The organism is Streptomyces sp. NPDC051217 (assembly GCF_044455465.1).
In the GTDB taxonomy this organism is placed as follows: Bacteria; Actinomycetota; Actinomycetes; order Streptomycetales; family Streptomycetaceae; genus Streptomyces.
Genome location: NZ_JBITEV010000004.1, coordinates 294,432 through 352,102 on the forward strand (window position 1 = coordinate 294,432; position 57,671 = coordinate 352,102).

The 57,671-nt window shown below is 70.7% G+C and carries 45 protein-coding genes and 1 pseudogene (1 of these 46 only partly in view); 29 read left to right on the plus strand and 17 right to left on the minus strand.

The genetic code is table 11. The annotated features are described in order from the left end of the window. Positions 1-181: 181 nt before the first annotated feature. The 3 genes from ACIBBB_RS12600 to ACIBBB_RS12610 all read right to left on the minus strand — a co-directional run bounded on the left by ACIBBB_RS12600 (position 182) and on the right by ACIBBB_RS12610 (position 2,972). Positions 182-1,390 carry a S1 family peptidase gene (locus ACIBBB_RS12600; RefSeq protein WP_398981028.1) on the minus strand — a complete coding sequence of 403 codons (1,209 nt, stop codon included), beginning with the start codon at positions 1,388-1,390 and terminating at the stop codon, positions 182-184. Positions 1,391-1,822: 432 nt separating this feature from the next. Next, positions 1,823-2,356: a hypothetical protein gene (locus ACIBBB_RS12605; RefSeq protein WP_398981029.1), complete on the minus strand. Its 534-nt coding sequence runs from the start codon at positions 2,354-2,356 to the stop codon at positions 1,823-1,825. 52 nt (positions 2,357-2,408) lie between these two features. Beyond that, on the minus strand, positions 2,409-2,972 hold the full coding sequence (locus ACIBBB_RS12610; protein WP_398981030.1) for a DUF3574 domain-containing protein: 564 nt from the start codon (positions 2,970-2,972) through the stop codon (positions 2,409-2,411). Positions 2,973-3,134: 162 nt separating this feature from the next. Between ACIBBB_RS12610 and ACIBBB_RS12615 the strand changes: the two genes are divergently transcribed. After that, the gene (locus tag ACIBBB_RS12615) at positions 3,135-4,520 is read left to right on the plus strand and encodes an amidohydrolase (protein ID WP_398981031.1); all 1,386 of its coding nucleotides are present in this window, start codon (positions 3,135-3,137) and stop codon (positions 4,518-4,520) included. A 99-nt stretch (positions 4,521-4,619) separates the two neighbouring features. Continuing rightward, entirely contained in the window at positions 4,620-5,261 is a 642-nt protein-coding gene (locus ACIBBB_RS12620; RefSeq protein ID WP_398981032.1) for a uridine kinase, read from the plus strand. Positions 5,262-5,272: 11 nt separating this feature from the next. Here ACIBBB_RS12620 and ACIBBB_RS12625 read toward each other — a convergent pair whose 3' ends face one another. The 4 genes from ACIBBB_RS12625 to ACIBBB_RS12640 all read right to left on the minus strand — a co-directional run bounded on the left by ACIBBB_RS12625 (position 5,273) and on the right by ACIBBB_RS12640 (position 8,754). Further along, a complete protein-coding gene (locus tag ACIBBB_RS12625) occupies positions 5,273-6,148 on the minus strand; it encodes a carbohydrate kinase family protein (protein ID WP_398981319.1) in 876 nt (291 codons plus the stop codon). Positions 6,149-6,252: 104 nt separating this feature from the next. Continuing rightward, the gene (locus ACIBBB_RS12630; RefSeq protein WP_398981033.1) at positions 6,253-7,161 is read right to left on the minus strand and encodes a pseudouridine-5'-phosphate glycosidase; all 909 of its coding nucleotides are present in this window, start codon (positions 7,159-7,161) and stop codon (positions 6,253-6,255) included. An 83-nt stretch (positions 7,162-7,244) separates the two neighbouring features. Next, positions 7,245-7,787 carry a methylated-DNA--[protein]-cysteine S-methyltransferase gene (locus ACIBBB_RS12635; protein WP_398981034.1) on the minus strand — a complete coding sequence of 181 codons (543 nt, stop codon included), beginning with the start codon at positions 7,785-7,787 and terminating at the stop codon, positions 7,245-7,247. A gap of 58 nt (positions 7,788-7,845) precedes the next feature. Further along, positions 7,846-8,754 (minus strand): glycerophosphodiester phosphodiesterase, encoded by a 909-nt coding sequence (locus ACIBBB_RS12640; RefSeq protein ID WP_398981035.1) that lies wholly within the window; start codon positions 8,752-8,754, stop codon positions 7,846-7,848. 235 nt (positions 8,755-8,989) lie between these two features. On the opposite strand from ACIBBB_RS12640, the gene ACIBBB_RS12645 reads away from it, so the two are divergent. From ACIBBB_RS12645 to ACIBBB_RS12665, 5 genes are all read left to right on the plus strand, one after another. Continuing rightward, positions 8,990-9,910 (plus strand): MHYT domain-containing protein, encoded by a 921-nt coding sequence (locus tag ACIBBB_RS12645; RefSeq protein WP_398981037.1) that lies wholly within the window; start codon positions 8,990-8,992, stop codon positions 9,908-9,910. Positions 9,911-9,950: 40 nt separating this feature from the next. Next, positions 9,951-12,074, plus strand: coding sequence for an excinuclease ABC subunit UvrB (uvrB, locus tag ACIBBB_RS12650; RefSeq protein ID WP_398981038.1), 2,124 nt, complete (start codon positions 9,951-9,953; stop codon positions 12,072-12,074). Between the two features lie 184 nt (positions 12,075-12,258). Beyond that, positions 12,259-12,825, plus strand: a complete 567-nt coding sequence (locus ACIBBB_RS12655) for a TerD family protein (protein WP_384320641.1) — start codon at positions 12,259-12,261, stop codon at positions 12,823-12,825. Positions 12,826-13,042: 217 nt separating this feature from the next. Continuing rightward, positions 13,043-15,076, plus strand: coding sequence for a TerD family protein (locus ACIBBB_RS12660; protein WP_398981321.1), 2,034 nt, complete (start codon positions 13,043-13,045; stop codon positions 15,074-15,076). A gap of 300 nt (positions 15,077-15,376) precedes the next feature. Then, positions 15,377-16,399 (plus strand): TerC family protein, encoded by a 1,023-nt coding sequence (locus tag ACIBBB_RS12665; protein WP_398981039.1) that lies wholly within the window; start codon positions 15,377-15,379, stop codon positions 16,397-16,399. A gap of 87 nt (positions 16,400-16,486) precedes the next feature. Here ACIBBB_RS12665 and ACIBBB_RS12670 read toward each other — a convergent pair whose 3' ends face one another. Together ACIBBB_RS12670 and ACIBBB_RS12675 are read right to left on the minus strand one after the other, a co-directional pair. After that, positions 16,487-17,143 (minus strand): MBL fold metallo-hydrolase, encoded by a 657-nt coding sequence (locus tag ACIBBB_RS12670; protein ID WP_398981040.1) that lies wholly within the window; start codon positions 17,141-17,143, stop codon positions 16,487-16,489. A 10-nt stretch (positions 17,144-17,153) separates the two neighbouring features. After that, a complete protein-coding gene (locus ACIBBB_RS12675) occupies positions 17,154-17,840 on the minus strand; it encodes a maleylpyruvate isomerase family mycothiol-dependent enzyme (RefSeq protein ID WP_398981041.1) in 687 nt (228 codons plus the stop codon). Positions 17,841-18,068: 228 nt separating this feature from the next. Between ACIBBB_RS12675 and uvrA the strand changes: the two genes are divergently transcribed. The 4 genes from uvrA to ACIBBB_RS12695 all read left to right on the plus strand — a co-directional run bounded on the left by uvrA (position 18,069) and on the right by ACIBBB_RS12695 (position 27,873). Next, positions 18,069-21,059 carry an excinuclease ABC subunit UvrA gene (gene uvrA / locus ACIBBB_RS12680; protein ID WP_398981042.1) on the plus strand — a complete coding sequence of 997 codons (2,991 nt, stop codon included), beginning with the start codon at positions 18,069-18,071 and terminating at the stop codon, positions 21,057-21,059. Positions 21,060-21,158: 99 nt separating this feature from the next. Continuing rightward, positions 21,159-21,410, plus strand: a complete 252-nt coding sequence (locus tag ACIBBB_RS12685) for an acyl carrier protein (RefSeq protein ID WP_398981043.1) — start codon at positions 21,159-21,161, stop codon at positions 21,408-21,410. 31 nt (positions 21,411-21,441) lie between these two features. Next, positions 21,442-23,112 (plus strand): amino acid adenylation domain-containing protein, encoded by a 1,671-nt coding sequence (locus ACIBBB_RS12690; RefSeq protein WP_398981044.1) that lies wholly within the window; start codon positions 21,442-21,444, stop codon positions 23,110-23,112. 93 nt (positions 23,113-23,205) lie between these two features. Beyond that, positions 23,206-27,873 (plus strand): amino acid adenylation domain-containing protein, encoded by a 4,668-nt coding sequence (locus tag ACIBBB_RS12695; protein WP_398981045.1) that lies wholly within the window; start codon positions 23,206-23,208, stop codon positions 27,871-27,873. Here ACIBBB_RS12695 and ACIBBB_RS12700 read toward each other — a convergent pair. After that, positions 27,821-28,783 carry a carbohydrate kinase gene (locus ACIBBB_RS12700; RefSeq protein ID WP_398981046.1) on the minus strand — a complete coding sequence of 321 codons (963 nt, stop codon included), beginning with the start codon at positions 28,781-28,783 and terminating at the stop codon, positions 27,821-27,823. The genes ACIBBB_RS12695 and ACIBBB_RS12700 overlap by 53 nt on opposite strands. Before the next feature lie 136 nt (positions 28,784-28,919). Between ACIBBB_RS12700 and ACIBBB_RS12705 the strand changes: the two genes are divergently transcribed. The 15 genes and pseudogenes from ACIBBB_RS12705 (at position 28,920) to ACIBBB_RS12775 (ending at position 46,570) form a co-directional block, all read left to right on the plus strand. After that, positions 28,920-29,348 (plus strand): Rieske (2Fe-2S) protein, encoded by a 429-nt coding sequence (locus ACIBBB_RS12705; protein WP_398981047.1) that lies wholly within the window; start codon positions 28,920-28,922, stop codon positions 29,346-29,348. Positions 29,349-29,433: 85 nt separating this feature from the next. Continuing rightward, the gene (gene uvrC, locus ACIBBB_RS12710; protein WP_398981048.1) at positions 29,434-31,545 is read left to right on the plus strand and encodes an excinuclease ABC subunit UvrC; all 2,112 of its coding nucleotides are present in this window, start codon (positions 29,434-29,436) and stop codon (positions 31,543-31,545) included. After that, on the plus strand, positions 31,538-32,560 hold the full coding sequence (rapZ, locus tag ACIBBB_RS12715; RefSeq protein WP_398981049.1) for an RNase adapter RapZ: 1,023 nt from the start codon (positions 31,538-31,540) through the stop codon (positions 32,558-32,560). Before uvrC ends, rapZ begins: the two co-directional genes overlap by 8 nt. After that, positions 32,557-33,591, plus strand: coding sequence for a uridine diphosphate-N-acetylglucosamine-binding protein YvcK (yvcK, locus tag ACIBBB_RS12720; protein WP_398981050.1), 1,035 nt, complete (start codon positions 32,557-32,559; stop codon positions 33,589-33,591). The genes rapZ and yvcK overlap by 4 nt, the downstream gene beginning before the upstream one ends. Beyond that, on the plus strand, positions 33,582-34,571 hold the full coding sequence (whiA, locus tag ACIBBB_RS12725) for a DNA-binding protein WhiA (RefSeq protein WP_023542507.1): 990 nt from the start codon (positions 33,582-33,584) through the stop codon (positions 34,569-34,571). The genes yvcK and whiA overlap by 10 nt, the downstream gene beginning before the upstream one ends. A gap of 236 nt (positions 34,572-34,807) precedes the next feature. Continuing rightward, positions 34,808-37,003, plus strand: a pseudogene (locus ACIBBB_RS12730) (M14 family metallopeptidase); the annotation flags it as partial. A 333-nt stretch (positions 37,004-37,336) separates the two neighbouring features. After that, a complete protein-coding gene (gene gap / locus ACIBBB_RS12735; RefSeq protein ID WP_398981051.1) occupies positions 37,337-38,341 on the plus strand; it encodes a type I glyceraldehyde-3-phosphate dehydrogenase in 1,005 nt (334 codons plus the stop codon). Positions 38,342-38,499: 158 nt separating this feature from the next. Then, on the plus strand, positions 38,500-39,711 hold the full coding sequence (locus ACIBBB_RS12740) for a phosphoglycerate kinase (RefSeq protein ID WP_398981052.1): 1,212 nt from the start codon (positions 38,500-38,502) through the stop codon (positions 39,709-39,711). A 7-nt stretch (positions 39,712-39,718) separates the two neighbouring features. Continuing rightward, positions 39,719-40,519: a triose-phosphate isomerase gene (gene tpiA, locus ACIBBB_RS12745; protein WP_398981053.1), complete on the plus strand. Its 801-nt coding sequence runs from the start codon at positions 39,719-39,721 to the stop codon at positions 40,517-40,519. 143 nt (positions 40,520-40,662) lie between these two features. After that, the gene (gene secG / locus ACIBBB_RS12750; RefSeq protein ID WP_189108754.1) at positions 40,663-40,893 is read left to right on the plus strand and encodes a preprotein translocase subunit SecG; all 231 of its coding nucleotides are present in this window, start codon (positions 40,663-40,665) and stop codon (positions 40,891-40,893) included. Between the two features lie 181 nt (positions 40,894-41,074). Continuing rightward, positions 41,075-41,410, plus strand: coding sequence for an RNA polymerase-binding protein RbpA (locus tag ACIBBB_RS12755; protein ID WP_398981054.1), 336 nt, complete (start codon positions 41,075-41,077; stop codon positions 41,408-41,410). Between the two features lie 210 nt (positions 41,411-41,620). After that, the gene (locus ACIBBB_RS12760) at positions 41,621-42,802 is read left to right on the plus strand and encodes an MFS transporter (RefSeq protein WP_398981324.1); all 1,182 of its coding nucleotides are present in this window, start codon (positions 41,621-41,623) and stop codon (positions 42,800-42,802) included. Between the two features lie 69 nt (positions 42,803-42,871). Next, positions 42,872-44,551, plus strand: coding sequence for a glucose-6-phosphate isomerase (gene pgi, locus ACIBBB_RS12765; protein ID WP_398981055.1), 1,680 nt, complete (start codon positions 42,872-42,874; stop codon positions 44,549-44,551). Between the two features lie 4 nt (positions 44,552-44,555). Continuing rightward, positions 44,556-45,056, plus strand: a complete 501-nt coding sequence (locus ACIBBB_RS12770; RefSeq protein WP_398981057.1) for a PH domain-containing protein — start codon at positions 44,556-44,558, stop codon at positions 45,054-45,056. Continuing rightward, on the plus strand, positions 45,053-46,570 hold the full coding sequence (locus ACIBBB_RS12775) for a PH domain-containing protein (RefSeq protein ID WP_398981058.1): 1,518 nt from the start codon (positions 45,053-45,055) through the stop codon (positions 46,568-46,570). Before ACIBBB_RS12770 ends, ACIBBB_RS12775 begins: the two co-directional genes overlap by 4 nt. A 494-nt stretch (positions 46,571-47,064) precedes the next feature. Here the strand turns inward: ACIBBB_RS12775 and pgl are convergent, their stop codons facing one another. The 5 genes from pgl to tkt are packed head-to-tail and all read right to left on the minus strand — an operon-like array spanning position 47,065 to position 53,622. Then, the gene (gene pgl, locus ACIBBB_RS12780) at positions 47,065-47,847 is read right to left on the minus strand and encodes a 6-phosphogluconolactonase (RefSeq protein ID WP_398981059.1); all 783 of its coding nucleotides are present in this window, start codon (positions 47,845-47,847) and stop codon (positions 47,065-47,067) included. After that, positions 47,844-48,860: a glucose-6-phosphate dehydrogenase assembly protein OpcA gene (gene opcA / locus ACIBBB_RS12785; protein ID WP_398981060.1), complete on the minus strand. Its 1,017-nt coding sequence runs from the start codon at positions 48,858-48,860 to the stop codon at positions 47,844-47,846. The genes pgl and opcA overlap by 4 nt, the downstream gene beginning before the upstream one ends. Beyond that, positions 48,857-50,386: a glucose-6-phosphate dehydrogenase gene (gene zwf / locus ACIBBB_RS12790; protein WP_398981061.1), complete on the minus strand. Its 1,530-nt coding sequence runs from the start codon at positions 50,384-50,386 to the stop codon at positions 48,857-48,859. The genes opcA and zwf overlap by 4 nt, the downstream gene beginning before the upstream one ends. A 4-nt stretch (positions 50,387-50,390) precedes the next feature. After that, positions 50,391-51,509, minus strand: a complete 1,119-nt coding sequence (gene tal, locus ACIBBB_RS12795; protein ID WP_398981062.1) for a transaldolase — start codon at positions 51,507-51,509, stop codon at positions 50,391-50,393. 34 nt (positions 51,510-51,543) lie between these two features. Then, the gene (gene tkt, locus ACIBBB_RS12800; protein WP_398981063.1) at positions 51,544-53,622 is read right to left on the minus strand and encodes a transketolase; all 2,079 of its coding nucleotides are present in this window, start codon (positions 53,620-53,622) and stop codon (positions 51,544-51,546) included. A gap of 337 nt (positions 53,623-53,959) precedes the next feature. Between tkt and ACIBBB_RS12805 the strand changes: the two genes are divergently transcribed. The 3 genes from ACIBBB_RS12805 to ACIBBB_RS12815 all read left to right on the plus strand — a co-directional run bounded on the left by ACIBBB_RS12805 (position 53,960) and on the right by ACIBBB_RS12815 (position 56,519). Continuing rightward, complete coding sequence (locus ACIBBB_RS12805) at positions 53,960-54,907, plus strand: heme o synthase (protein ID WP_398981064.1); 948 nt, start codon at positions 53,960-53,962, stop codon at positions 54,905-54,907. Between the two features lie 29 nt (positions 54,908-54,936). Then, entirely contained in the window at positions 54,937-55,311 is a 375-nt protein-coding gene (locus tag ACIBBB_RS12810; RefSeq protein ID WP_398981065.1) for a hypothetical protein, read from the plus strand. A gap of 92 nt (positions 55,312-55,403) precedes the next feature. Further along, a complete protein-coding gene (locus ACIBBB_RS12815) occupies positions 55,404-56,519 on the plus strand; it encodes an amidohydrolase family protein (protein WP_398981066.1) in 1,116 nt (371 codons plus the stop codon). A 32-nt stretch (positions 56,520-56,551) separates the two neighbouring features. Here ACIBBB_RS12815 and ACIBBB_RS12820 read toward each other — a convergent pair whose 3' ends face one another. Both ACIBBB_RS12820 and ACIBBB_RS12825 read right to left on the minus strand, forming a co-directional pair. Then, the gene (locus ACIBBB_RS12820) at positions 56,552-57,529 is read right to left on the minus strand and encodes a heme A synthase (protein ID WP_398981067.1); all 978 of its coding nucleotides are present in this window, start codon (positions 57,527-57,529) and stop codon (positions 56,552-56,554) included. A gap of 67 nt (positions 57,530-57,596) precedes the next feature. Further along, positions 57,597-57,671 carry the end of an ABC transporter permease gene (locus ACIBBB_RS12825; RefSeq protein ID WP_398981068.1) on the minus strand. It continues 711 nt past the right edge of the window, so only the last 75 of its 786 coding nucleotides appear in the window; its start codon lies off the right edge, out of view; its stop codon occupies positions 57,597-57,599.

The window sequence follows — 57,671 nt, forward strand, 5'->3', positions numbered from 1 at the left end:
CTTGGCCCGAACCCCTAGGGTTTGTCGTGACTGGGTCCCCCGCCGCACCCGCCCCTCGCGCCCGCCCCGCGCCGGCCCCGGGGGGTTGCACCCCCCGCGGCGGGGGGGGGGGGGAATGTACCTCCCCCCGCCGCGACAGCCGTGCCTGATGGCCGTGGCCCGCGTGGGGCGCTGGCCGGGGTCAGGCGGTGTGGAGCGTCAGGCCGTATGTGCTGAGGATTTCGTTGATCGGCTGGTACCAGGTCTCGCCGCCGCCGCTGCAGTTGCCCCAGCCGCCGGACGTCACGCCCTGGGCCTGGTCGCCGCTGAGGAAGGAGCCGCCCGAGTCGCCGCCCTCCGCGCAGACGCTGGTCTTGGTCATCTGGTGGACGGCGCCCTGGGCGTAGTTGACCGTCTCGTTCTTGCCGAGGACGTTGCCGCAGCGCCAGTGCGTCGTGGAGCCGGAGCGGCAGATCGAGGCGCCGATGGGGGCCTCGTTCGAGCCGCGTACCAGCTGGTCCGGGATGGCGCCCCAGCCGAGGACGACGGGCACGGTCCACCAGCCGTTGGCGACGTTCACCCAGGCGTGGTCGTTGCCGGGGAAGGACGAGCCCTGGAAGTTGCCGATGGGGGAGTTGTCCCAGCCGCGCACGGCCTGGCCGCGCGGGCCGCAGTGGCCGGCGGTGACGAAGCCGCCGTGTACGGAGAAGCCGATGGAACAGCGGACGTTGCCCGTGTAGTACGGGTCACCGCCCACGGTCCCGGCGGCGAAGGTGGTCGGGGCCTGGGTCGTCTCGGCGACGGTCACCGGACCGGTCTTCCTGGCCTTGGCGACGAATCCGGCGACGGCCTTGTCGGCACGCTCGGACGCGAGGACGTTCACCACGACCCGGTTGGTCTTCGGGTCGACGCGCCAGCTGCTGACGCCGGCCGGCGCGGAGAGCGCGTCGATCCGCTTCATGGTCGCGTCGAGGGCCCGCTCGCTGTGCTTCACGAGCTTGACCGTGGCGCCGGTCGCGCGCACGGCGGCTGCCTTGCCGCTGTCGGTGATGGCGACGGTGAGCCTGTTGTCGGCCGCGCTGAACCAGGAGCCGCCGTACGACGCTCCCGCCACGTGCTGCGCCTTGCCGTCGATGGCGCTCGCCGTCTTCTCGGCGGCGAGCCGGGCCACGGCCTGACTCTTGGTCAGACCGAATTCCTTCTGCATGGCGGTGAGCAGGCCGGCGGACGCGGCGAGCGCCGCCTTCGCCGCCGATGCGGACGCCGGAGCTGACATCGATGTCGAGGCCGACGTGGAAGCGGGGTCGGAGTCGGGAGTGGCGGCCGACGCGGGCGCGAGCCCGGCCGTCGCCCAAGTGCCGACGAGGAGGAGTGCGGACAGGCCGGTGCGTACAACTGTCTTGCGTCTCAAGGCATTCGCCCTTCGGTTGTTCCAGCGATCGTGGGGTTGGAACAGTGGGACAGCGGGCGAGTGAGAGCGCTCTCACTCGCCTCGGCCGGAGCGTATCCAAGGATCATGGACAGGTCCATGCCAATGGTCGAACGGAATCGGGGCATGTCTTGATTCGCCTGGTCGGGAGGGGCCCGGAGGGTTGGAACGGAGCGTTCCGGCGGGTGCCCGAACGGGCGGGGAAAGCGCCTCAACAGGCCCTCGGCGGTGGACTTTTACAGCGTTGCAAAAGTCAAGAGGTGAACGCGTCTCAACGATCTGAACCCTTGATGCGCGTACCGGAGAGTCATCGACGCCTACGGCATCAGCGAGGGCGAGGGCCAGGGCGAAGGCGGGCCCCCGGCTTCCGGACCTTGCCGGAGGCCGGGGGCCCGTACCCGTGACAGGCGCGGGTCAGAGGAGCTCCGCCCACCGCACCAGCGTCGCGAAGTCCCGCTCCCGCAGGCCCCGTCGCGGGTGTATGCGCAGGAGAAGCGCCGGCCCGTCGTGATGGGTGGAGACGTACGTCGTGTCGAGGTCGGTGATCATGTCGTCGACCCATGCGAAGGGTCTGCCGTCCGCCCATTCGACCAGAGGACGCGTCTTCCAGAAGAGACCGTCCGGGTCCTTCGCGAAGAGCTCCGGCCACTCGATCACCGGCAGATCGTCCGGCAGCCCGACGGCCGGCGCGATCATGGTGTTGGCCTCGTGCATCCAGGTGGTGGCCCAGGCCAGTTCGAAGGGCAGCTCGGTGAGGATCGGGCCGTGCGCCGGGTTGAGCCGTACCCGCAGCCCGCGTCTGTGGCGCCGGGATCCCGGCGCCTGGCGGGAGAGCCAGTTCGACGGGCGCAGATGGTGGGTCGTGTACCCACGCGGCCGTGTCAGCCGGGCGGCGTACGGGTTGAGGGGGCCGTCGACGTCGAGGAGGAGCAGTGGGCGAACCGTCATGGAGGAGAAATGCCCGCTGCGGACCGGGTTTACGGCTCTCCGCCCGCTCCGCTCAGAAGTCGGCGAGCGTCCGCTCGTCCAGCCTGGCCACGGAGTCCTGTGCGTGGGCACGGACGTAGGCGTCCCGGATCCGCTCGATCCGCGCGTCGCGTGACTTCGCCTCCGACGCCGGGTACAGCAGGATCAGCTCGTAAGAACGCTCGCGCTCGATCGTGCCGTTGGAGTCGCGCCACTGGCCGCGGCCCTCCTGGATCGTCAGCCCCGAGGGAAAGTCCGGAGTGACATGGCCATCGATGAACGCCATGAATTGACGGTCGGTCACATCGGTCCCGCCGTCGGGACGTTCGGTACCGAAGAAGAGCCGTGTCTCGACGTACGCCGCGCCGCGGCGGGTCTCGTCCGGCCGCTGCCGCGTCGACCGCTGTTCGCTGTCGAGGCTCGCGTACGCGGCGGGGGCTCCGATGCTCAGGACGGCGACCGAGGTCGCCGCGACGGCGAGCCACGCGCGCTGCCGAGGGGTTCGAGGGGCACGGGAGGTACGGGGGCTGCTCGGCTGGGACGTCTTCGGCGCGGTGGGCGCGGTGGGCGCGGTGGGCGCGGTGGGCACGTTGGGCACGGCGGGAGGTCTCTCTCTCGGAGTGTCCGCACGGAGGGCCGTCACATGCGGATCCACACGCGTGATCATCCGCCGAGCCATCCTCACGGGACCCCCGATCCCGCCGGAAACCACCCGCATGAGTGCATGACCACCGCCCTTCGCACCCAGTACGTTGCTGCGATGACCACCGCTCCCGAGAGCCGACCCGCCGATCTCGTCATCACCGGCTGCACCACGCTGACGCACGACGACACCCACGACGACACCCGCGGGGCCGGTGGTATCGGCTTCGTCGAGAACAGCGCGATCGTCGTACGCGACGGCGTCATCGACTCGGTCACCACGCCGGAGGCCGTCGCCGGCCTGCCCGCAGTCGAACGCCTCGACGCGCGTGGGCAACTCGCCATGCCCGGACTGATCAACTGCCATACGCACACACCGATGGTGGCCCTGCGCGGCATCGCCGAGGACGTGCCGATCGAGGAGTGGTTCAACGACTGGATCTGGCCCATGGAGGTCAATCTCACCGACCGCGACGTCGAACTCGGCGCCCTGCTCGCCTGCGCCGAGATGATCCGCGGCGGGGTCACCACCTTCGCCGACCACTACTTCTCCATGGACCGGATCGCCGCCGCCACCGAGGCGAGCGGGCTGCGGGCCAACCTCGGCTGGGGCTTCTTCTCCAGCGAGGGCGCCGCCGGCCGGGAGCGGTCCCTCGACTTCGCGCTGCGGCTGCGGGGCGCCGCCGACGGGCGCATCACCACCTCCCTGGCGCCGCACGCCCCGTACACGGTCAACGACGACGATCTGGCCGCGACGGCCGAACTCGCCCGCGAACACGCTCTGTTGGTGCACATCCACGCGGCGGAGAACAAGGATCAGACGGCCGCCGGCGTCGCCGCGCACGGCCACACGCCCATCGAGACGCTGCGCCGCGCCGGGCTGCTCGACGTCGACCTGCTCGTGGCCCACGGCACCGGGCTCATCGACGACGACCTCGCCGTACTCGGCCGTGGCACCGGGCGTATCGCGTTCGCCACCGCGCCCAAGGGCTATCTCAAGTTCGGCTGGGACATGACACCGATGCGCGCGCTGGCCTCGATCGGCGTGCCCGTCGGCCTGGCGACGGACGGGGCGGCGTCGAACAACACCCTCGACATCTGGGAGAGCATGACGCTCACCGGGCTGACCCAGAAGTCGGCGGAGCGCGACCCTACCTGGCTGACCGCCCGTCAGGCGCTCGACCACGCCACCACCCAGAGCGCTCTCGCGGTCGGCCTCGGCGACCGGATCGGCGCACTCGCTCCGGGGCGGCGCGCCGACCTGATCCTGGTGGATCTGACGGGCCCGCACACGCAGCCGGTCCACGACCACGCGGCGACTCTCGTCTTCAGCGCCCGCTCCGCCGATGTGCTGACCACGATCGTCGACGGGCGGATCCTGATGCGTGACCGCAGGCTGCTGACCCTGGACGTCCCGCGGATCGTCGAGGAGATGACCACCCGGCTACCGGCGTTGACGGACCGCGGCCACGGCCGCCGCGTCCAGGACTACGACCCGGCGTAGGCGGACGATGCGGGCACGGGTCGTGCCCGCGCCAGCTCCCGTACACGCCTGTCGCCTGTACGGCGTCGTACAGCGTTGGCCCTGGACCATGATGGGACGGTGAGACTCGAAGCGATCACCTGGGAGCGGCTGACCGACGTCCTGGCCGAGCGTGCCATGGAGACCAAGGCCGACGACGGGGGCCCCTGGCTCCGTATCGCCGTGGACGGAGCTCCCGCCGCGGACCCCGGCGTACCGGCCGAGGCGCTCGCCGACGCCCTGCGGCTGCGGGGCCGTTCGGTGCTCGTCGTCGGGACCGGTGGCTTCCTGCGGCCCGCGTCGCTGCGGTACGAGTACGGGCGGCACGAGCCCGACTCGTACTACGACGGTTGGTTCGACACGGGCGCGCTGTGGCGGGAGGTGTTCGGGCCGGTGGAGGCGGGTGGGACGGGCCGGGTCCTGCCCGACCTCTGGGATCCCGCGACCGACCGCGCGACCCGCAGCCGCCGCGTCGAACTCCCGCCGGGCGGTGTGCTGTTGGTGCACGGGCCGCTGCTGCTCGGGCACTGGTTCCCGTTCGACCTCACGGTGCATCTGCGGCTGTCACCGGCCGCGCTCCGCCGTCGCACGGACGAGAGCGAGCAGTGGACGCTGCCCGCCTTCGAGCGGTACGAGCGGGAGGTCGGCCCCGCCGAGGCCGCCGATGTCCTCGTACGGGCGGACGATCCGCGCCACCCGGCCTGGGCTCTCCGGCAGGGCTGAAACGCGGGGTGCTACGGCACCGGTGGCCGGCCGCCGGTCAGCGCGACCGCCAGAGCGCCCGCGCGGCAGCCCGCGGCGGCTGCCGCCGCGGGGGCGGCACCTGTCAGCAGGGCCGCGAGGAAGCCGCCGTTGAAGGCGTCGCCCGCCCCGGTGGAGTCGACGGCCCGCGCGGGACGGGCCGGAACGCGCGCCGTCACGGCTCCGTCCGACGCCACCAGCGCGCCGCCGGGTCCCAGCGTCACCACGACGAGCGGGAACCGGCGGCTCAGCTCGGCAGCCGCCTTCTCGGCATCCGGGACGCCGGTGAGCAGCCGGGCCTCGTCCGCGTTCGGCAGCAGCACCCCGACACCGTCGGCCGCCGCCAGGAACACGTCGGCGCCCAGGTGCGCGATGAAGCCGGCCGACGCCGGGTCCACGCTCACCGGCACGCCACGGACCGCCGCCGACTCCACGGCGGCGCGCACCACTTGGCGGCTCGTGGCGGCGAAGAAGAGATAGCCGGAGATGTGCAGCCTGCTCACCCCGTCGAGCAGCGCGTCCGACCAGTCGGCGGCGCAGAGACGCAGGACGGCGCCGCTGTCGGTCAGGAAGGTGCGTTCGGCGGAGGGGTCGACCAGTGAGACGACGGTGGCGGTCGGCGCGTCGTCGTCGACGACGAGCAGCGGCCGGACGCCGGCCACTCGCAGCCGTTCCTCGTGCCACGCGGCGGCGTCCGTGCCGACCCGGCCGAGCAGCCGGACGTCCGCGCATCCCGTGGCCACCGCCCAGCACGCCGCGTTGGCCCCGGCCCCGCCCGGCAGTGTGCGGATCGCGGCGGCGGTGTCCGTGCCGCGCGTGAGCGGCGTACGGTGCCGGGCCACCACGTCGGTGACGACGTCCCCGACGATCAGCAAAGCACCCGCGCCACCGGCCCCGTTCCCGTCGCGACGTCCGGGGCGGTCACCCGCAAGGCCGTCACCCGCGGGGCCGTCACCCCAGGAGCCCGCACCGCTCACCGCGCCGCCGCGATCCGCGCGGCCAGCCGCACGTTGCCGCGTACGGCGGCGAGATTCGCCTCCAGGGACGCGCCGTCGGTACGTCGCATCAGCTCACCCAGCAGGAACGGTGTGACCGCCTGCCCGCTGATGCCCTGCTCCCGGCAGTCCGACAAGGCCTCGGCGAGCACCCGGTCGTGCAGCTCCGGATCGAGCTGTTCCGCCTCCGGCACCGGATTGGCGACGATCAGCGCGGCCTCCGGCCCGCCGAGCGCGTCCTGCGCCGTCATCACCGCCGCCACCTCCTCCGGGGTGCGGACCGTCCAGTCGACGGGCTCCCCGGACGACGTCAGGTAGAAGCCCGGGAAGTGCTCCGTGCCGTATCCGAGGATCCCGACGCCCAGCGTCTCCAGGCGCTGCAAGGTGGCCGGTACGTCGAGGATCGACTTCACGCCCGCGCAGACCACCGTGATCCGGGTCTGGGCGAGCAGCCGCAGGTCCGCCGACTCGTCCTGCGCCCTGGTCCAGTCGCGGTGGACACCGCCAAGGCCGCCGGTCGCGAAGACCCGGATCCCCGCGCGGGCGGCGAGGAACGCCGTCGCCGAGACGGTCGTCGCACCGCTCGCCCCCGTGGCGAGCGCGGACGCCAGATCGCGGTGGCCCAGCTTCCGGACGGACGGATCCCCGGCGATCCGCTCCACCTGGTCCTTGTCCAGGCCCACATGGGCCCGGCCGTCCAGCACGGCGACGGTGGCGGGGACGGCGCCGCCGGACCGCACCAGTCCTTCCAGCTCCTCGGCGACCGCCAGATTGCGCGGTCGCGGCAGACCGTGCGCGATGATCGTCGACTCCAGGGCGACGACGGGCCGGCGCGCGTCGAGCGCCTCCCGCACCTCGGGGGAGAGCAGCAGTGTCGTGTCAGGCATGTCCCATCCCTGGCACGGTACGGGGCCCCGCAAACGTCGGCCGCGTACCGGAGCGCACGCGGCGGGAGCGGAAGGAGCGCGGCTCAGAACAACGGCGCCGGCAGCACACCTTCCAGCGCCAGCAGTTGCCGTTTGGTCTCCAGACCGCCCCCGAAGCCGCCCAGCCCGCCGCCGCTCTCCACCACCCGGTGGCACGGCACCACGATCGGCAGCGGGTTGGACCCCATCGCGGCGCCGACCGCCTGGGCCGCGCCCGGACTGCCCACCCGGTCGGCCAGATCGCCGTAGCCGACGACCGTGCCGTACGGAACGCCGGTCGCCAGCTCCCGCAGCACCTGCCGGTTGAAGCCGCCCGACAGCGACCAGTCGAGCGGCAGCTCGAACTCTCGGAGCGCGCCGTCGAAGAAGGCCGCCAGCTGACGTATCGGCTCGGCCAGCCGGCCCGCCGGATCCTCGACGGGCTCAGCGCCGAGCCGACCCTCCAGCTGCCGAAGTGCCGTCTCCCGCCGCCCGGTCGTGGCGTGGAAGACAACTGTCACAAGTCCTTCACCGGTGGCGGCCAGCAGCAGTGGGCCGATGTCGCTTCCGACGACGGCCCACTCCACCGACTGCGCGTTGCTGTTCATGCCGACAACGCTACGACCCGGGTCTGACAACGGTCCTCGACCTGTGGTGCGAAGCCGGTCAGCCCACCGCGTCCCGCACCACGTCGGGGTTGTTGGTGATGATGCCGTCCACGCCGAACCCGGCCACGCGCAGCGCGCCCGCGGCGTCGTTGACCGTCCATGTGCTGACCTGGAGCCGCTTGCCGTGCGCGCCCTTCAGCCGGTGCACGGCGGCCACGTACTCGGCGGTCAGCGTGGAGTGCGTCGGATTGATCTGGTCGGTGAACTTCGCGTACGACGGCAGGTCGGCCACCGCCGGCGTACCGAGGAATCCGGTGGTCACGTCGGGCCGCTGCTCGTGCACGGCCTTCACGCTGTCCGCGCCGAAGCTCTGGATGACGAGCTTGTCCCTGACGTGCGAGCGGTCCAGCCAGCCCTCCGCGCGCAGGACGCGCAGGATGTCCTTTTCGATGCCCGGGTACAGCTCGGGCGCCTTGATCTCCAGAAGAAGCTTCTGGCGGTTGTCCTCGACGGTGTCCAGGTACTGCTTCAGCGTCGGCACCCGCGCGCCCGCCCACTCGGCGCCGAACCAGCTGCCCGCGTCCAGTCGCGCGACCTCGGCGGCGGTGAACTCCTTCACATTCCATGGAGCCCGGTCGGGGAAGACCTGCTCGACGTCGGTGGTGCGCTTGAGGTCGGTGTCGTGCAGGACGACCAGCTGACCGTCCTTCGTACGCTGGACGTCGTTCTCGACCCAGTCGATGCCCAGTTCCTCGGCCTTGTCGACGGCGGCCAGGGTGTTCTCAGGGGCGTAGGCGGAGGCGCCGCGGTGCGCGATGACCAGCGGGTCGGCGTCGTGACGGGCGGACACGGGGGACGTCTCCGGGGCCGTGCCGTGCGGTGCGGCGGCCGACGTGGTTCCGGGCAGAACCAGCGCGGCGGCTCCGAGCAGCGCGACGGTCGCGGTCACAGAGGTGCGTGCGTACACGTGGACTCCTAGCGTCGATCGATCACAGACGGGCCGAGGGTGACAGCCGGCGGCCAACACGCGACAGGCCAAGGTTGGCCACAACGTGAACGGAATGCGCCCGAGCCAGGCCCCGAGGCGGTCTCCATGTCGACAAAAGGGTGACCTGATGTTTGCTTGCCGTGCCGCTGGTCATACCCTCGCCCCCGAACCAGCGCTTCCGCAGACGGCTCATCAGGAGCGAAGGGCGTACCGCATGCAGGGCACCACCGACGGATTCAGCTACGGCCTGATCACCCCCGTGGCGGCCTTCCTCATGGCCTGCCTCGGCGGCGCGCTGGGCCTGCGCTGCGCCATCAGATCCCTGCACACCCCCGAACGCGGCCGCAAGGCCGGCTGGCTCGCCCTCGCCGCCATCGCGATCGGCTCGGGAGTCTGGACGATGCACTTCATCGCCATGACGGGCTTCAGCGTGGCCGAGACACCCGTCACATACGACCGGGCCACGACCTTCGCCAGCCTCGGCCTGGCGATCGTCATGGTCGGCGTCGGCCTGTTCATCGTGGGATACCGCGGCGCGACCACGATGGCTCTCGTCACCGGCGGCACCGTCACCGGTCTCGGCATCGCGAGCATGCACTACCTCGGCATGGCCGGAATGCGTCTGCGGGGCAGCGTCGAATACGACACGCTGACCGTCGGCGGCTCCGTCGTGATCGCCGTCGTGGCGGCCACCACGGCGCTCTGGGCCGCGGCGTCCGTGCACGGCCTGCTGGTGAGCGTGGCCGCCAGCGTGGCCATGGGCGTCGCCGTCACCGGGATGCATTACACGGCCATGGCGGCCGTCCACGTCCATCTGCGGACGTCCGGCGGCCCGGCGGAGGGAACCGAAGGGGGCGAGTCGGCGGCCACGCTGCTCGGGCCCATGCTGGTGGGGCCCGGGGTCTTCCTGCTGCTGGCCGCCGTCGTCGTGATCTTCGACCCGCTGATGGTCATGGGCGGCCGGGAGCGGCGAGCCCCGCTGCCCCGCAGCCGGCCGGGCCGGGGGCCCCACGAGCGTCCTCTGCCCGGCGTACCGGCCCAGCGGACGCGGTGGGAGCCCACGTACGGGGAAACCGCCGAGGAGACGGTGTCCAGGCGGTCCGGGGGCGGGTCGCGGGGCGTCCACGACTGGTGATCCACACCCGACTGTCAGTGGGGGGTCGTACGGTGGATGCATGCGGCCAGTTTCCAAGATCGAACGTACTTTGGCGCCTTTTGAGGTCATCAGCTCCTACGAACCCAGCGGCGACCAGCCGACGGCGATCGCGGACCTGGAGCGCCGCATCCGCGCGGGTGAGCAGGATGTGGTCCTGCTCGGCGCGACGGGCACCGGCAAGTCGGCCACCACGGCCTGGATGATCGAGAAGCTCCAGCGCCCCACCCTGGTGATGGCTCCGAACAAGACGCTGGCGGCCCAGCTGGCGAACGAGTTCCGCGAGCTGCTGCCCAACAACGCCGTCGAGTACTTCGTCTCGTACTACGACTACTACCAGCCAGAGGCCTACGTCCCCCAGTCGGACACCTACATCGAGAAGGACTCCTCGATCAACGACGAGGTCGAGCGGTTGCGCCATTCGGCGACGAATTCGCTGCTCACCCGCCGTGACGTCGTCGTGGTCGCGTCCGTCTCCTGCATCTACGGCCTGGGTACCCCCCAGGAGTACGTGGACCGGATGGTGCCGCTGAAGGTGGGCGAGGAGTACGACCGCGACGAGCTGCTGCGTCGCTTCGTCGACATTCAGTACACACGCAACGACATGGCGTTCACGCGCGGCACCTTCCGGGTCCGCGGCGACACCATCGAGATCTTCCCGGTCTACGAGGAACTGGCCGTCCGGATCGAGATGTTCGGCGACGAGATCGAGGCGCTCTCCACCCTCCACCCGCTCACCGGCGAGATCATCAGTGAGGACCGGGAGCTGTACGTCTTCCCGGCCAGCCACTACGTCGCGGGTCCCGAGCGCATGGAGAAGGCCGTCAACGGCATCGAGCGGGAGCTGGAGGAGCGCCTCGCGGACCTGGACAAGCAGGGCAAGCTCCTGGAGTCCCAGCGGCTGCGTATGCGCACCACGTACGACATCGAGATGATGCGCCAGATCGGCTCCTGCTCCGGTATCGAGAACTACTCGATGCACTTCGACGACCGCTCGCCGGGCACCGCCCCCAACACCCTCCTGGACTACTTCCCGGAGGACTTCCTGCTGGTCATCGACGAGTCGCACGTGACCGTGCCGCAGATCGGCGCCATGTACGAGGGCGACGCGTCCCGCAAGCGCACCCTGGTGGACCACGGCTTCCGGCTGCCCTCCGCGCTGGACAACCGCCCGCTGAAGTGGGAGGAGTTCCAGGAGCGCGTCGGCCAGACCGTCTATCTGTCGGCCACCCCCGGCAAGTACGAGCTCTCGCGCGGCGACGGGTATGTGGAGCAGATCATCCGTCCCACCGGGCTGGTCGACCCGCAGGTCGTCGTCAAGCCGACCGAGGGCCAGATCGACGACCTGGTGCACGAGATCCGCACCCGCACGGAGAAGGACGAGCGTGTCCTGGTCACCACCCTCACCAAGAAGATGGCCGAGGACCTGACCGACTACTTCCTGGAGCTGGGCGTACAGGTCCGCTATCTGCACAGCGACGTCGACACACTGCGCCGTATCGAGCTGCTGCGCGAGCTGCGCGCGGGGGAGTACGACGTGCTCGTCGGCATCAACCTCCTGCGTGAGGGCCTCGACCTCCCCGAGGTGTCGCTCGTGGCGATCCTCGACGCCGACAAGCAGGGCTTCCTGCGGTCGGGCACGTCACTGATCCAGACGATCGGCCGCGCGGCGCGCAACGTGTCGGGCCAGGTCCATATGTACGCGGACAAGATCACCCCGGCGATGGAGCAGGCCATCGACGAGACCAACCGCCGCCGCGAGAAGCAGATCGCGTACAACACCGAGCGCGGTCTCGACCCCCAGCCGCTGCGCAAGAAGATCAACGACATCGTCGCGACCATCGCGCGCGAAGAGGTCGACACCGAGCAACTGCTGGGTACGGGCTACCGCCAGGGCAAGGAGGGCAAGCAGGCCAAGGCCCCCGTGCCGGCGCTCTCCGGCGGCCGGGCGGCCAAGGCGGGCAAGCAGGGCGCGGTGGTCACCGACCGGCCCGCGGCCGAACTGGCCGGGATCATCGAGGAGATGACGGACCGTATGCGCGCGGCGGCCGCGGATCTGCAGTTCGAAGTGGCCGCGCGGCTGCGTGACGAGGTGAGCGAACTCAAGAAGGAGCTGCGGCAGATGAGAGAAGTGGGGCTGGCCTGACGCCGCCGTGTCCGGGTGTGTTGCAGGACCGACACAAAAACGGCCGAAGTCTCCTGCACTGTCAGTGTGACTGCGTAGGGTACGGGACAACCGCACACATGGACGGTTGCGGGGAACTTCCGAGAGGGGACAGCGCGTGGTGGACGTATCCAAGGGCAGTGCGCCCGGGGGCCCTGGGGTCAACCTGACCAAGGGGCAGGCCATCAGCCTGGAGAAGAGGGGCGGCGGCACCCTGACCGCGGTGCGCATGGGGCTCGGCTGGCAAGCCGCCCCGCGTCGCGGCCTGTTCGGGTCACGCACCCGCGAGATCGACCTGGATGCCTCGGCGGTGCTCTTCGCCGACAAGCAGCCGGTCGACGTGGTCTTCTTCCGCCACCTTGTCAGCGACGACGGCTCGGTGCGGCACACCGGTGACAATCTCGTCGGCGGCGCCGGACAGGGCGGCGACGACGAGGCGATCCTCGTCGATCTGCAGCGCGTTCCGGTGCACATCGACCAGATCGTCTTCACGGTGAACTCGTTCACCGGCCAGACGTTCCAGGAGGTGCAGAACGCCTTCTGCCGCATCGTCGACGAGACCAACGGCGACGAGCTCGCCCGCTACACGCTCGACGGCGGCGGTCAGTACACCGCGCAGATCATGGCCAAGGTGCACCGCTCCGGCGCCGGCTGGCAGATGACCGCCCTGGGCAACCCGGCCAACGGCCGGACGTTCCAGGACCTGATGCCGGCGATCCTGCCGCACCTGTAGGCACGGCTCGCCAGCGCAAGCGCAGCTCCCGGAGGCAAGGCCGCCGGGAGCTGCACCGCTTGCCGGGCGGTCGCGCCGAACAGCCCAGCGGGGCAGGCTCCACCAGGCAGTTCGCACGCGGTATCAAGCGGCACCACCCAGCACCACAGTCCGAGCGGCACCACCGAACGACATCACTACGCGGCACCGAAGCGTGACCGACGAGGGGACAGAGGCGATGACGGCCGAGCTGGTCCGGGGGCAGAACCACCCCTTGCCCCACAGCCGACTGGAGATCCGGGTGACGGCCGCGGCACCGGTCCTGGCGTGCGCCACCCTCGGCGACGACCGGGGCACGGTCATCGGCGTCGAGTGGATCGCCCATCCCGGCTCGCCCACGCTGCCCGGCATCGAGGTGTCCCGGCAGGCCGCCGCAGGGCTGCGCTTCCATGTCGACCTGGAGGCCGTGCCCGACCGCGCGCACCTGGTGCACGTACTGCTCGCGCTCCCCGAAGGGGGCGGCGGGCCGTCCAGGTTCGGCGCCACCGCGGCCCCGTTCGCCGCCGTCACCTCCACGGACGGCACCGAGATCGCCAGCTTCACCATCACCGACCTCGAGGCGGAGTCCGCCGTCGTCGCGCTGGAGCTCTACCGCCGCCAGGGCGCCTGGAAGGTCCGCGCCGTCGGCCAGGGGTACGCGGGCGGGCTCGCCGAGCTCTTCCGCGACCAGGGCCTGCCCGGGGCCCGTGAGTTCGCCTCCGGGATCCAGGAGGCGGTGGCCCGGCACATGGCCAGCGCCATCCAGGCACCCCTGACCGGTACGCCCGACGGCGTACGCGTCCGCTCCGACAGGTCCGCCACGGCCACCCAGCCCGGCCAGACCGCCGCGGGCTCCGCCGGCGCCGCGGGCGCGGGAGCCTCCTCGGGCTCCGGGGTGACCCCCGGCACAGGCGCCACGCCGCACCAACTGCCGAGCACCCCCGGCCCGGGGCCGACGGGCCCGGACAGCCAGGGCCCGCAGCCCGCGGCCGCGCACGGCACCACGGGTGGACGGGTCGACTACACGCACCCGCGCCGCCGCACCACGACCCCGCCCACCCCGCCGCCCGCGACGCCGCCGGCCCAGCCCGGCCAGGCTTCCCGCCCGGTCGCCGGCGACGCGACCGGCTGGTCCATGGAGGAGCGCCTGTACAACCAGGTGTGGGGCATGTTCGAGGACCTGGCCCGCGCCACCGCCGCCTACCGCAGCGCCGTCGACTTCGCCGAGTCCCGGATGGATCAGGAGCTCGACCGTGTCCTGTCCGACCCGCGCAGCCGGATAGGCGGCACCGGCGACGCGGCCCGCGAGGTCGCCCGCGCCAAGCGCGACCAGCTCACCGACCAGGCGCGCGAGGCGCTCGACCGGGACCTCGGCCAGCTGGCCGCCGAGACCGAGGTCGTCGAGCCCGCCCTGCCGCCCGCGTACGCCCGCTGGGACAACCCCGTCTGGCACGCCTACCGCGTTCCGATGGACAACCCGATGGCGCTGCGCCTCGGCGATCTCCATCTCCCCGAGCGCACGGACCTGCGGATCCCCATGCTGGTCAGGCTGCCGCTGGAGCGCGGCCTGTGGATCGACAGCGGCCGGTCGGGCTCGGAGGCAGCCCTCATGCTGGACGAGGGGCAGCTGCGCAGGCTCGCCATGGACAACGCCGTCGGTCACGCCGCGCGTCTCCTCGCGGCCTACCCGCCCGGCGAGTTCACCGTCCATGTGATCGACGCCGCGGGCTCGGCGGCCGCCTCGCTCGCCCCGCTGGTCGGCCCGGGTGTGCTGAACCAGCCGCCGGCGAGCGGCGCCGCAGGCGTCTCCGCCGTCCTCGCGAGGCTCACCCAGCGCGTGGACCTGGTGCAGATGGCCATCAGGGGCGGCGCCGCCGACTCCCTGCCGCCCGATCTCGACACCGCCGAGCAGCTGCTCATCGTCAACGACTTCCCGCACGGGTTCGACGACCGCGCGGTCACACAGCTCCGCTATCTCGCCGACGAGGGCCCGGCCGTCGGTGTCCATCTGATGATGGTCGCCGACCGGGAGGACGCCAGCGCGTACGGGCCCGTGCTCGACCCGCTCTGGCGTTCGCTGCTGCGCATCACACCGGTCGCCGACGACCACCTCGCCGACCCCTGGGTCGGACACGCGTGGACCTTCGAGCCGCTGACCATGCCGCCGGGGAGCCAGATACTCCGACGGGTGCTCGAACAGGTCGCCGAGGCCCGGCGCGCCTGGCGCCGCTGACTCGTCCGCGCTCCCGTCACCCGTACGCGCCCCACCCGGGCGGCCTTACCCGCCCCTGCTCGTTGAACAGCGCCTGACCTGGGCCTCTGTGTGACCTTGACCTTGAACTTTACCTTTTCTTGGGGGTTCCTGTACTCTCCTTTGAACGGAGGGGAGTACTCCCGCACCGCGACGTACCCGTCAATACGGACCGCCATCGGTCCCGGGGCGTCGGCCCGCCGGCGCAGATGAGACGCACGGGTGGAAGAGACCTCCGGCAGCGACGACGCTGATCAGTAGCCGTACGACGCCGGAGGCGCAGTGGACGTTTCATGGATGATGTGGGCACTGACCATTCTTGGTCTGTGTGCCCTGATCGGGGTCGACTTCCTCATCGGGCGCAAGCCCCATGACGTGTCGATCAAGGAAGCCGGAATCTGGACGGTCGTCTGGATAGTTCTCGCCGCACTGTTCGGCGTCGGCCTGTTGGTGTTCGGCGAGAGCCAGGCATCGGGCGAGTTCTTCGCCGGATTCATCACCGAGAAGTCGCTCAGTGTCGACAATCTTTTCGTCTTCGTCCTGATCATGGCGAAGTTCTCGGTGCCCTCGCACCTCCAGCAGCGGGTGCTGCTCATCGGTGTGCTCATCGCCCTGGTCCTGCGCGCCGTCTTCATCGCGGCGGGCGCGGCGATCATCGCGAGCTTCTCGTGGGTCTTCTACATCTTCGGCGCGTTCCTGATCTACACCGCCTGGAAGCTCATCCAGGAGGCGCGCTCGGGCGAGGAGGATGAAGAGTTCGAGGAGAACCGCCTCCTGAAGTCCATCGAGACCCGCTTCGGAGTCGCGGACAAGTACCACGGCACGAAGCTCTTCATCCGCAGCAACGGCAAGCGTGTGCTGACCCCGCTGATGGTGGTCATGCTCGCCATCGGCACCACCGATGTGCTGTTCGCGCTGGACTCGATCCCCGCGATCTTCGGTCTGACCCAGGATCCGTACATCGTCTTCACCGCCAACGCCTTCGCGCTGATGGGGCTGCGGCAGCTGTACTTCCTGATCGGTGGCCTGCTCAGGAAGCTGGTCCACCTCAGTTACGGGCTGTCGATCATCCTCGGCTTCATCGGCGTCAAACTGGTGCTGCACGCGCTGCACGAGAACGGGGTGCATGTCCCCGAGATCTCCATTCCGTTCTCGCTCGCCGTCATCTGCGGTGTGCTGATCGTCACCACGATCACGAGCCTCATCGCCTCCAGGAAGCAGGCGGAGCGCGATGCGGCCGAGGGCAAGGACGGCAAGGACGGCAAGGACAGGGACAGCGAGGGCAAGGCCGACATAGAGGCCTGACCGTACGAGCGCCGTCGACACGGCGCGACGTACGAGAAACACCGACCGGGGCGAGTGGCACCAGCCGCTCGCCCCGGTTCCGTGTGTCTACCAGCCGCGCTCGCGCCAGGCCGGGAGCTGCGGGCGCTCCGCGCCGAGCGTGGTGTCGTCGCCGTGTCCCGGATAGACCCAGGTCTCGTCCGGCAGCCGGTCGAAGAGCTTCGTCTCGACATCGTTGATCAGACTGGCGAAGGCCTCCGGGTCCTGGTGCGTGTTGCCCACGCCGCCGGGGAAGAGGCAGTCGCCCGTGAAGAGGTGCGGGTGGCCGTGCGGGTCGTCGTAGACCAGCGCGATCGAGCCCGGCGTATGACCCACGAGATGCCGCGCGGTCAGCTCGATCAGCCCGACCCGGATTCTGTCGCCGTCGTCGACCAGTACCTCGGTCGGGACGGGAATCCCCTCGGCGTCGTGCCGCCCGGCGAACGTCTCGGCGCCGGTGGCGGCCACCACCTCGGCCAGCGCCTGCCAGTGGTCGGCGTGCCGGTGTGTGGTGACGACGGACGCGATGCCGTCGTCGCCGATCAGCGTCAGCAGCGTGCCCGCGTCGTTCGCCGCGTCGATCAGCAGCTGCTCCCCGGTGGCCCGGCAGCGCAGCAGATAGGCGTTGCTGTTCATCGCGCCGACCGCGACCTTGGAGATCATCAGGTCGGTCAACTCATGTACATCGGCCGGTCCGTCGAGCTTCACGGCTCCGCTGTAGGTCATACCACTCAGCCTATAGCGGCGGCAGTACGGGCAGTGAGGAGTCCGACGTCTTGAGTGCGGCACCGTCGCGGCGGCCGGCGAGCCAGCCCATCAGGTCGGCCGCCGGGCCGGTGACGGCCGCCGGAGTGCCGTCGGCGCGGCCGGTGCGCCAGGTCCGTCCGTCGGACGAGGTGAGGGCGAGCGGGGGCACCTCCGGGTGCCCGGCGAAGCGCTCGGTGAGGAAGTCGGTCTCGCGGTCGGTGAAGTCGTCGGAGAGGTCTTCGAGCTCCCGGCCGATGCCCAGGTCGACATGGTGGAGCTCGATCTCGACGAGCCTGCGGAACGGGACCCGGGCGGCGACGTCGGTGACTCCGTTGCGGAGCGCGACCGTGCGGGCCCAGTCGGCGGGGACGGCCGCTACCCGCCGGAAGTGCTCGGCCGTGGCGCGTACGTCGGCGACCTGGACGTCCAGGGGCCGGGGGGCGTCCCGCTCGATGTCCCTGTCGCGGGTGACGGAGTCCGGGTACATGGGCCGGCCTTCGAGCACATTGACGAGTGCGTCGGCGTTTCTGGCGAGATGGGCCAGCACGTGACCGCGGCTCCAGCCCGGCAGCCGTGACGGCGCGGCCAGGGAGGCGTTGTCCAGTCGGGCGGCTGCGGTGAGGAGCCGCCCGGTCGCTTCATGTAGGGATTCCAGGTCGCGCACATGATCGAGCATGGGGCCGACCATAGCCCGGCCACTCCTTCGGGTGAAGGCAGTCGTAAGCTGCGATAAATCGAATGCACGTGCTATAAGCTCGCGGGAGGCATCCTGACCAGGAGCCCTCAAGGCCCGGAGCCCCAGTGACCCGGGTCATGCCACTTGGCAGTCCATCGATTTGGCGGCCCCCATTACTCTTGAACGGGGGCTCCGCCCCTGCTTCTCTCCAGAAAGGTGCGGACCGGCGTGGCCGACCGTCTCATCGTCCGTGGCGCTCGCGAACACAATCTCAAGAACGTCTCGCTCGACCTCCCCCGTGACTCCCTCATCGTCTTCACCGGGCTCTCCGGGTCGGGCAAGTCCTCCCTCGCGTTCGACACGATCTTCGCCGAGGGGCAGCGTCGCTATGTCGAGTCGCTGTCCTCGTACGCCCGGCAGTTCCTCGGGCAGATGGACAAGCCGGATGTCGACTTCATCGAAGGCCTTTCGCCGGCCGTCTCCATCGACCAGAAGTCGACCTCCCGCAACCCCAGGTCCACGGTCGGCACGATCACCGAGGTCTACGACTACCTCCGGCTGCTCTTCGCCCGTATCGGCAAACCGCACTGCCCCGCGTGCGGCCGGCCGATCACCCGCCAGTCGCCGCAGGCCATCGTCGACAAGGTCCTGGAGCTGCCCGAGGGCAGCCGCTTCCAGGTGCTGTCGCCGCTGATCAGGGAGCGCAAGGGCGAGTTCGTCGATCTGTTCTCGGACCTCCAGACCAAGGGGTACAGCCGGGCGCGCGTCGACGGGCAGACCATCCAGCTCAGTGAGCCGCCGAAGCTCAAGAAGCAGGAGAAGCACACCATCGAGGTGGTCGTCGACCGGCTCACGGTGAAGGGCAGCGCCAAGCGCCGGCTGACCGACTCGGTCGAGACCGCACTCGGGCTCTCCGGTGGCATGGTCGTGCTCGACTTCGTCGACCTCCCGGAGGACGACCCCGAGCGCGAGCGGATGTACTCGGAGCATCTGTACTGCCCGTACGACGACCTGTCCTTCGAGGAGCTGGAGCCCCGCTCCTTCTCCTTCAACTCGCCCTTCGGCGCCTGCCCGGACTGCACGGGTATCGGCACCCGTATGGAGGTCGACCCGGAGCTGATCGTCCCCGACGAGGAGAAGTCGCTGGACGAGGGCGCGATCCACCCGTGGTCGCACGGCCACACGAAGGAGTACTTCGGCCGGCTCATCGGCGGACTGGCCGAGTCCGTCGGCTTCCGTACGGACATCCCGTGGGCCGGACTGCCGCAGCGTGCCAAGAAGGCACTGCTGTACGGGCACAAGACCCAGGTCGAGGTGCGGTACAGGAACAGGTACGGCCGCGAGCGGGCGTACACGACCCCGTCCTTCGAAGGCGCGGTCTCCTTCGTCAAGAGGCGGCACTCCGAGGCGGAGAGCGACACCAGCAGGGAGCGCTTCGAGGGCTACATGCGCGAGGTGCCCTGCCCGACGTGTCACGGTACCCGTCTCAAGCCGCTCGTCCTCGCGGTCACGGTCATGGACAAGTCCATCGCCGACATCTCCTCCATGTCGATCAGCGAGTGCGCCGACTTCCTCGGCAAGATGAAGCTGAACGCCCGGGACAAGAAGATCGCCGAGCGGGTCCTCAAGGAGGTCAACGAACGGCTGAGGTTCCTGGTCGACGTCGGCCTGGACTATCTCTCGCTCAACCGCGCGGCCGGCACACTCTCCGGCGGCGAGGCACAGCGCATCCGGCTCGCCACCCAGATCGGCTCCGGTCTCGTCGGCGTGCTCTATGTACTGGACGAGCCGTCCATCGGCCTCCACCAGCGCGACAACCACCGGCTGATCGAGACCCTCATCCGGCTGCGCGACATGGGCAACACCCTGATCGTCGTGGAGCACGACGAGGACACCATCAAGGTGGCCGACTGGATCGTCGACATCGGCCCCGGCGCGGGCGAGCACGGCGGCAAGGTCGTCCACGCCGGCACGCTGAAGGAGCTACTGGACAACGAGGAGTCGATCACCGGGCAGTATCTGTCCGGCAAGAAGGCCATCCCGACGCCGGACGTCCGCCGGCCGATCGACCCCAAGCGGCGGCTCACGGTGCACGGCGCGCGGGAGAACAACCTGCGGGACATCGACGTGTCCTTCCCGCTCGGCCTGTTCACCGCCGTCACGGGCGTCTCCGGGTCCGGCAAGTCGACCCTGGTCAACGACATCCTCTACATGCACCTGGCCCGTGAGCTGAACGCCGCCAAGTCGGTGCCGGGGCGCCACACCCGGGTCGACGGGGACGACATGGTCGACAAGGTCGTTCATGTCGACCAGTCGCCCATCGGCCGTACGCCCCGGTCCAACCCGGCGACGTACACCGGGGTCTTCGACCATGTGCGCAAGCTTTTCGCCGAGACGATGGAGGCGAAGGTCCGCGGCTATCTGCCCGGCCGCTTCTCCTTCAACGTCAAGGGCGGACGCTGTGAGAACTGCGCGGGCGACGGCACCATCAAGATCGAGATGAACTTCCTGCCGGACGTGTACGTCCCGTGCGAGGTCTGCCACGGAGCGCGCTACAACCGGGAGACCCTGGAGGTCCACTACAAGGGCAAGTCCATCGCCGAGGTGCTGGACATGCCGATCGAGGAGGGGCTCGACTTCTTCGAGGCCGTCCCGACGATCTCGCGCCACCTCAAGACGCTCAACGAGGTGGGTCTGGGCTATGTGCGGCTCGGCCAGTCCGCGCCGACACTCTCGGGCGGCGAGGCGCAGCGCGTGAAGCTGGCCAGCGAACTCCAGAAGCGGTCCACGGGCCGCACGGTGTACGTGCTGGACGAGCCCACCACCGGGCTGCACTTCGACGACATCAGCAAGCTGATCAACGTGCTGTCGGGGCTGGTCGACAAGGGCAACACGGTCATCGTCATCGAGCACAACCTGGACGTCATCAAGACGGCGGACTGGGTCGTCGACATGGGGCCCGAGGGTGGTAACGGCGGCGGGCTCGTCGTCGCCGAGGGCACGCCGGAGGAGGTGGCCGGGGTCTCGACCAGCCACACCGGAAAGTTCCTGCGGGAGATCCTCGACGTGGAGCGGATCAGTGACGCGGCTTCTTCGAGCCGGACGAAGTCACCGGCCCGCAAGACGGCGGTCAAGACGACCGCGAGCAAGACCGCGACGAAGGCCGGCGGGAAGACGACCGCGGCCAAGAAGACGGCCGCGCGGTCCCGTAAGGCCTGACATCAGGAGGCCGAGGCGTCGCCCGAGGGCGCCTCGGCCGAACGTATGCGCGGGATCTGGGTCAGAATGGGCACCTTCCATCAATCGGCAGGATGCGAGATGAAGGTGTCCGAGCAGCAGCGCGGTGAGAGCGCTTCCGTCGTCCGGATCATGGCAGAGGTCCTCGGAGCCGATGAGTTGAAGCCCTCCGACAGCTTCTACGACTTCGGCGGCACGTCGCTCCAAGCGGTACGCATATGTACCCGGGTCAAGAGAGAGCTGGGCATCCGGGTCTCTCCCGACACGGTCTTCGACAGCGAAACCGTCGGGGACTTCGAAGCGGCCGTGATGGCCCGCGGCGAAGCCGTCTGACCGGGACGGGGACCGACTTCTCATGTCCCGCATGTCCCGCACGCCTCCCGCGCCTCCCACGCCCGATGGGCGGTTCCATGATGCGCGGCCGACCGGTGCGCGGCTCATCCATGAGGCCGTCGCGCGGCAGGCCGGGCTCCGGCCGGACGCGACGGCGCTCGTCTTCGCCGGTCGGCGTGTCAGCTACCGGACGCTCGACCTGGCGGCGGAGGCGTACGCCGTGGAGCTCGGCCGCCTCGGCGTGGGGCCCGGACGGCTGGTGCCCGTACTGCTGCCACGCTCGCCCCAGTTGGTGGCGGTGCTCCTCGCCGTACTCAAACGTGGTGCCGCCTACGCGGCGCTGGATCCGAAACTCCCCGCCGACCGGCTGGGCACCGTGCTCGGCATGCTGGCCCCGCCGGTCGTCGTGGCCCCGTCTCCGGGCGGCGGCACGGTGCCCGCCGCAGACGCCGACGGCCGCACCGTATGGCAGCCACCCGCCGAAGAGCTGACCGAAGCGGCCGAACGGGCACCGGACGCACGCCTCAGGCACGCGTCGGACGCGTCGCACGCGCCGCACGCGCCGGAGGGGGTGGACGACGAGGCCGCTCCCGCCACCGTGTTCTTCACCTCGGGCACCACCGGCACCCCCAAAGGCGTGGTCTCCCCGCACCGCGCGACCACCCGGCTGTTCGGTCCGAACGGCTTCGCCGACTTCGGCCCCGGCCGCGTGATGCCCCAGGCCGCCCCCGTCTCCTGGGACGCGCTCACCCTCGAACTGTGGAGCATGCTGACCACCGGCGGCACGATCGTGCTGGTCGACGGCGACTACTTCCTCCCCGACGACCTGGCCGACCTCGTCGAAACCACCGGCCTGGACACCATCTGGCTCACCGCCGCGCTCTTCAACCTCTTCGTGGACGAGGACCCCGACTGCTTCACCGGACTGCGCCAGGTCTTCACCGGCGGCGAGCGCCTCTCCGCCCCCCACATCCGGGCCTTCCTCGCCCGTCACCCCGGGATCACGCTGCTCAACGGTTACGGCCCGGTCGAATGCTGTGTCTTCGTCACCACCCACCGGATCCGACCGGCCGACTGCGAGGCCGAGTACGGCATCCCGCTCGGCACGCCGGTCACCGGCACAGCGATCCATGTCCTCGACGGCGACCGTGAGGTGCCGCCCGGCTCGCTCGGCGAGATCTGTGTCTCAGGGGACGGACTTGCCGACGGTTACCTCGGCAACGAGCGGGCCACGAGAGAGAGTTTCACCATGTTCGACCACGGCACCGGCCCCACAAGGATCTACCGCACCGGCGATCTCGGCCGGCTGGACGGCGACGGCCTGCTGCACTTCCACGGCCGCGCCGACCGGCAGATCAAGATCTCCGGGCACCGCGTCGAGCCCGCCGAGACGGAGGCCGCGGCCCTGCGCCTGCCGGGAATACGGGAGTGTGCCGTGGTTCCCGTGGCTGGTCGGAGCGGTGCGTACGAACGTCTGGCGATGTTCTACACCGAGGAGCCGCTCGGCGGGACGGGCGCGAAAAGTGACGCCGGTACAGCGGTCGACAACGGGGACGCGGAGCCGGACGCCGTACGGAAAGCGCTTGCCGCCGTACTGCCGCGCGCCCAGGTCCCGGACGAGGTGCGGCGCGTCAGTTCGTTCCCCCGGACGCCCAACGGAAAGATCGACATCACCGCACTGTTGGACCCGCCGGGCCGATAGACGCATGATCGGTGTCTGAATATCGCCGCACCGGCCTCGTCCGCCACCCCCCAGAGGTCCGTCCCAGTCGTTCGCACCACGAAGCGAGAAGCGATGGAACCGCGTACCTACCCGATGTCGTTCGAGCAGGAGTCGATCTGGCTCAACGACCAGTATCAGCAGGGCACCTCGCGCTATCTGGAGTCGTGGGTCCACCGGCTGCGCGGAGCCCTCGACATCGTTGCCGTCGAAGCCGCGCTGACCGGCATCGTGGCCCGGCACGAGGCGCTGCGCAGTCGGCTGGTGCTGGTGGACGGCGCTCCCCGGCAGATCGTCGTCCCGCCGGCGCGGGTGCCGGTCGACGTGCGGCGGATCAGGGCGGACGAGCGGGAAACGGCGCTCAGGGACGCCGTCACCCGGCAGTTGGACCTCGCCGAACCCCCGCTGCTGAATGCCACGCTCCTGGTGATCGGTGACAGCGACAGCGACGGCGGCGGCGGCGACGACGCTTCCGAGCCGGGCCCGGGCGCCGAGCAGGAGTCGGTGCTCGCCGTCGCGATCCACCACGCCGTGATCGACGGCTGGTGCTTCAGCCTCCTGGACGAGGAGTTCGGCGAGCTGTACCGCGCCGAGGTGGAGCACCGGGCACCCCGGCTGCCCGAACTGCCCGTCCAGTCGGGGCCGTACGCCGAGCACCAGCGGAGCACCGGCGGCGAGGACCGCGCGCGGCTGGTCGAGCACTGGCGGGCCGAACTCGCCGGGGCCCCCGACGAGTCGTCCTTCCCGGCCGACCGCCCGCGCCCGCCCGCTCTCAGCCACCACGGCGGCCAGGTCGAGTTCGCCGTCGACGCCGCCACGGGAGCGGGGATACGCCGCCTCGCCGCCCGGCTGCGGACGACACGTTTCGTGGTGCTGGCCGCCGCGCTGACCGCGCTGATCGGCCGCCACACCGGCCAGGACGACCTCGTCATCGGTACGCCGGTGTCGCGCCGGGACGAGCCGGAGACCGAGGACCTCATCGCCTGCCTCACCGATGTGCTGCCGCTGCGCGCACGGCCGCGCCACGACCGGTCGTTCACGGAGCTGGTCCAGGAGATGAAGCATCAGGTCAGATCGGCCGTCCGGCACAAGGACGTGCCCTACAGCCATCTCGTGCGCGAGCTGGGTGTCGAGCGCACACTGAGCCGATTTCCGCTCTTCCAGGTGGTGTTCGCGGTCGACGACGCGCCCCCGTCGGCGCTGTCCCTGCCCGGCGTCGACGCCGAGCGCTTCCAGGTGCACGGCGGGACGGCCAAGTACGACGTGTTCCTGCACCTGATGCCCGACGGGGAGGGGTATCGCGGGCTGTGGGAGTACTCCGCCGACCTCTTCGACCGCGCGACGGCCGAGCGGCTGGCGGCCCGGTTCCGTACGTTCGTCGCCGACGCCGTCGCCCGGCCGGAGACCACGCTCCAGGACCTGGCGGTCATGCCGGCCGACGAGGAGCGGCGGGTGCTCACCGAGTGGGCCCACGGCGCGCCGCCGCCCCCCGGAGTACCGCTCGTGCACGAGGCGTTCGCGCGCTCGGCCCGGCGGACACCGGACGCCCCCGCCGTCGTCGCACACGGGTGGGCCTTGTCGTACGCGGAGCTGGACGCGGCCGCCGACCGGGTCGCCGCGCTGCTCGTCGCGCGGGGCGCCGTACGCCGCCCCGTCGGCGTCTGCCTGGACCGGACGGCGGACCTGCCGGTGGCCGTCCTCGGGGTGCTGAAGGCGGGCGGCAGCTGTGTGCCGGTCGACCCGGACCATCCGGCGGAGCGGATCGCGTTCACGGTGCGGGACAGCGGGATCGGCGTCCTGCTCACCCAGCGCGAATGCCGGCCGGCCGAACTGCCCGCCGATGTGGAGGCGGTGCTCCTCGACGAGCTGCCGGAGGTCCCGGTACAGGGCGATCGGGTCGCCCCCGTCGTCCCGGTGGCTCCCGACGACCTGGTGTACGTCATCTACACCTCGGGTTCGACGGGCCTGCCCAAGGGCGTCGCCATGGAACACGGCCCCCTCGCCAATCTGATCGAGTGGCAGCGCCGCAGGTCGGCCTCCGGGCCGGGCACCGGTGAGGGGGCGCGGACGCTTCAGTTCGCGCCCCTCGGCTTCGATGTCGCGTTCCAGGAGATCTTCGCGACCTGGGCGGCGGGCGGGGCGCTCGTCCTCGTGGCCGAAGAGGTCCGCAGAGATCCGCACCAACTGCTCGACCTGATCGCGTCGGAGCGGATCGAGCGGCTGTTCCTGCCGTTCGTCGCGTTGCAGCAACTGGCGGAGTACGCGTGCGCGACCGGCCGTCGCTGCGGATCTCTCAAGGAGGTCCTCACAGCGGGTGAACAGCTCCATGTCACCCCCGCCCTGCGCCAGTTCTTCGGCTCGCTCACCCCGGCCGCGCTGGAGAATCAGTACGGCCCCTCCGAGACCCACGTCGTGACGGCGGAGCGGCTGGGCCCCGACCCGGCCGCCTGGCCCGATCTGCCGAGCATCGGGCGCCCCGTCGACGGCGCGGCGGTCGCGCTGCTGGACGAGCGGCTGCGGCCGGTGCCGGCGGGCGCCGTGGGGGAGATCTGCGTCGGGGGACCGGTGGTCGCGCGCGGCTATGTGGGTCGCCCCGAGCTGACCGCGGAGAGGTTCGTGTCCGGCGACATCCCCGGCACCGGCGCGAGTGGCGGCAGCCGGTTCTACCGCACGGGCGACCTGGCCCGGCTGCTGCCCGACGGACGGATCCAGTACGTGGGCCGGGGTGACGGCCAGGTCAAGATCCGGGGTCACCGGGTGGAGACCGGCGAGGTGGAGGCAGCCGTACGCGCCCAGCCCGGGGTGGCCGACGCGGCTGTCGTGGCCCAGGACCTCGGCCCGGGGGCCGGGAAGCGGCTCCTCGCGTACTTCATCACCGGTGACCCGGCGGCGGCCGGCCCGGAGGAGATGCGGCGGGCACTGCGCGCCCGGCTGCCCGAACCGCTCGTCCCGGCGCGCTGCATACCGGTCGACCGCTTCCCGCTCACCCCGAGCGGCAAGGTCGACCGCGCCGTGCTCGCCGAGAGGACCGGTCACGGCGGGAGCGACACCTCGGAGGCCGGCTCCGCGCCCCGTACCGCCACCCAGGAACGGATCGCGCACCTGTGGTCGGCGCTGCTCGGCCTCGGCACCATCGGCGTGCACGACGACTTCTTCGCGCTCGGCGGCGACTCCCTGCTGGCGACCCGGCTCGTCCTCGCGCTCCGGGAGGAGCTGGCGGTACAGGTGCCGCTTCGCTCGGTCTTCGCCTCACCGACCGTCGCGGGCCTCGCCGTACTGGTGGACGAAGCCGAAGCCAGGGCGCGGGACGAGCGGCCCCCGGCCGCGGGCGCATCCTCTGTAGGAGGCGAGGGCCCTCCCGACCTCGGCGACGACCTCCGGCTCGCCCCCGACATCGTCGCCGCGGCCGAAGTCCGCACCGTCGTCCCCGACCCGGAACACATCCTCCTCACCGGGGCCACCGGTTTCCTCGGTGCCTTCCTGCTGAGGGAGCTGCTGCGACGGACCGACGCCACCGTCCACTGTCTGGTGCGCGGCGGCGATCAGCCGAGCGCCGAGAAACGACTGTGCTCGGTCATCGATTCGTACGGCCTCAACGACCCGTCCAGCGAGCACCGCGTCTCGGTGATCCCGGGCGACCTGGCCCGGCCCAAGCTTGGCCTCTCGGCGGCCGACTTCGACCGGCTCGCCCGCACCGTCGACGTCGTCTACCACGCCGGGGCAGCCGTCAACCTGGTCTTCTCCTACGATCAGTTGAGAGCCGCCAACGTGCACGGCACGCAGGAGATCCTGCGGCTCGCCGCCCTGCACCGCACCGTGCCCGTCCACCACATCTCCACCGTCGGGGTGTACGGGGGCGGCGCGGCCGGCAGCGCGGACGGCGCCGGTGAGAGCCCCGTACGCGGCGTCCGGTCCATCCGGCCCGAGGACCCGACCGGACCGCTCGCCGCGCTCGAACACGGCTACACACAGAGCAAATGGGCGGCCGAACAACTCCTGGAGGCCGCGCGCGACCGGGGGCTGCCCGTCTCCGTCTACCGGCCCACCCGGATCACCGGCGAGTCGGCCACCGGCGTCTGCCAGACGGGCGACTTCATGTGGCTGCTGCTGAAGGGGTGCGTGCAGGCGGGTGTCGCCCCGACGGGGGTCGACACGGCCTTCGACCTTGTGCCGGTGGACTACGTCAGCGCCGCCGTGGTGGCACTCTCCCGGCAACCCCGGTCGGCGGGGCGGACGTTCCATCTCGCGGGGGAGCGCCCGCTGCGTATGGACACCGCCGTCACGCGCCTGCGCGTACTCGGCCACGCCGTCGAGGACGTACCGCCCGCCGACTGGCTGGCCGCCACCGAGGCGGATCCCGGCAACGCGGCCTTCCCGCTCCTCGCGGCCATGACCGCCGAGACGCGCGGAGGGGGATCGGAGGGGAGCGCGCTCTTCGACGCGCGGGACACCCGGCGTGCGCTGGCGGGCACCGGGATTGTCTGCCGCGACATCGACGAAGAGCTCTTTCGTACGTACGTCGACTACTTCACCCGCACGGGCTTCCTGCCGCCACCGGCGCCCTCCCGGGCGACCCCAGCCGGTCCCGCCGCCGGTCCGGGCCCGCTCGCGTCCCCGTCCCCGGCCCCGGCACCTTCGTCGGTTCCGAGGTCGCAGCCGCAGCCGAAGCCCCGGTCGACTCCGTCTCCCCCTACACCACCTCGGCCTCATAAGGAGGTTCCGCGCCGGTGCGGGAGCAGGTGACGGCGGCGGCCCGCGCGGCGAAGCCGAGGATCTCGCGCCACTGCCCCGCGTCGAGCGCGTCGACCGCCTCCTCCGACAGGACGCCGTAGGCGCCCAACTGGTGAAGCAGCGCGGCGTTCACGGTGTCGCCGGCGCCGATCGTGTCCACGACGTCCACCGGGGCGGCCGGTACGGAGACCTCCACCCCGGCCCGCGTCCGTACGCTCAGCCCGTCGGAGCCGCGCGTGAGCACCACGGCCGCGGGGCCGCTCGGCACGCCCCCCAGCCAGCGCGCGTCCTCCTCGGAGAGCTTCAGGAGCGACAGGTACGGCAGCCACCCCGCGAAGCGCGCGCGATAGGCACCGGCGTCCGGGATCAGCCGCGGCCGGATGTTCGGGTCGAGCAGCGTGAAGACCCCCCGGTCCGCCTCACGGCGCAGCAGGGCCTCGTACGCGCTCGCGCCCGGTTCGAGCACGAGCGAGCAGGTGCCCAGGGCGAGCGCCCGTGCCGACGGCGGCAGTTGGGGCGGCAGCTCGAACAGCCGGTCGGCGGTGCCCTGCGTGTAGAAGCCGTAGCGGGCCGAACCGTCGCTTCCTACGGAGGGGACAGCGAGCGTCGTCGGTTCGGGGCCCCGCTGTACGAGGGAGGTGCCGACGCGAGCCGACCGCAGACCGTCCAGCAGGGCCGCGCCGAAACCGTCCGTGGAGACGCGTGAGCAGAAGGCGGTCGGCGTGCCGAGCCGGCCGAGGGCGACGGCGGTGTTGTACGGGCCGCCGCCGAGCCGGGGCAGTAAAGGGGGCAACGACGGCAGCGGGCCACCGGGCACACCGCCCACGCCACCACCGGCCCCACCGCCGGACTCGCCCGCCCGGCCGTCGGCGGCCGGCTGCGGGACCAGGTCGATCAGTGCCTCTCCGGCGACGACGATCACGCCGCCGAACGTAACCCATCGTCCCCACGCGCGACAGCGTGTGCGCGGCCGGCCGGCCACGATGCCCCCGGCGGGCGCCCGGATCGCCGCGGGTAGGGTCGGGACCAGCGCCAGCCTTCTGACCAGTGGAGACACCATGCCCGCCCGGCCCACCCCCCGTCGTACCGTCCTGAAGGGGGTCGCACTCGCCGGAGCGGCCGGTGCCGGTGTGGCCGCCTGTTCCACCGAGTCGAAGCTCGGTCACGCGCAGGAGCCGACCCCGACCGCCCCGGTCGACCTCGGCGCCGCCGACGCGGTACCGGTCGGCGGCGCGAAGCTCTACCGGGAGGAGCGTCTGGTGGTGAGCTGTCCCGCCGAGGGCCAGTACAGGGCCTTCAGCGCGCAGTGCACCCACGCGGGCTGTGTGCTGGAGAAACTGGAGGGCACCGAGGGCAACTGCCCCTGCCACGGAAGCCGGTTCGACGTCACGACGGGCAAGGCGACGAAGGGCCCGGCCACGGTGCCGCTCCCCGAGGTCCCGATCAGCGCGAAGGACGGCAGGCTCGTCGCGGGCCCGGACGCCTGAGCGCCCCCACGCAAGCCGCCACGACACCCCCTCCGCCCCACCCGGCGCGGCCACACTGTCGGTGCCCGCAAGTAGGGTGGAAGACATGGCCGACCCCTCCAGCTACCGCCCCAAGCCGGGACAGATCCCCGACTCCCCGGGGGTCTACAGGTTCCGTGACGATCACCGCCGGGTGATCTATGTCGGCAAGGCCAAGAGCCTGCGCCCCCGGCTCTCCAGCTACTTCCAGGACCTGGCGAATCTTCACCCGCGCACCCGCACGATGGTCACCACGGCAGCCTCCGTCGAGTGGACGGTCGTCTCCACCGAGGTCGAGGCACTCCAGCTGGAGTACTCGTGGATCAAGGAGTACGACCCCCGGTTCAACGTCAAGTACCGCGACGACAAGAGCTATCCGTATCTCGCGGTCACGCTGAACGAGGAATTCCCGCGCGTGCAGGTCATGCGCGGCGCCAAGAAGAAGGGCGTGCGCTACTTCGGTCCTTACGGCCACGCCTGGGCCATCCGCGAGACCGTCGACCTGATGCTCCGGGTCTTTCCCGTACGCACCTGTTCCGCCGGGGTGTTCAAGAACGCCGAGCGCACCGGACGGCCCTGTCTCCTCGGCTACATCGGCAAGTGCTCGGCGCCCTGCGTCGGCCGTGTCACCCCTGAGGAGCACCGCCAACTGGCAGACGAGTTCTGCGACTTCATGGCCGGCCGCACCGGCGCGTACATCCGCCGGCTGGAGCAGCGGATGGCGATCGCCGCCGAGGACATGGAGTACGAGAAGGCGGGACGGCTGCGCGACGACATAGGGGCGCTGCGCCGGGCGATGGAGAAGAACGCCGTCGTCCTCGCCGACGCCACCGACGCCGACCTGATCGCCGTCGCCGAGGACGAACTGGAAGCGGCCGTACAGATCTTCCATGTCCGCGGCGGACGTGTCCGGGGCCAGCGCGGCTGGGTGACGGACAAGGTCGAGGAGGTCGACACGGCGGGCCTGGTCGAGCACGCGCTCCAGCAGCTGTACGGCGAGGAGATCGGCGACTCGGTTCCCAAGGAGGTCCTTGTCCCGGCCCTGCCGGAGGACCAGCGGGAGACCGACGCGCTCTCCCAGTGGCTGAGCGAGCGCCGGGGCTCGCATGTCTCGCTGCGGATCCCGCAGCGCGGTGACAAGAAGGACCTGATGGCGACGGTGGGGCGCAACGCCCAGCAGTCGCTCGTCCTGCACAAGACGAAGCGGGCCAGCGATCTGACGACGCGCTCGCGGGCCCTGGAGGAGATCGCGCAGGCGCTCGGGCTGGACAGTGTGCCGCTGCGTATCGAGTGCTTCGACATCTCTCACCTCCAGGGTGACGACGTCGTCGCCTCGATGGTCGTCTTCGAGGACGGCCTCGCCCGCAAGAGTGAGTACCGCCGCTTCCAGATCAAGGGCTTCGAGGGCCAGGACGACGTCCGTTCCATGCACGAGGTGATCGGCCGGCGCTTCAAGCGCTACCTCGCCGAGAAGGAGCGGACGGGGGAGTGGACTCAGGAGGAGGGCGCCGACGCACAGGACCAGGCCGTCCAGGACCCGAACGCCCAGGATCCGACCTCTCAGGACCAGACCGCCCGGCAGCAACCGGCCGCCCCGGGCGAGGACGGGCACAACGGCCACTCCGGACCGTCGTCTCCCAAGGAGGAGGACGGCAGGCCCAAGCGCTTCGCGTACCCGCCCCAGCTCGTCGTCGTCGACGGCGGACAGCCCCAGGTGGCCGCCGCCAAGCGGGCCATGGACGAGCTGGGCATCGACGACGTCGCCGTCTGCGGCCTCGCCAAACGCCTCGAAGAGGTCTGGGTGCCCGATGACGACGACCCCGTGGTGCTGCCCCGCTCCAGCGAAGGGCTGTACCTTCTCCAGCGCGTACGTGACGAGGCCCACCGCTTCGCCATCACCTATCAGCGGGCCAAGCGGGCCAAACGCATCCGCACCAGCCCCCTGGACGACGTCCCCGGCCTCGGCGAGACCCGGAAACAGGCACTCATCAAGCATTTCGGCTCGGTGAAGAAGCTCCGGCAGGCCACAATCGAGCAGATCTGTGAGGTGCCGGGGCTCGGCCGCAAGACGGCCGAGTCCGTGGCCGTGGCCCTCGCCCAGGCGGCACCGGCCGCGCCCGCTGTGAACACGGCAACAGGAGAGATCATGGAAGACGACGGGGGCAGCACGCATGACTGAGCAAGACCGGGACGGAGTGGCAGACGTGAGTACGGGTGAACCCAAGGAGAGCGCGGAGGGGGCAGCACAGGAAGCGGGCGGGGAGACCACCGAGGAGAACGCGGGGGAGCCCGCCGAAGGGACCGACGGCTCCGGGGAGCCCGTCCCCGAGCCCGCCATCCCCGAGCTGGTGATCATCTCCGGCATGTCGGGCGCGGGCCGCAGCACGGCCGCCAAGTGTCTTGAGGACCTCGGCTGGTTCGTCGTGGACAACCTGCCGCCCGCACTGATCCCCACCATGGTGGAGCTCGGCGCCCGCTCGCAGGGCAACGTCGCCCGGATCGCCGTGGTCGTCGACGTCCGGGGGCGCCGCTTCTTCGACAATCTGCGCGAATCGCTCGCCGACCTCGACGCCAAGCAGGTCACCCGGCGGATCGTGTTCCTTGAGTCCTCCGACGAGGCACTGGTCCGCCGCTTCGAGTCCGTACGCCGTCCGCACCCCCTCCAGGGCGACGGCCGGATCGTGGACGGCATCGAGGCCGAGCGTGACCTGCTGCGCGAGCTGCGCGGCGACGCCGACCTGGTGATCGACACCTCCAGCCTCAACGTCCACGAGCTGCGGGCCAAGATGGACGCCCAGTTCGCGGGCGACGAGGAGCCCGAGCTGCGGGCCACCGTCATGTCGTTCGGCTACAAGTACGGCCTGCCGGTCGACGCCGACCTCGTGGTCGACTGCCGCTTCCTGCCGAACCCGCACTGGGTCCCCGAGCTGCGCCCCTTCACCGGCCTCAACGAGGAGGTGTCCGGCTATGTCTTCAACCAGCCGGGTGCGAAGGAGTTCCTGGACCGCTACACGGAGCTGCTGGAGCTGATCGCCGGCGGCTACCGCCGTGAGGGCAAGCGCTATGTGACCGTCGCCGTCGGCTGCACCGGCGGCAAGCACCGCTCCGTCGCCATGTCGGAGAAGCTGGGCGCCCGGCTGGCCGCCGAGGGAATCGAGACCGTGGTCGTCCACCGGGACCTGGGGCGCGAGTGACCGGACGTAACTTCCGGCTGCGGCGGCTGCGCAGGGACACGCCCGCGCTGGCCGGCCGGGGCCGTGGCGCCCAGCCCAAGGTCGTCGCGCTCGGCGGCGGCATGGGGCTGTCCGCCTCCCTGACGGCGCTACGCCGGATCACCGGCGATCTCACGGCGGTCGTCACGGTCGCCGACGACGGCGGTTCCAGCGGCCGGCTCCGCGAGGAGCTCGGCGTGCTCCCGCCCGGTGATCTGCGCAAGGCGCTGGCGGCGCTGTGCGGCGACGACGACTGGGGCCAGACGTGGGCCCGCGTCATCCAGCACCGCTTCCAGTCCAAGGGCGACCTGCACGAACACGCGGTCGGCAATCTGCTGATCGTCGCCCTGTGGGAACAGCTCGGTGACCATGTCCTGGCCCTGGACCTGGTCGGCAAGCTCCTCGGCGCCCACGGCAGGGTGCTGCCGATGTCCGCGGTGCCGCTGGAGCTCCAGGCGCTCGTACGGGGCCACGACCCGGACCACCCGGACGAGATCGACACCGTACGGGGACAGGCCACGGTCGCCCTGACGCGAGGCGAGGTGCAGTCCGTGCACCTGGTGCCGAACGACCCGCCGGCGGTCCCCGAGGCCGTCGCCGCCGTCCTCGACGCCGACTGGGTGGTGCTCGGCCCCGGTTCCTGGTTCTCCTCCGTGATCCCCCATCTGCTCGTGCCCGAGCTGCTCGACGCGCTCGTGGAGACGAAGGCCCGCCGGGTCCTCTCGCTGAACCTCGCGCCGCAACCCGGTGAAACAGATGGCTTCTCACCGCAGCGTCATTTGGAGGTTTTGGGACGACACGCCCCTAAACTCGCCCTGGACGTGGTGCTGGCCGACGAGGCCGCCGTGCCCGACAGCGAATCACTCTCCGACGCCGCGATGCGGCTCGGTGCCGCGGTCGAGCTGGCTCCCGTGGCCCGACCCGATGGACTTCCGAAGCACGACCCGGAACTGTTGGCCGCCGCGTACGACCGTATTTTTCGGATGCATGGAAGGATCGGCCCATGGCGATGACGGCAGCGGTGAAGGACGAGATCGCCCGGCTTCCCGTCACCCGTACGTGCTGCAGGAAGGCCGAAGTCTCGGCGATTCTCCGGTTCGCGGGTGGTCTCCATCTGGTGAGCGGACGCATTGTGATCGAGGCGGAGCTGGACACCAGCATCGCCGCGCGCCGGCTCCGCAAGGACATCCTGGAGATCTTCGGGCACAACTCCGAACTGGTGGTGATGGCCCCCGGCGGACTGCGCCGCGGCAGCCGCTACGTCGTACGGGTGATTACCGGCGGTGACCAGCTGGCCCGTCAGACGGGCCTGGTGGACGGCCGTGGCCGGCCGATCCGCGGACTGCCTCCCCAGGTGGTCTCCGGCGCGACCTGTGACGCCGAGGCGGCCTGGCGGGGCGCGTTCCTCGCGCACGGTTCGCTCACCGAGCCGGGGCGCTCCTCCTCGCTGGAGGTGACCTGCCCGGGGCCCGAGGCGGCCCTCGCGCTCGTCGGCGCGGCCCGCAGGCTGCAGATCCCGTCCAAGGCGCGTGAGGTACGTGGCGTGGACCGGGTCGTCGTACGGGACGGGGACGCGATCGGGGCGCTGCTGACGCGGCTCGGGGCGCACGAGTCGGTGCTGGCGTGGGAGGAGCGGCGGATGCGCCGTGAGGTCCGCGCGACGGCCAACCGCCTGGCCAACTTCGACGACGCGAATCTGCGCCGTTCGGCTCGCGCGGCCGTGGCGGCCGGGGCCCGGGTGCAGCGTGCGCTGGAGATCCTGGGCGAGGAGGTGCCCGAGCACCTCGCCGCCGCCGGCCGGCTGCGCATGGAGCACAAGCAGGCGTCGCTGGAGGAGCTGGGCGCGCTCGCCGATCCGGCGCTCACCAAGGACGCGGTGGCGGGCCGGATCCGCAGGCTGCTGGCGATGGCGGACAAGAAGGCGCAGGACCTGGGCATTCCGGGGACGGAGTCGACGCTGTCGGAGGAGATGGCTGACGGCCTCGTCGGCTGAGTTCCCGCCGAACGAGAGATCGCGACGATCGAGGGATCGCGCCGAACGAGAGAACGCGCCGCGTCGGCCGGAGTGCGCCGGCCGGGAACGCGACCCCAACGTGCCGCTGCCGGTACCCCACGGGGACCGACAGCGGCATTTTGCATGTCCTTGATGCGCCCTTGACATGGCCATGCGGGTTGGCGAGCCTGTCGGCGTCCCGTCACGCCTGTGGCGGACCACAGCAAGGGGGGCACATGAGACGCGGAGCGAGAACGATCCTCGCGGCGGGCGCACTGTTGCTGAGCGGAATCACGGCGGCACCCGGCGCCCAGGCCGACACCGCCACCGAAAGGTCCTCGGCCGCGGCCGAGGACACCCTGAAGGTCTTCGACGCGGAGGTCACCGCCGAGCAGGTGCCACTGCTCCTCGCGGCCGGCCAGGACGCCCACGAACTGGGCGAGTCGGTGCCGAAGGGCGGTACGGCGAAGGTCGAGCTGTTCCTCACGGACGACCAGGCGCGCGACCTTCAGGCCCAGGGCGTCGACGTCACCGAGCGGAAGATCTCCGCGAAAACGGAATCCCGGCTGAAGGCGGCCGGGGACGGGGTGTACCGCCCGTACAGCGGTCCCGGCGGTCTCCAGGAGGAGATAACCGAGGCCGGCGCGGCCAACCCCGGCCTCACCAAGGTCGTCTCCATCGGCAAGACCATCCAGGGCAAGGACATCCTCGCCCTCAAGCTCACCAAGGGCGCGGACAGGACCAGGGACGGCGCCAAGCCCTCCGTGCTCTACATGTCCAACCAGCACGCGCGGGAGTGGATCACCCCCGAGATGACGCGGCGGCTGATGCACCACTATCTGGACAGCTACGGCACGGACCCGAGGATCACGAAGATCGTCGACTCCACCGAGCTGTGGTTCGTCCTCTCGGCCAATCCCGACGGCTACGACTGGACCCACGCCGCCGACGCCAACCGCCTCTGGCGCAAGAACCTCCGCGACGTCAACGGCGACGGCGCCATCAGCCGCGGCGACGGCATCGACCTGAACCGTAACTTCACCTACAAGTGGGGCTACGACAACGAGGGTTCGTCCCCGCAGTCCACCGGCGAGACCTACCGGGGCGCGTCACCCGGCTCCGAGCCCGAGACCCAGGCGATCGACCGCCTCCAGAAGCGCATCGGGTTCGACTACGGCATCAACTACCACTCCGCCGCGGAACTGCTCCTCTACGGCGTGGGCTGGCAGGTCGCCACCCCGACCCCCGACGACATCCTCTACCGCTCGCTCGCCGGCACCCCCGAGAACTCCGCGGTCCCCGGCTACTACCCGCAGGTCTCCTCCGAGCTGTACACCACCAACGGCGAGGCCGACGGACACGGCGCGAACGTCAACGGGATCATGATGTTCACCCCGGAGATGACCACCTGCGAGACCGTGTCCGACAGCATCCCCGACGACGCCTGGGAGGCGGACGACTGCCGCTCCGGCTTCAACTTCCCCGACGACGAGAAGCTGATCCAGGCGGAGTTCGCCAAGAACATCCCCTTCGCGCTCTCCGTCGCCGAGACCGCCGCCCACCCCGACCAGCCGTCCTCCCCGGTCGGTCTGAGCGCCCCCGACTTCACCCCCGACACCTTCGCCGCCTCCTCCGCGCGCGGAGCGGACCAGGAGGTGGCCGTCACCGCCCGCAAGTCGGTGCGTGACAAGGAGCTGAACTACCGGATCAACGGCGGCCGGACGCACGACGAGGACCTGCGGGCCTGGAAGGGCGGCGAGACCTACGGCGGCGAGGACAACCTCCACTTCGACGAATACCGCGCCGAGGTCGAGGACGCCGACCCGGGCGACCGCGTAGAGGTCTGGCTCACCGGCCGTACGAAGAGCGGCAAGCGCACCACCAGCGACCGCTTCACCTACACCGTCACCGAGCGCCCCAGGGCCGACACTCTCGTGATCGCCGACGAGGGCGCGCCCGCGCAGTACGCGCAGGCTTACGTCGACGCGCTGCGGGCCAACGGCCGTACCGCCGTCGTCTGGGACGTGGCCACGCAGGGCGCACCGCACCCCCTGGGCGTCCTCAGCCACTTCTCCACCGTCGTCCACCACACCGGCGCCGTCACCTCGGACGGCGATACGCAGATCTCCGTACGCGACTACCTCAACGAGGGCGGCAAGCTGATCGAGGCGGGCGAGCGGACCGGCGGGAACACGCAGGTCGGACGCACGCAGACGAACGACTTCAGCCAGTACTACCTCGGTGCGTACGGGCGTTCCTCCACGGCGGGCGCCACCGGCTTCACCGGGGCCGGCGCGCTCCTCGGAACGTCGGGACCGCTCGGCGCCGCGCCCGGCAACCCGCTGGACCAGGCGGGCACGTACACGGTCACCTCCTCCGTCCTCGCCCCGGACCTCTTCCCGCGGTTCACCAGCGCGGCGGCGGGGACGTACGACGTCGGCACCGGCGCGGCGGCGGTGACCACGAGGGACACCGTCCTGCTCGGCTTCGGGCTGGAGCAGGTCACGGACCCGGAGCGGCGCGCGGAGCTGCTCGGGAAGGCGCTGCGGGCCCTGCGGCGCTGACCGCGGCGGCGCCACCGGCGCGGCGTCAACCCCGCGGCGGCGTCCCGTACCCCTACCGGGCGGTACGGGGCGCCGCCGGTCCGGGCCCCCCGGTCGGTGTCACCGTGGCGCCTGGGGAGAGGTAGGGTCATAACTGGTCGGGGACATCCCATACGCACTCGCCGGCGTCGAAACCCGGCGTACCAACGAGGAGATCGGTTCGTGACGATCCGCGTAGGCATCAACGGCTTTGGCCGCATCGGTCGTAGCTACTTCCGCGCGCTGCTGGAGCAGGGTGCGGACATCGAGATCGTGGCTGTCAACGACCTGGGTGACACCGCGACCACCGCTCATCTGCTGAAGTACGACACGATCATGGGCCGCCTCAAGGCAGAGGTGAGCAACACCGCCGACACGATCACGGTCGACGGCAGGACGTTCAAGGTGCTCTCCGAGCGCAACCCGGCCGACATCCCCTGGGGTGAGCTGGGCGTCGACATCGTCATCGAGTCGACCGGCATCTTCACCAAGAAGGCCGACGCCGAGAAGCACATCGCGGGCGGCGCCAAGAAGGTCCTCATCTCGGCTCCTGCCAAGGACGAGGACATCACCATCGTGATGGGCGTCAACCAGGACAAGTACGACGCGGCCAACCACCACGTCATCTCCAACGCCTCCTGCACCACCAACTGTGTGGCGCCGATGGCCAAGGTTCTCCTGGAGAACTTCGGCATCGTCAAGGGCATGATGACGACGGTCCACGCGTACACCAACGACCAGCGCATCCTGGACTTCCCGCACAAGGACCTGCGCCGCGCCCGTGCCGCCGCCGAGAACATCATTCCGACCACGACGGGTGCCGCCAAGGCGACCGCCCTGGTCATCCCGGAGCTGGAGGGCAAGCTCGACGGCATCGCGATGCGCGTCCCGGTCCCGACGGGCTCCGTCACCGACCTGGTCGTCGAGCTGGAGCGCGAGGTGACCAAGGACGAGGTCAACGCCGCGTTCCAGAAGGCCGCCGAGGGTCAGCTGAAGGGCCTCCTGGACTACACCGAGGACCCGATCGTCTCCTCGGACATCGTGAACTGGCCGGCCTCCTGCACCTTCGACTCCTCCCTGACCATGGTCCAGGGCAAGAGCGTGAAGGTCATCGGCTGGTACGACAACGAGTGGGGCTACTCCAACCGGCTGGTCGACCTGACCACCTTCATCGGCGGCCAGCTCTGACAGCGGTCCGGTAGGCACCCCCCGATGTGAACGACAGGGCTCGTGCGGCGCGACGTGGCGCTGACCGGGCCCTGTCGTCTGTGTGCTGTCTGTGCTCGCTCTTCTGTGTGCTCGCGACGTCGCGGGACGTGGAGCCGCTCTCAAGGAGTCACTGATACATGAAGACGATCGACGAACTTCTCGACGAAGGGGTCGCCGGCAAGCGCGTCTTCGTCCGGGCCGACCTCAATGTGCCGCTCGACGGCACCACCATCACGGACGACGGCCGGATCCGCGCCGTGCGGCCGACCGTCGCCAGGCTCGCCGAGGCCGGCGCCCGGGTGATCGTGGCATCGCACCTGGGCCGCCCGAAGGGCGCGCCCGACCCCGTCTTCTCGCTGGCCCCCGCCGCCGCGCGGCTCGGTGAACTCCTCGGCGCCGACGTCGCGTTCGCGACCGACACCGTGGGCGACTCCGCGAAGGCCGTCGTCGGTGGTCTCAAGGACGGACAGGTCGCCGTTCTGGAGAACCTCCGCTTCAACGCCGGTGAGACGGCGAAGGACGACGCCGAGCGCGGCGCCTTCGCCGACCGGCTCGCCGGGCTCGCCGACCTCTACGTGGGCGACGGCTTCGGCGCCGTACACCGCAAGCACGCCTCGGTCTACGACCTGCCGGCCCGGCTGCCGCACGCGGCGGGCGGTCTGATCGCCACCGAGGTCGGTGTGCTCAAGAAGCTCACCGACGACGTCGAGCGGCCGTACGCGGTCGTCCTCGGCGGCGCCAAGGTCTCCGACAAGCTCGGCGTCATCGACCATCTGCTGGAGAAGGCCGACCGCATCCTGATCGGTGGCGGCATGGCGTACACCTTCCTCAAGGCCCAGGGCCACGAGGTCGGCGCCTCGCTGCTCCAGGAGGACCAGATCCCGGCCGTCCAGGAGTATCTGAAGCGCGCCGACGAGCGGGGCGTGGAGTTCGTCCTGCCCATCGACGTCCTGGTCGCGCCGTCCTTCCCCGACCTGAAGACGAAGGCGCCGGCCAACCCGACAACCGTCCCCGTCGACGCCATCCCCTCGGACCAGATGGGTCTGGACAGCGGTCCGGAGACCAACCGGCTGTACGCGTCGAAGCTCGCCGACGCGACGACCGTCTTCTGGAACGGCCCCATGGGAGTCTTCGAGCACCCCGACTACGCCGAGGGCACCCGGGCCGTCGCCCAGGCCCTGATCGACTCCGACGCCTTCACGGTCGTCGGCGGTGGCGACTCGGCCGCCGCCGTCCGGATCCTCGGTTTCGACGAAAACGCATTCGGCCACATTTCGACCGGTGGCGGCGCCAGCCTCGAATACCTCGAGGGCAAGACGCTTCCCGGCCTCGCCGCACTGGAGGACTGACCTACTGATGGCAGCTGCAACCCCGACCGAGAAGACCGCCCGTACCCCGCTGATGGCGGGCAACTGGAAGATGAACCTCAACCACCTCGAGGCCATCGCGCACGTCCAGAAGCTCGCCTTCGCCCTGACCGACAAGGACCACGACGCGGTCGAGACGGCCGTCCTGGTGCCTTTCACGGACCTGCGGTCCGTGCAGACGCTGGTCGACGGCGACAAGCTCAAGATCAAGTACGGCGCCCAGGACATCTCCTCGCACGACTCCGGCGCGTACACCGGCGAGGTCTCCGGGCCGATGCTGGCCAAGCTGAAGTGCATGTACGTGGCCGTCGGCCACAGCGAGCGCCGTCAGTACCACGCCGAGACCGACGAGATCTGCAACGCCAAGGTGCGGGCCGCCTTCAAGCACGGGCTGACCCCGATCCTCTGCATCGGCGAGGGGCTGGACGTCCGCAAGGCCGGCGAGCAGGTCCCGTACACGCTGGCGCAGCTCGACGGCGGCCTCAAGGACATCCCGGCCGACCAGGCCGAGGCCGTCGTGATCGCGTACGAGCCGGTGTGGGCCATCGGTACCGGCGAGGTCGCCACCCCCGAGGACGCGCAGGAGGTCTGCGGAGCGATCCGGGGACGGCTCGCGGAGCTGTACTCGCAGGAGCTGGCCGACCAGGTCCGTATTCAGTACGGCGGCTCGGTGAAGGCCGGGAATGTCGCCGCGATCATGGCGCAGCCGGATGTGGACGGCGCCCTTGTCGGCGGTGCGGCGCTGGACGCCGAGGAGTTCGTCAAGATCGTCAGGTTCCGCGACCAGTAAGTATGCGAGGGCGCGGATCCGTCGTACCCTGACGGGGGCCGACCGGCATCTCATATGTGCCGCCGGCCCCCGTTGTCCACGCAGTTCCATCCAATCCCGATTCAATTCGAGAGAATTCCGGAAAGTAGGGTCCAGCCGTGATTATGGGGTTCTCGATCGCCCTGATCGTCTTCAGCCTGCTGCTGATGCTGCTGGTGCTGATGCACAAGGGGAAGGGCGGCGGTCTCTCCGACATGTTCGGTGGCGGCATGCAGTCGTCCGTCGGTGGTTCCTCGGTCGCCGAGCGTAACCTCGACCGCATCACCATCGTGGTCGGTATGGGATGGTTCGCCTGCATTGTCGTGCTTGGTCTGCTGATGAAGCTGGACAGCTGACCGGTCGTACAGTACGTCGCCGGGGGCGCGGCCTATCATGAGGCCCTGCGTCCCGGCGGTGGGGGGTGTAACTCCACTCACTGGACGCGCGTTGGGCCATACGTAGACTGGGGCGCTCGACAGCGGAGATGCCTCTCGACGCTTGATGCTTGCGGCACCATTCACGCAGGGAGTTACGACCGTGGCAAGTGGCAACGCGATCCGGGGAAGCCGGGTCGGAGCGGGGCCGATGGGTGAGGCCGAGCGTGGCGAGTCCGCGCCACGCCTGCGCATCTCCTTCTGGTGCTCCAACGGGCACGAGACGCAGCCGAGCTTCGCCAGTGACGCACAGGTTCCGGACATGTGGGACTGCCCACGGTGCGGATTCCCGGCCGGCCAGGACCGGGACAACCCCCCGGACCCACCGCGTACCGAGCCGTACAAGACACACCTCGCCTATGTACGCGAGCGGCGCAGCGACGCGGACGGCGAGGCGATTCTCGCTGAAGCCCTCGCCAAACTGCGGGGCGAGATCTAAGTAATTATCCGGCCGGACACTCAAAGGTGCCCGGCCGGAGCCGTTTTCACGGACGGCCGATTGTCAGTGGCATCCCTTACGGTCCGAACAGGACGACCGAAAGGGAGAGTTGTGACGACGGACGAGTCGACGGCCGGGACGGCGGCCGGGGCAACAGCCGATGCGCCGGTCGACGCACCGGCGGCCGAGGAAAAGGCGGCCCCGGCGCGAGTGCCCGCGTGGCGCGGGGGATTCGGCCGGCTCTGGAGCGCCGCCGTGATCTCCCGGTTCGGGGACTCGCTGCGTACGGCCGCACTGCCGCTGCTCGCCGCCTCGTTGACCGACGACCCCCTCCTCATCGCCTCGGTGACCGCCTGCGGCTATGTGCCCTGGCTGCTGTTCGGACTGCTCGGCGGCGCCGTCGCCGACCGGGTGGACCAGCGGCGGGCGATGTGGGCCGTGGATCTGGCGCGGGGCGTGCTGATGGCGGGGTTCGCGCTCGCGGTCGCGCTGGACCACGGCACGATCGCGCTGCTGCTCGCCCTCGCCTTCCTGCTGACCACTTTCCAGACCCTCTTCGACAACGCCGCCACGGCCCTGCTGCCCGCCGTCGTCCCCCGTGAGACGCTGGCCGGCGCCAATGCCCGCCTCATGACAGGCCAGCAGGTCGCGAGCGGCTTCCTGGCGGCGCCGCTGGTCCCGGCGCTCCTGGTCCTCGGTGCGTCCGCGCCCTTCGCGGCCAACGCGGCCACCTACGTCGTCGGCGCGCTGCTCATCGCCTCCCTGCGGACCGACGCACCGGCGAAGGCCCCGAAGGCGGCGGGCAGTACCCTCCGCGCGGAGATGGCCGACGGGACGCGCGCGCTGTGGCGGGACAGCGCGCTGCGGGGCCTGTCCGTGGCGACCGCCCTGTCGAACATCGGCATGGGCGCCCTGATCGCCACCCTCGTCCTGCACATCACCGGCTGGCTGGACGCGGGCAACAGCGGGTACGCGGCGGTCATCACCGCGTACGGCGTCGCCAGTGTCGTCGGCGGACTCGTCGCGCCGCGTCTCGCCCTCCGGATCGGGCGGACCCGGAGCATCCTGGTCGCCGGGATCGTCCAGACCTGTGCGCTCCTCGTCCTGGGGACAGTGCGTGAACTGTGGGTGGCGATCGCGGCCATGGCGGTGTTCGCGGTGATGGGCATGGTCTGGAACGTGAACCAGGCGACGCTGATACAGGAGCGGAGCCCCGCCGAGATGCTCGGCCGGATCAGCTCCGCCTTCCGCACACTCGCCATCGGCGGCGCCCCGCTCGGCGCGCTGCTCGGCGGTCTGGCCGCGGCCGCCTGGGGACTCAACACGCCCGCGCTGCTGGCGGCCGGTGCGTTCACGCTCGCTGTCGCATCGCTCGGCGCTCTGATCAATTAGGTTGGGAGGGCAGCTGGGCACCGCACTCACGCAGGCACTCACGTACGAGAAGAAGTGGGCTGAAGCAAGATGTCCGAGAACAAGGCAGAAGGCCGCGCAAAGCTCAACCGGATGCCCCAGTGGAGCGCGCTGGGCAAGCATCGTGAGCAGCTGGGGGAGACGCATCTGCGGGAGCTGTTCGCCAAGAACCCGGCGCGCGGCACCCAGTACACCCTCCAGGTCGGTGACCTCTACCTGGACTACTCCAAGCATCTGGTGACGGACGAGACCCTCGCGCTGCTGCAGGAGCTGGCGGCGGCCACCGGTGTCGCCGAGCTGCGGGACGCGATGTTCCGAGGCGAGAAGATCAACACCACCGAGGGCCGGGCGGTACTGCACACCGCGCTGCGCGCCCCGCGCGACGCGGTGATCGAGGTCGACGGCGAGAACGTGGTGCCGGGTGTGCACGCGGTCCTCGACAAGATGGCGGCCTTCTCCGAGAAGGTCAGGGCGGGCGAATGGCTCGGCCACACTGGTCGGCCCATCCGCAACATCGTCAACATCGGCATCGGCGGCTCCGACCTCGGCCCCGCGATGGCCTACGAGGCGCTGAAGTCCTTCACCCACCGAGATCTGACGGTCCGTTTCGTGTCGAACGTCGACGGGGCCGACCTGCACGAGGCCCTGCGCGATCTGGACGCCGCCGAGACGCTGTTCGTCATCGCCTCCAAGACCTTCACCACCATCGAGACCATCACGAACGCCACCTCGGCCCGCAACTGGCTCCTTACCGAGCTCCAGGCCGGTCAGGAGGCCGTGGCCAAGCACTTCGTGGCGCTGTCCACCAACGGCGAGAAGGTCGCCGAGTTCGGCATCGACACGACGAACATGTTCGAGTTCTGGGACTGGGTCGGCGGGCGGTACTCGTACGACTCCGCCATCGGTCTCGCCCTGATGATCGCGATCGGATCCGACCGCTTCCGCGAGATGCTCGACGGCTTCCACCTCGTCGACGAGCACTTCCGCACCGCGCCCGCCGAGACCAACGCACCGCTCCTGCTGGGCCTGTTGGGGGTCTGGTACGGCGAGTTCTTCGACGCCCAGTCGCACGCCGTCCTGCCGTACAGCCACTACCTGTCCCGGTTCACCGCGTATCTCCAGCAGCTGGACATGGAGTCCAACGGCAAGTCCGTGGACCGCGACGGCGAGCCGGTGGAGTGGCAGACGGGACCCGTCGTCTGGGGCACCCCCGGGACCAACGGACAGCACGCGTACTTCCAGTTGATCCACCAGGGTACGAAGATGATCCCCGCCGACTTCATCGGCTTCGCCCGGCCCGTGGACGACCTGCCGCACCGGCTGATCGCCCAGCACGACCTGCTGATGGCCAACTTCTTCGCCCAGACCCAGGCGCTGGCCTTCGGCAAGACACCCGACGAGGTCCGGGCCGAGGGTGTTCCCGCCGAACTCGTGCCGCACAAGACGTTCCGGGGCAACCACCCCACCACCACGATCCTCGCCGAGACCCTGACCCCCTCCGTACTCGGCCAGCTCGTCGCGCTGTACGAGCACAAGGTCTTCGTCCAGGGCGCGGTGTGGAACATCGACTCCTTCGACCAGTGGGGCGTCGAACTCGGCAAGGTCCTCGCCAAGGAGATCGAGCCGGTCCTCACCCAGATCGACGGCGGGCGCGAGAGCTCCCGGGACAGGCCGCTGGACGCCTCGACGGCCGAGCTGGTCACGAAGTACCGGGCACTGCGGGGGCGTTGAGCCGATGACCCAGGGGGGGGAGCGGCGGCTCAGGCCGCCGAACAACACGCTGAACGAGAGGGCGGTCGCCTGGTGGCGTGCGCAGTGGCTGCTGTTCACCCTGGCGCCGGTGGCCGTCCTCGCCGTGCTGGGCGCGCTCATAGCCCCGGCCCGCACCTGGCTCCTGGTGCCGGCCGCCGTCCTCGCGGTGCTGGGCCTGGCCTGCACGGTGTTCATGCCGATGTGGTGGTTCCGGGTGCACCGCTGGGAGGTGACGGACGAGGCGGTCTACGTCCGTACGGGCTACTTCTGGCAGGAGTGGCGGATCGCGCCGATGTCCCGGATCCAGACCGTGGACACCGTACGGGGTCCGCTGGAGCAGATGTTCAAGCTCTCCACCGTCATCGTCACCACCGCCTCCTCCAAAGGAGCGGTACGGATCGAGGGACTCGGCCATGAGCTGGCCGCGGAGCTGGCCGAGCAGCTGACGCACATAACCCAGGCGACGCCGGGGGACGCGACGTGAGCACGGCCGCGGTGACCGCGCCCGGGGAGGGATGGCGCAAGCTCGACAGGCGCACCCTGCTGGTCACCGCCGCCGTCATGTCCGGCGTCGCCGGCGGAGCCGGAGTACCGGCCGCGATCGGGCTCGCCGGCGGTATGGGGCTGGGGCGCGCGCTCGCCTGGGTGCTGCCCGCGGCCCTGCTGCTGATCGCCGGTGGTACCGGCGCCGACTACGTCCGCTGGCGCCGCACCCGCTATCGAATAGGCCCCGACCGGGCCGAGCTCCACACGGGCCTGTTGCTGGTCAAACGCCGTTCACTGGGACGCGAACGGATCAGGACCGTCGACCTTACGGCCAATCTCCTGCTGCGGATCCTCGGCCTGGTGAAGGTCCGCATCGGTACGGGAGAGCAGACCGGCGGCGAATCCACCCTGGAACTCGACCCGGTCACCCGCGCGGAGGGCGAGCGTCTCCGTACGGAACTGCTGGACCGCGCCCCTTCCGGTACCGCCGGAGGAGCGCACCGGGACGGCATGCTGGCCGTTCTGGACCCCCGCTGGATCCGGTACGCCCCTCTCTCCTTCGTCGCGCCCCTGCTGGGCGGCGCGGCGGCGGGTGGTGTGATGCAGGTCGGCGAGTGGTTCGGGGTCCAGCACGAGGTGCTCGTCTGGATCGGCGACCGGTTCCGCGACACCTCGATCGTGGTGACGGTCGTCGTGCTCGTGGCCGCCGCGCTCCTGGCCGGGGTGGTCGGCTCGCTCGGACTCTGGGTCGAGATGTGGTGGAACCACCGGCTGGAGCGGGAGCCCGGTGGCACGCTGCGCGTGCGGCGCGGCCTCTTCACCTCCCGGTCCGTCTCCATAGAGGAGCGCAGGCTGCGAGGCGTGGAGCTGGTCGAACCGCTCGGTGTGCGGCTCGTCGGCGCCGCGCGCGTCGACGCCGTCGCGACGGGGCTCACCCAGGACGACGACGACAAACACACCGACCTCAAGACGCTGCTGCCGGCCGCGCCGAGGGCCGTCGCGGACGAGGTGGCCGCGCGGGTCCTGCGGGAGACGTCGTCCCCGACGAGCACGGCCGGGCTGATCCCGCACCCGCGCGCGGCGCGTGTGCGGCGGCTGCGGTGGGCGGTGGGGTCCGCGCTGGTCCCGGTGCTGGTGCTGGTGATACTCGGCCTGCTCGTGAGTGATGTGCTGCTGCCGATCGCGGCCGGGTGCGCGGTGGTGCTGGTGCCGGTCGCGGTGGCGCTCGCGCTCGACGCGTACCGCAATCTGGGGCACGGGCTCAGCGGGGGGTATCTGGTGGCGCGGTCGGGGACGGTGCGACGGTCGACCGTCGCGCTGCAGCGCGGTGGGGTCGTGGGGTGGACGGTGAAGCAGTCGTACTTTCAGCGGCGGGCCGGGTTGGTGACGCTGACGGCGACGACGGCGGCGGGGGAGGGGGCGTATCACGTCTATGACGTGGGGGCGGGGGAGGGTGTGGCGTTCGCCGCGGAGGCGGTGCCGGGGTTGTTGGAGCCGTTCCTGGAGGAGTAGCGGGGGCGGGGCGGGGCGGGGCGGTGGCGCCTGCGGCGGGCCTGTTCCCCTACCCGCCCCTTCCCTCAACCGGGGCTCCACCCCGGGCCTCGTGCGGGCTTCGGCCGTGCCTTCGAACGCCGGGTGGGCTGTTTTTCGGGGTTCTGTCCTGGGCCTCGTGCGGGCTTCGGCCGTGCCCTCGATCGCCGGGCGGGCTGTGGTTCCGGGCTCCGTCCCGGGCCCCGCTCCTCAAGCGCCGGAGGGGCTGGGAGTGGGCGTTTTGACAGCTTGGACCGGCCAACTCCCCTTCCCTGGCCGCCAGATGGAAGGCCGCAGCCGGCCAGGCGAGGCGGCCGGAGGCGTCGCGGGTGTGGCGGTCCGCCTCGGCGGTGAGGGCGCGGGACCCACTGACAGCGACGGCCCGGCCCGCCGGGGAGGCGAACCGGGCCGTCGGGGCCGGTGAGGTGACGTTCCGTCGGGCGAACGCCCGCGGAATCACGCACCCACGTGTCGAATCAGGCGGACGCCGCCGGATACAGCGCCCGTGGCAGCTTCGACGCCGCCGGCTCGTCCAGGAGCCACAGCGTCCGCGAGCGGCCGTACGCCCCAGCCGCGGGGGCCTGGATCTCTCCCGCGCCGGAGAGGGCGATCTCCGCCGCCCGCGCCTTGTCCTCGCCCGCCGCCAGCAGCCACACCTCGCGCGCCGCCCGGATCGCGGGCAGGGTCAGCGAGATGCGCAGCGGCGGCGGCTTCGGGGCGCCGTGCACCGCGACCACCGCGCGTTCGGTCTCCCGGACGCCGGGCAGCTCCGGGAAGAGCGAGGCCACATGCGTGTCCGGTCCCACTCCGAGCATCAGCACGTCGAAGGACGGGACCCGGGCGTGGTCCTCCGGCCGCGCGGCGGCGGCCAGTTCCGTCTCGTACGCGGCTGCCGCCGCCTCGATGTCGGAGCCGTACGGGCCGTCGGACGCCGGCATCGCGTGCACCCGTGAGGGGTCCAGCGGTACCGAGTCCAGCAGCGCGGCCCGCGCCTGGGTGATGTTGCGTTCCGGGTCGCCCTCCGGGAGGAAGCGTTCGTCGCCCCACCAGAGGTCGAGCCGGGTCCAGTCGACCGCGTCCCGGGCGGGCGCCTCGGACAGTGCGGCCAGCAGGCCGTTGCCGTTGCGCCCGCCGGTCAGGACGATCGACGCGGAACCGCGCGAGGACTGGGCGTCCACGATCTTCGTGATCAGCCGGGCCGCCGCGGCAGCCGCCATCAGCTGCTTGTCACGGTGGACGACGAGTTGCGGAACGCTCACTTGGACGTCGCCTTCTTGGCGGCCGGCGCCTTCTTCGCCGCCGGGCCGGAGCCCGAGCCCGTACCCGAGCCGTGCGCGCCGTTCTTCGCCGACTCCACCCGCTCCACGCCGAACCGCAGCGTCGCCGCGTACGTGTCGTCCGGGTCCAGCCTGCGCAGCTCCTCGGCGATCAGCTCCGAGGTCTCCCGCCGGTTGAGCGCCACCGCCCGGTCGGGCTGGCCCTCGATGGCCAGCGTGGCCAGCGAGCCGTCCGACCGGCGCAGCTCGATCGGCCCGCAGTCGGTCTCCATCCGGACGGCCGTGAGACCGGGGCCGGCCGAGACCGAGCGGGTGACCGGGACGTGCAGCCGGTCGGCGAGCCACATGCCGAGCAGCTCGCAGCTCGCGTTCAGCTCCTCGCCCTCCACACTGACCGAGGTGACCTTGCAGTCGACCTGGTCCAGCGCGGCGGCCAGCATCGAGCGCCACGGGGTGATCCGGCTCCACGCCAGGTCCGTGTCGCCGGGTGTGTAGACGGCGGCGCGGGCCTTGAGCTCCTCGATCGGGTTCTCTGCCGTGTACGTGTCCGTCACCCGCCGCTGGGCGAGTGTGCCCAGCGGGTCCTTGCTGGGGTTGTCCGGTGCGTTCGCCGCCCACCAGACCACGACCGGCGCGTCGGGGAGCAGCAGGGGCAGGACGACCGACTGGGCGTGGTCGATGATCTCGCCGTACAGCCGCAGCACGACCGTCTCGCCGGTGCCGGCCTCCACGCCCACCCGCACCTCGGCGTCGAGCCGCGCCTTGGACCGGTCGCGCGCCGAGCGGGAGACCCGCTTGACGACGACCAGCTTGCGCGACGGGTGCTCGCGGGACGCCTCGTTGGCGGCCTTGAGCGCGTCGTAGGCGTTCTCCTCGTCGGTGACGAGGACCAGGGTGAGGACCATGCCGACGGCCGGGGTGCCGATCGCCCGGCGTCCCTCGACCAGCGCTTTGTTGATCTTGCTGGACGTGGTGTCCGTAAGGTCGATCTTCATGGCCGACGCCAGCTCCGTCCGTGTCGTGCGAGCATTTCGTCCGCCTCGACCGGACCCCAGGTCCCGGACTCGTACTGCGCGGGCTTGCCGCGCTTGTCCCAGTGCCGCTCGATCGGGTCGAGGATCTTCCAGGACAGCTCGACCTCCTCCGTACGGGGGAAGAGGTTGGAGTCGCCGAGGAGCACGTCGAGCAGCAGCCGCTCGTACGCCTCGGGGCTGGACTCCGTGAAGGACTCGCCGTAGGCGAAGTCCATCGAGACGTCCCGCACCTCCATCGCCGTGCCCGGTACCTTCGAACCGAACCGCATGGTCACTCCCTCGTCCGGCTGCACCCGGATGACCAGGGCGTTGTGCCCCAGCTCCTCGGTGGCCGTGTGGTCGAAGGGGGAGTGCGGGGCCCGCTGGAACACGACCGCGATCTCGGTGACGCGGCGGCCGAGGCGCTTGCCCGTACGGAGGTAGAACGGGACGCCCGCCCAGCGGCGGTTGTCGATCTCCACCTTCACCGCGGCGTAGGTGTCGGTGTTCGACTTCGGGTCGATGCCGTCTTCCTCGAGATAGCCGACGGCCTTCTCGCCGCCCTGCCAGCCCGCGGTGTACTGCCCGAACACCGTGTCCTTGCCGAGGTCGTGCGGCAGCCGGACGGCGCCGAGCACCTTGGTCTTCTCGGCGGCCAGCGCGTCCGCGTCGAAGGAGGCGGGCTCCTCCATCGCTGTGAGCGCGAGGAGCTGAAGGAGGTGGTTCTGGATGACGTCACGCGCGGCGCCGATGCCGTCGTAGTAGCCGGCCCGGCCGCCGATGCCGATGTCCTCGGCCATGGTGATCTGGACATGGTCGACGTACGACCGGTTCCAGACGGGCTCGAAGAGGGTGTTCGCGAAGCGCAGCGCCAGGATGTTCTGAACGGTCTCCTTGCCCAGGTAGTGGTCGATCCGGAAGACCTCGTTGGACGGGAAGACCTCGTGCACGACCTTGTTGAGCTCCTGCGCGGAGGTCAGGTCGTGGCCGAACGGCTTCTCGATGACCGCGCGCCGCCAGCCGTCCTTCTGGTCGGCGAGCCCGTGCTTCTTGAGCTGCTTGACGACCTTCGGGAAGAACTTCGGCGGTACGGAGAGGTAGAAGGCGAAGTTGCCACCCGTGCCCTGCACCTTGTCCAGGTCCTCGATGGTGGACTTCAGGTTCTCGAAGGCCTGGTCGTCGTCGAAGTCGCCGGGGACGAAGCGCATCCCCTGGATGAGCTGCTGCCAGACCTCCTCCCGGAAGGGCGTACGGGCGTGCGCCTTGACGGCGTCGTGGACCTCCTGCGCGAAATCCTCGTCCTGCCACTCGCGACGGGCGTAGCCGACCAGCGAGAAGCCCGGCGGCAGAAGGCCCCGGTTGGCAAGGTCATAGACGGCCGGCATCAACTTCTTACGGGACAAATCGCCCGTGACGCCAAAGATGACCAGGCCCGACGGCCCCGCGATACGCGGGAGCCGTCGGTCCGCGGCGTCACGAAGCGGATTCGCTCCGTGGGTTGCGGTCAAGGGTTCAGTCCTCCGAAGGGGCGAGGCGCTTGAGTTCCGCCTCGGTCGACTTGAGCAGGTCGGTCCAGGCCTTCTCGAACTTCTCGACGCCCTCGTCCTCCAGCACCTGGACGACGTCGTCGTAGGAGATGCCCAGCTTCTCGATGGCTTCGAGATCGGTGCGCGCCTGGTCGTACGTACCCCTCACGGTGTCACCGGTGATCGCTCCGTGCTCGGCGACCGCGTCCAGCGTGGCCTCCGGCATGGTGTTCACCGTGTGCGGGGCGACCAGGTCGTCCACGTACATCGTGTCCCGGTACGCGGGGTCCTTGACGCCCGTCGAGGCCCACAGCGGACGCTGCTTGTTGCCCCGGGCACGGTCCAGCGCCTCCCAGCGGTCGGAGCCGAAGACGTCTTCGTACGCCTCGTAGGCCAGCCGGGCGTTGGCGACGGCGGACTTGCCGCGCGCGGCCTTCGCCTCGTCCGTGCCGAGCGCGTCGAGCCGCTTGTCGATCTCGGTGTCCACGCGGGACACGAAGAAGGATGCCACCGAGTAGATCTTCGAGAGGTCGAGGCCCGCGGCGTTCGCCTTCTCCAGACCCGACAGGTACGCGTCCATGACCTCGCGGTAGCGCGCGAGGGAGAAGATCAGCGTCACATTGACACTGATGCCCCGGGCAATCGTCTCGGTGATCGCCGGGAGCCCCGCGGGGGTGGCGGGGATCTTGATGAAGGTGTTCGGGCGGTCCACCAGCCAGGCCAGCTGCCTGGCCTCGGCGACGGTCGCCGCCGTGTTGTTCGCCAGCCGGGGGTCGACCTCGATGGAGACGCGGCCGTCCTGGCCCTGTGTCTCGTCGAACACCGGCCGCAGGACGTCGGCGGCGTCACGGACGTCCGCCGTCGTGATCATGCGGACGGCTTCCTCGACGGTCACCCGGCGCGTCGCGAGGTCGGTGAGCTGAGCCTCGTAACCGTCTCCCTGGGAGATCGCCTTCTGGAAGATCGAGGGATTGGTCGTGACGCCCACGACATGCTGCTGGTCCATCAGTTCGGCGAGGTTGCCCGATGTGATGCGCTTGCGCGACAGGTCGTCGAGCCAGATCGCGACGCCTTCGTCGGAGAGGCGCTTGAGTGCGTCTGTCATGAGAGTTGCATCTCCTACTTGTCGTATATGAACGTCAGCGCGTCACGGCTGCCAGAGATTCCCGGGCGGCGGACGCGACCGCGTCCGCGGTGAATCCGAACTCCTGGAAGAGGACCTTGCCGTCGGCCGAGGCACCGAAGTGCTCCAGCGAGACGATGCGGCCGGCGTCGCCCACGAAACGGTGCCAGGTGAGCCCGATTCCGGCCTCGACCGCCACCCGTGCCTTCACGGACGGCGGCAGGACGCTGTCCCGGTACGCCTGATCCTGCTCGTCGAACCACTCGACCGACGGCATCGACACCACGCGGGTCGCGATGCCCTCGGCCTGTAGCCTCTCGCGCGCCTCGACCGCCAGCTGGACCTCGGAGCCGGTAGCGATGAGTACGACCCCCGGCTCGCCGCCCTCGGCCTCGAACAGCACGTAACCACCCTTGGCCGCGCCCTCGTTGGCCTCGTACGTCGGCACGCCCTGACGCGTCAGCGCCAGCCCGTGCGGCGCGCCCTTGGCGTGCCGCTTGAGGATCTCGCGCCAGGCGATCGCCGTCTCGTTGGCGTCCGCGGGACGCACGATGTTGAGACCGGGGATGGCCCGCAGGACCGAGAGGTGCTCGACGGGCTGATGCGTCGGGCCGTCCTCGCCGAGACCGATCGAGTCATGCGTCCAGACGTACGTGACGGGCACCTGCATCAGCGCCGCGAGCCGGACGGCCGGGCGCATGTAGTCGGAGAACACCAGGAAAGTGCCGCCGTAGATACGGGTGTTGCCGTGCAGCGCGATGCCGTTCATCGTCGAACCCATGGCGTGCTCACGGATGCCGTAGTGCACCGTGCGGCCGTACGGGTCGGCCTCCGGCAGCGGGTTGTCCGCCGGGAGGAACGACGACGTCTTGTCGATCGTGGTGTTGTTGGAGCCCGCGAGGTCGGCCGAGCCGCCCCACAGCTCGGGGATGACGGCGCCGAGCGCCTGGAGCACCTTGCCGGACGCGGCGCGGGTGGCGACACCCTTGCCGGTCTCGAAGACCGGCAGCTTCTTCTCCCAGCCGTCGGGCAGCTCGCCCGCGCGGATCCGGTCGAAGGTGGCGGCACGCTCCGGGTTGGCCGTACGCCACGCGGCGAACGTCTTCTCCCACTCGGCGCGCGTCTCGCGGCCCCGGTCGAGCGCCTGACGCGTGTGCGCCAGGACCTCGTCGGCGACCTCGAAGGTCTGCTCGGGGTCGAAGCCCAGCACCCGCTTGGTGGCGGCCACCTCCTCGTCGCCCAGCGCCGAGCCGTGCGCGGCCTCGGTGTTCTGCGCGTGCGGGGCGGGCCAGGCGATGATCGAGCGCGCGGCGATGAACGAGGGGCGCTCGGTCTCGGCCCGCGCCGCCTCCAGCGCCCGCGCCAGACCCGCCGGGTCGAGGTCACCGTTCGGCAGCTGCTCGACGCGCTGGACGTGCCAGCCGTACGCCTCGTAGCGCTTCAGGGTGTCCTCTGAGACGGCCGTCTCGGTGTCACCCTCGATGGAGATGTGGTTGTCGTCCCAGAGCAGGACGAGGTTGCCGAGTTTCTGGTGGCCGGCCAGTGACGACGCCTCGCCGGAGACACCCTCCTGGAGGCAGCCGTCACCCGCGATCACCCAGATGGTGTGGTCGAAGGGAGAGGTGCCCGGGGCCGCGTCCGGGTCGTAGAGGCCGCGCTCGTAGCGGGCGGCCATGGCCATGCCCACGCCGTTGGCGACACCCTGGCCGAGCGGCCCGGTCGTGGTCTCGACGCCGACCGTGTGGCCGTGCTCCGGGTGCCCCGGGGTCTTCGACCCCCAGGTGCGGAACGCCTTCAGGTCGTCCAGCTCCAGGCCGTAGCCCGCGAGATACAGCTGGATGTAGAGAGTCAGCGACGAGTGGCCCGCGGAGAGTACGAACCGGTCGCGTCCGGTCCACTGCGCGTCGGCCGGGTCGTGCCGCATCAGCTTCTGGAAGAGCACGTAGGCGGCGGGGGCCAGGCTCATCGCCGTACCGGGATGGCCGTTGCCGACCTTCTGTACGGCATCCATGGCCAGGACGCGGACGGTATCGACCGCCTTGCGGTCCAGGTCGGTCCACTCTTCGAGATCTGTGGTGGTCGGCTTGGTGCTCACCCTGAGTCAGGGCTCCTCTCCACATGTCGAATCCCGGTGTCTGAGGGCGCACCGGTTCGCTGCCGAGCCTACCCTTGTGGCGCCTCGCGACCCCGCCCGTCCACTTCCGTTAAGAGGAGACATCGCCGGGGTGCCGGGAGGGTGTCGGGCGCACTTCTCGGGGGCGGCGGAGGTGGCGGCGTCCGACCCCGCGCGCGATGCTCCGACCAGGCGTCAACACGAGCCCACCCCCGATAAGAACGGCATATGGGCAACGTCTAGAGTGGCGTGGTACGCGCAAGTCTTTACCGGGCCTTCACGCCCGAAGCTTGCTGGGATTTCTCTGTCTGGGGTGTGCGTGACGGCCGTCGAGTCCCGACCCGCAGGGGTCGTCCTGACTCCGAGCCCGGGGGGCCATCGGCCGTTCGGGGCCCGCGTCAAAGCATTCGTGGCGCTGACGAAACCACGGATCATCGAGCTGCTGCTCATCACCACCGTGCCGGTGATGTTCCTGGCCGCGCAGAGCGTGCCGGACATGTGGCTGGTGTTCGTCACGTGCGTCGGCGGCTATCTCTCCGCCGGCGGCGCCAACGCGCTGAACATGTACATCGACCGCGACATCGACGCGATGATGGACCGCACGTCGCGGCGTCCGCTGGTCACCGGCATGGTGTCGCCCCGCGAGGGCCTGGTCTTCGGGCTCTCCCTGGCCGTGATCTCGACGCTCTGGTTCGGCCTGCTGGTCAACTGGCTGTCGGCGGCGCTCGCACTCGGCGCGCTCCTCTTCTACGTCGTCGTCTACACGATGATCCTCAAGCGGCGTACGTCCCAGAACATCGTCTGGGGCGGCATCGCCGGCTGTATGCCGGTCTTCATCGGCTGGTCGGCCGTCACCAACTCGCTGTCCTGGGCCGCCGTCATCCTCTTCCTCGTCATGTTCTTCTGGACGCCGCCGCACTACTGGCCGCTGTCGATGAAGGTGCGCGAGGACTACGCGCGGGTGGGCGTGCCCATGCTCCCCGTCGTCGCGTCGAACCGGGTGGTCGCCCGCCAGATCGTGCTCTACAGCTGGGTGATGGTGGCGGTGTCGCTGCTGCTGACGCCGCTGGGCTACACCGGCTGGTTCTACACGTCGGTGGCCCTGGTGGCCGGCGGCTGGTGGCTCTGGGAGGCGCACGGGCTCCAGTCGCGCGCCAAGTCCGGTGCGGCGGGCGCCAAGCTGAAGGAGATGCGGCTGTTCCACTGGTCCATCACCTATGTGTCGCTGCTCTTTGTGGCCGTCGCGGTCGACCCCTTCCTGCGCTAGTACGACTACTCGTCGGTAGCATGTCGTCCATGGCAGACACCGAGGTGGACGAGCAGACCGGCGACGGGACGGCGCGGGCGAGCCGGCAGGACGCGCGGGACGAGCGGCGCGCGGCCCGACTGGCCAAGCAGATCGGCGCGTTCGCGCGACGGCACGGCGGCGCCGCCGAAGGACAGCTCGCGTATCTGGGCCAGGCGGGCACCCGCATCGTGCTCGTGGCGCAGGACGGCGACTGGGGCGATCTTCTCGCCCCCTCGCACGACGTGGCGCTGAAAGCCGTCGAGAAGTCCGGGATCACGGTGCACGAGACCTTCGACGGCGAGTTCGCCGCGAAGGTCCGCACCGGCCCGTACGAGTGGACCCGCATGGCCGGCATCCAGGTCGGCGGCCCCGCCAATCCCTAGGCCGTGTTCGGTCCCGATCGCCGGGGTGGCCAACACCCGAGCGCGCCTGGCCCGTTAGGACTGTAGGGATTCGGTCCACGACGGGAAGCGCCATGATCGAGACAACGACTCTGGTGGACCAGAACTGCCATGGCGTGCTCCGTACGGAGCTGGGCCTCGGCACCTTCGAGGCCCAGCTCGGCAGGACCGCGGGCCCGCCCGCCGCGGGTACCACCTTCTTCGACACCCAGACCGGTTTCGCCGTACGGCGCTGGTGCCCGCCGCTCCTCGGACTGGAGCCGCACACCTCGCCCGCCGGCTATCTGGCCCGGCGCCGGGAGCTCGGCGTGCTGGAGGCCGGGCGGCGGCTGTTGCGGGGCACCGGCGTCACCACCTATCTGGTCGACACCGGGCTGCCGGGCGATCTGACCGCCCCCGAGGAGATCGCGGCGGCCGGCGCCGCGGAGGCCCGCGAGATCGTCCGGCTCGAACTGCTCGCCCAGCAGGTCGCCGACACCTCGGGCACCGTCGACTCGCTGCTCGCCAACCTCGCCCACGCTGTGCACACGGCGGCCGGCACGGCCGTCGCCTTCGTGTCCGTGGCCGCCCTGCGCCACGGCGCCGCCCCGGCGGCCGAGCCGCCCGACCCGGGAGAGGTACGCGCCGCGGCCGGGCGCTGGCTCGCCGGGCGGCGGGCGGGCGGCCGGCTCACCGATCCCGTACTGCTGCGGCATCTGCTGTGGACCGCCGTCGCCACCGGGCTGCCGCTCCAGCTGCACGCGGGCGGCGGCGAGGGGTGCCGGGCGAACTGCTCGGACGGCGGTCCGGCGCGGATCGCGGGGTTCGCGGCGGCCACGGCAGGGCTCGGCACCGACCTGGTGCTGCTGCACGGCCTGCCGTATCACCGGCAGGCCGCCCGGCTCGCCGCGGCCTTCCCCCATGTGTACGTGGATCTCGGCCCGGCCCTCGCGCACACCGGGGCCCGCGCGGCGGACGTACTGGCGGAGGTGCTGGAGCTGGCGCCGTTCGGCAAGCTGCTCTACTCCAGCGGCGCGCGCGGGCTGCCCGAACTGCACGTGGTGGGCGCGAGGGTCTTCCGGCAGGCGCTGGCGCGGGTGCTCGGGGGGTGGGCGGCGGACGGCTCGTGGGCCCTCGCCGACGCACAGCGCGTCGCGGAGATGATCGCCTCGGGCAACGCCCGCCGGATCTACGGTCTCGACGAGACTTGACGGCCCGTCAGGATCCGGGAACGTCCGGCGGCTCAGACCGTGGACAGCGCCGGGTCGGCCGGATCCGACCGCGCCGGGATCTCCGGGTCCGTCACGGGCCGCTCACGCAGGCTCAACGCGAGCCGCAGGACCGCGATCCAGGTCAGCGCGGAGCCGAGCATATGGACGCCGACCAAGACCTCGGGCACGTCGGTGAAGTACTGGACGTAGCCCACACCGCCCTGCGCGAGCAGCACGATCAGCAGGTCACGCGCCCGCGCGCGGGTGTCGGCCGGGGCGTCCACGACACGCAGCACCAGCCACATCGCGATCGCCAGCGCGCAGACAACCCAGGCCGTCGCCGCGTGCACATGCGCCGCGTCGACCCAGTCGAACGGCATCCGCGGCACCTCGCTGCTGTCGCCCGCGTGCTTGCCGGAGCCGGTCACCGTCGTTCCCGCTGCGATCAGCAGGCCCGTCGCGACGACCAGTGCCCAGCCCAGCTTCCGTACGGGACGGGGGACCCGCGGCCGGGGTGTCGCGTCGCCCTCGCCGGTGCGGTGCCAGACGATCACGGTGACGGTGAGCAGGGCGTTGGCGAGCAGGAAGTGCACCGCCACGGTCCAGGGGTTGAGCTCCATGTGGACCGTGATGCCGCCCATCACGGCGTTCAGCACCACGACCCAGAACATGCTCCAGGCGAGCCGGGAGAGACCGTGCCGCCGGGGCTTGACCGACCGGGCCGCGACGATCGCCCAGCCGACGGCCGCCGACAGGACGTACGTCAGCATGCGGTTGCCGAACTCGATGGCGCCGTGCAGACCCTGCTCGGACGTCGCGAAGAGGCTGTCGTCCGTGCACTTCGGCCAGGTGTCGCAGCCGAGCCCGGAGCCCGTGAGCCGGACGGCGCCGCCGGTGACGATGATGACGACGGTCATCACGACGGCGGAGAGGGCGGCACGCCGCAGCGTACGGGGGGACGGCGTCCAGCGCTGGGCGATGCAGTCGAGGGGGTTCCACACGGCAACCATCGTAGGCGGGCCCTTGTGAACGCAGTCACGAGGGGTCCCCGCGCGTCGGCGCGGGGCGTCCGGGTGCCTACTCCCAGCGGAAGAGACGGGCCGCGGCCCCGAGCCCGAGCACCGCCCAGACGGCCAGCACCCCGAGGTCGTC

Bases quoted from the DNA above. Each gene is read 5' to 3' on its own strand.
- whiA (WP_023542507.1), top strand. From the start codon at position 33,582: ATGGCGATGACGGCAGCGGTGAAGGACGAGATCGCCCGGCTTCCCGTC.
- ACIBBB_RS12675 (WP_398981041.1), bottom strand. From the start codon at position 17,840: ATGCTCGATCATGTGCGCGACCTGGAATCCCTACATGAAGCGACCGGG.
- uvrB (WP_398981038.1), top strand. From the start codon at position 9,951: ATGCGGCCAGTTTCCAAGATCGAACGTACTTTGGCGCCTTTTGAGGTC.
- ACIBBB_RS12695 (WP_398981045.1), top strand. From the start codon at position 23,206: ATGGAACCGCGTACCTACCCGATGTCGTTCGAGCAGGAGTCGATCTGG.
- tpiA (WP_398981053.1), top strand. From the start codon at position 39,719: ATGGCAGCTGCAACCCCGACCGAGAAGACCGCCCGTACCCCGCTGATG.
- tal (WP_398981062.1), bottom strand. From the start codon at position 51,509: ATGACAGACGCACTCAAGCGCCTCTCCGACGAAGGCGTCGCGATCTGG.
- ACIBBB_RS12770 (WP_398981057.1), top strand. From the start codon at position 44,556: ATGACCCAGGGGGGGGAGCGGCGGCTCAGGCCGCCGAACAACACGCTG.
- ACIBBB_RS12815 (WP_398981066.1), top strand. From the start codon at position 55,404: ATGATCGAGACAACGACTCTGGTGGACCAGAACTGCCATGGCGTGCTC.
- ACIBBB_RS12635 (WP_398981034.1), bottom strand. From the start codon at position 7,787: ATGAACAGCAACGCGCAGTCGGTGGAGTGGGCCGTCGTCGGAAGCGAC.
- ACIBBB_RS12820 (WP_398981067.1), bottom strand. From the start codon at position 57,529: ATGGTTGCCGTGTGGAACCCCCTCGACTGCATCGCCCAGCGCTGGACG.
- ACIBBB_RS12810 (WP_398981065.1), top strand. From the start codon at position 54,937: ATGGCAGACACCGAGGTGGACGAGCAGACCGGCGACGGGACGGCGCGG.
- ACIBBB_RS12705 (WP_398981047.1), top strand. From the start codon at position 28,920: ATGCCCGCCCGGCCCACCCCCCGTCGTACCGTCCTGAAGGGGGTCGCA.
- ACIBBB_RS12685 (WP_398981043.1), top strand. From the start codon at position 21,159: ATGAAGGTGTCCGAGCAGCAGCGCGGTGAGAGCGCTTCCGTCGTCCGG.
- secG (WP_189108754.1), top strand. From the start codon at position 40,663: ATGGGGTTCTCGATCGCCCTGATCGTCTTCAGCCTGCTGCTGATGCTG.
- ACIBBB_RS12670 (WP_398981040.1), bottom strand. From the start codon at position 17,143: ATGACCTACAGCGGAGCCGTGAAGCTCGACGGACCGGCCGATGTACAT.
- uvrC (WP_398981048.1), top strand. From the start codon at position 29,434: ATGGCCGACCCCTCCAGCTACCGCCCCAAGCCGGGACAGATCCCCGAC.
- ACIBBB_RS12645 (WP_398981037.1), top strand. From the start codon at position 8,990: ATGCAGGGCACCACCGACGGATTCAGCTACGGCCTGATCACCCCCGTG.
- opcA (WP_398981060.1), bottom strand. From the start codon at position 48,860: ATGAAGATCGACCTTACGGACACCACGTCCAGCAAGATCAACAAAGCG.
- ACIBBB_RS12740 (WP_398981052.1), top strand. From the start codon at position 38,500: ATGAAGACGATCGACGAACTTCTCGACGAAGGGGTCGCCGGCAAGCGC.
- pgi (WP_398981055.1), top strand. From the start codon at position 42,872: ATGTCCGAGAACAAGGCAGAAGGCCGCGCAAAGCTCAACCGGATGCCC.
- ACIBBB_RS12690 (WP_398981044.1), top strand. From the start codon at position 21,442: ATGTCCCGCACGCCTCCCGCGCCTCCCACGCCCGATGGGCGGTTCCAT.
- rapZ (WP_398981049.1), top strand. From the start codon at position 31,538: ATGACTGAGCAAGACCGGGACGGAGTGGCAGACGTGAGTACGGGTGAA.
- ACIBBB_RS12605 (WP_398981029.1), bottom strand. From the start codon at position 2,356: ATGACGGTTCGCCCACTGCTCCTCCTCGACGTCGACGGCCCCCTCAAC.
- ACIBBB_RS12630 (WP_398981033.1), bottom strand. From the start codon at position 7,161: ATGCCTGACACGACACTGCTGCTCTCCCCCGAGGTGCGGGAGGCGCTC.
- ACIBBB_RS12660 (WP_398981321.1), top strand. From the start codon at position 13,043: ATGACGGCCGAGCTGGTCCGGGGGCAGAACCACCCCTTGCCCCACAGC.
- ACIBBB_RS12615 (WP_398981031.1), top strand. From the start codon at position 3,135: ATGACCACCGCTCCCGAGAGCCGACCCGCCGATCTCGTCATCACCGGC.